Origin of the sequence: Xanthomonas arboricola (assembly GCF_003353015.1) — a bacterium.
GTDB lineage: Bacteria > Pseudomonadota > Gammaproteobacteria > Xanthomonadales > Xanthomonadaceae > Xanthomonas > Xanthomonas arboricola_E.
Window position 1 is genome coordinate 114,599 of record NZ_QREM01000001.1, and the last position, 57,671, is coordinate 172,269.

Here is a 57,671-nt window from a genome sequence, read left to right on the forward strand (position 1 = left end):
CAGCAACAACAGGCTGCCGATCGGACGATCGCCGCGGACCAGCTTCCAGTACTGCCCCAGTCGCTGCGGCCAGGTCAGCGCGGGCGCTGCCGGCAGCTGTTCAACACCATGCTTGCTCATGCTGCAAAGGGTAGCAGTGCGGCTCGCCCGCGGTCATGCGCTGCTCGGGGGATCGCGCGATGCAGCGTCCAGGCGTCCAGGCGGCTGCCCATGCGGCGTCAAGCCGGTGCGGGTGCTGGACCAGGTAAGCCCGGGCGGCACGCGGTGCCCGGGCCTTCGGCACGCAGGCGCTGCCGGTGTCACGCGCGCGGCGATGGTTCTGGCATAATGCCCGGCCAGGCGCTCGTAGCTCAGCCGGATAGAGTAGTGGCTTCCGAAGCCATTGGTCGGGGGTTCGAATCCCTCCGGGCGCACCAGATGAACCCTGCGGGGACATCCAAGAAGGTCCAAAACCCCTGAGAAATCAGGGGTTTTCTGTTGCCTGCAGGTGCTCCCGGACCCGCCCTGATTCCGGTGAACTCCAGGCGGACCGGTGGCATGGATGGGGGGCATCGGCCTCCAGCACGGATACCGACGCCCGATGCCCTAGGGCGACGCTGCAGTAGGTGGCGCAAAGCCGCCACCAAGCCCGCCTGGCAACCCGGCCGCTCAGGTCCCGGACATTCCTGGTCGACGGTCTGCGTCGCAGAACGCCAGGCACTGGCTCTCCAGATTGCGGAGCACGCGCACCGCGATCCGGCCTTCGGTGTCGTCCATGCCGGCAATCAATTCGTTGCGCAGGCCGTCCAGTGCCTCGCCCAGTTTGAGTGACAAGGCGCGGCCGCGTCTGGTCAGGTGCAGGGTCTTGGCGCGGCCATCGGACCGATCCCTGCGCCGCTTCAGCAAGCCTTCCTGCTCGAGTTGGGTGACCGATCGCGCAATGGCGGCCGGATCAAGCGCCGATTCCTCGGCCACGTCTTTCTGCCGGATGCCGTCGCCCAGCCGGGCGATCACCAGGACAACCGCCGCTATGGACAGCGAAACGCCCAACTGCGCCAGGGCGACTCCCGCCGCGCGTTGCCACGCGCGCCCGGCGGGCAGCACGGTCCAGGTCAGCGTCGTTCGCCACTCTTCGCCTTCGTGAAATGACATATACCGCCGGGTTCCATTGCTGATGCGTCCGGGACAAGGTGTCCGGATTTCGCCTGTTTTCCGCGACACCTTAACCCGATATGCGACCGGAAGCCGCAGCGTCGACCTACTGCGTCGCCGCTATTGTTGACGTGTCAATTAAATTCTATCCTCATCCTCCTGCCCTTCAACCCATTCGTCGCGCGTCCGTGGTGCGTCCGGCGGCGCTGCCATCGTCAACATGGCCTCTGCCCTGGGGCTGGTCGGCCAACGCAACAACGCGGCCTACATCGCTTGCAAGCGCGCCATCGTCGGCGCGACGCAATCGGCAGCGATGGATCATTCGGATCGCGGCGTCCGCGTGAATGCGACCGCGCCGGGCTACATCGACACGCCGCTGGTGCGCAGCGTCGTGAGCCAGGAGGATTTCGAGCGGATCGTCTCGCCCCATCCGATCGGTTGCCCGGGAACGCACGAAGAGATCGCCACTGCGGCGGCCTTCCGCTTGTCCGATCTCGCTTCGTCCATCACCGGCGCCGTGCTTGCGGCCGACGGCGGAGACACCGCGCAGTGACCCGGCCTCTGCAAGCGCAGACACGCCGGCGACTGGGATCTGGCCCTGCCTTGAAACGCAGGATTCAAGGGATTACTTGAAATCCTCCGGACGCAGCCAACCAGGACCCCCCTGCTCGCAGCAGTGGCATTGCTGCGGGCAGAGGGCGGCTCTGGATCGGGGGTTGGAGGCGGACTGGCGTATCCGCGCCTTGTTGACTGCGGCGCCAACCACGCATCGGCTGGCAGGGGGCGCCCGGCGCCGCCCTGCGCAGGCTCAGGATCAGAGCACTTCCGGCGGCGGTGCGGTGGCCTTGGCGTGCTGCTTGCCGCGTGCATGTTCGATGGCGGTGCGCAGCTTGCGCGCGGCGCCGGTCACGGCCGAGGCGGTGGTGTCGGCGCTATTGGTCGCGGCGATCGGCGGCAGGCCGGCCACATGCGCCTCGATGCTGCAGGTTCGATCCGCCGCCCCACCGCGTTGGCCGTTTTCATCGCGCAAATGCACCTCGACGCGGGTGATGTCGTTGGCGAAATGCGCCAGCTGGGCGGAGCAGGTCTTCTCGACATGCTGCACGACGGAGGGGTCATGCGGCACGTGCTTGTCGGTCTGGATCTGAATCTGCATAGAGTGTCTCCTTCGCGGTCATCCGCTGCGTCTGCCGTAGCGGTGACCCGATTCTGCGACAGCCCACCGTTGCCGCAAGGTGACAAGCTGCACCGCGTTCATGCGCAGGTCGGGATGGCCGGCCGGCGCGTCCGCTGCGGTGGCAGGCGCGGTCACGGCGATCGCCAAAAAACCTCCAATCGTGCAGCACCCAGCGCTCCTGGCGAGCTCTGCCAGGCTGAACCCGCACGGCAGCAGCGAACTGCCCGGCTGCGGGCAGTGGATTAAGATGCCGGCACCGCGCTGGTGTGCGCCTGTCCGATCTTTGCCTGTGTCCGAATTCCGAGTTGCCCTGGGTGTCCGTCGCGGCGTGTTGCAGCGCGTCCTGCTGCTGGTCGCGTTGTGGATGGTGTGCGTGGGTGCTGCCGTGGCGCAGGACGACGACACGTTGCTGGAGACCGCGCGGACGCAGCTCGACGGCATGCAGAAGGTGCTGACCCAGGCCGACGACGGCATGCAGAAGGCCGATACCGACCAACTGGGCAAGCTGACCGACAACGTCGCCGGCGCGCAGCGGCAGGCGCAGGATCTGGTACGCACGCTGGAGCAACCGCTCAAGGAGCTCAACGGGCGCTTGGAGGGGCTTGGTGTCGCGGCGCAAAACGAACCGACCGAGCTGGGCAACCAACGCAGGTTGCTGGCCAAGCAGCGCGATCAGCTCAACGCCGAGTTCATCCGGGCCACGCTGCTGGTCTCCAACGCCAAGGACCTGGCCGACCGGCTCGAACGCGAGCGCGTGCAACGCTTCAGCGTGAAGCTCTCCACACGGGTGGCCTCGCCGTTGTCGCCAACGTTGTGGCATCAGATCGGGCAGCAGTGGCCCGACGATCGTGCCCGCCTGCAGGCCTTGTCCGCCAAGACGCTGCAGCTGGTGCAGGCAGGCGTTGCCGCCAGCGGTGTGGGCGGGCTGATCACCGCTGCCGTGGTCGCGTTGCTGCTGGCACTGCCGCTGCGTCTCTTCCTGCGCCACCTGGGGCGTCGCTACGCGGCCTCGCGTGCGCCCGGCGGACGCCTGCGCCGCTCGGGGCTGGCCTTGTGGTTTCTGCTGGTCGGCACGCTGAGCCTGGGAATCGGGGCGTTCGTGCTGGTCGAAGGCATCCGCGCGCTCGGCGAGCCGCCCGACGACCTGGACCAGCTGCTGACCGGGTTTGTCGCCATCAGCCTGGTGGCTGCCTTCGTCGGTTCGCTCAGCGCCAGCCTGTTGATGAAACACCAGCCCAGCTGGCGCCTGTTCCCGCTGGACGATGCCACCGTCGACCGCCTGCGCGTGCACTGCCTGGCCACTGCGGCAGTGATCTGGTTCAGCGGCATGGCGACCAAGATCAACGAGGTGGCCGGCAGCAGCCCGGCGTTGACCACCGCCACCGATGCGGTGGCGGCATTGCTGTATGCGGGGTTGATCCTGTCGGCGCTGGCCGGGCTGAGCCTGTCCCTGCGCGCGCATGCGGCAAATGCCGGCGTGGCCGATCCGGACAGCGATGCGCCGCCGCCGGTGGTCTCGCGCGGTGGCGGCTTCATCGTGCTGATTCGCCTGCTGGGTCATCTGGCGGTGATCTTCGCGCTGGTCGCGGCCCTGTTCGGCTATCTCAATCTAGCCTTGTTCGTGGAGCGGCAGATCATCTGGATCACCCTGGTGTGCAGCCTGCTCGGCCTGCTGGTGGTGTTTACCGACGATCTGATGACCTGGCTGTTCAAGCCGGACGGCCGTTTCAGCCGGGCGTTGTCGCATGCGCTCAGCATCGGCAGCGGACGCCTGGTGCAGCTGGGGCTGCTGATCTCGGCCGCGACACGGGTGTTGCTGGTGCTGCTGGGTATCGCGGTGCTGCTGACGCCGTATGGCGCCAACATCAGCGTGATCACCGATTGGGCGGAGAACATCGCCCACGGCATCACCATCGGCAAGGAGCTGGTGATCACCCCTGGCGACGTGTTCAGGGCGCTGTGCGTGTTCCTGCTCGGCATGGGGCTGGTGCACCTGGTGCAGCAGTGGTTGCTCAATACCTATCTGCCCAAGACCGAGCTCGATGACGGTGCGCGCAACTCCATCAGCACGGTGGCGCGCTACCTGGGCTGGCTGATCGTGGTGGTGTGGGGCCTGACCGCACTGGGCCTGGATCTGAAGCGGCTTGCGCTGGTGCTGAGCGCATTGTCGGTGGGCATCGGTTTCGGCCTGCAGGCGATCACGCAGAACTTCGTGTCGGGGTTGATCCTGCTGGCCGAGCGGCCGGTGAAGATCGGCGATTGGGTGCGCATCGGCGACCAGGAGGGCGACGTGCGCAAGATCAGCGTGCGTGCGACCGAGATCCAGGTCGGCGACCGCTCCACCCTGATCGTGCCCAACTCGGAATTGATCACCAAGAGCGTGCGCAACATGACGCTGTCCAACCCGATGGGCCGGGTGCAGCTGCAATTCTCGGTGCCACTGGAAACCGACGTGGCAAAGGTGCGCAACATGCTGCTGGACCTGTTCGCCGAGCACACCAAGGTGCTGGCCGATCCGGCACCCTCGGTGTTCATCGATTCGCTGGCCGGCGGCCACGTCAACTTCAATTCGTTCGCCTATGTGCGCAGCCCGCGCGACTCGTACGGGGTGCGCAGCGAGCTGTTCTTCGCGCTGCTGCAGCGCATGGAGACGGCAGGGATTGCACTGCAGTCGCCGCAGGAAATCCGCTTCAGCCGTGCAGGTGCCGCGGTGGCGCGCGAGCCGGGCGACGGCACGCCGGCATCGGAAGACTGAGCCGGCGCGTGCACGATGCGCGGCGTGCCTTACGCCGGTGGTGCAGCTAAAACCCGCAGGGTCGAGGGCGCGGTACCCCCACCGCTTGCGGGACACGCCGGGAACCCGTCCCTGGGGATCCGGTGGCGGCATCCATGCCGCCGCACGGTCCCGCAACCGGCGAGGACACCGCACCAGACAGTTGGTCGGCCCTCATCTGAAAAGCTGTCTGCCGTGCGGTGTGCATCTGACCTGGAGCCGATGCTTCACGATCGAACAAGGTGCATCCGGATCCGGCACTGCTCTTCCATGCACACCGACCCTCTCGACGGGTCCTTGCCCGCCCACCGTCGCGGGACCCTGAGCGGCATGGAGGCCGCGCCGGAGCCTACAGGGACGTACTTGCGGCGCGTCCCGCGATGGTGGGCGGGCAAGGGCNCACCGTCGCGGGACCCTGAGCGGCATGGAGGCCGCGCCGGAGCCTACAGGGACGTACTTGCGGCGCGTCCCGCGATGGTGGGCGGGCAAGGGCCCTGCAGCCAGGCCGCACATCGCATGCTTCGGCTTCGGCCTTGGCTTTGCGTTGGCCTCATCCACATCGCCCAGTCCAGGACCAGGACGATGGCCAGGCTCAGGAGCGATCCGCGACCTGGGTCTGTTTCACCAGGGCCAGATCGTCCACGCTGACATCTTCGGTGTAGTCCAGCCAGGCACGGATCTCCAGATCGTCCACCGCATGTTCCAGGCCCACCGGCATGCGGATGCGACCGGCCGCATCGGGCACCACCCATTGCTGGGCAAGCACCACCTTGCGCTCCGACGAGACGGCTTCCACCCAGAACGCCCGCGTCGGCCGGCGCTTGGCGTACAGCTCCAGCATGTAACGACCGGCCTCGGTCTTGCGCGCAGTCTGGGTGAGCATGATCGGTTGGCGCACGCGAGGGCGCGGGCCTTGCTGGCTGGCTTCCAGCGGCGCGTCCACGGCGATGCCGCGGGTCAGGTCCGGATCGCGATACAGCTTCATGCTCTGGTGGCGGTCGACCACCAATGCGCACCAATCGCCATCGGCCGAGCCATCCTCGAACGCCGTGCAGCGATCCACATACGCCAGCGTGCCCTCGGTGTGGGTGCGATCGAACTGGCGCGAGGTGTTTTCCAGATAGACGGTTTTGAGATTGGTGTCGTCGTCGTATTCCAGCAGCACCGGCGGTCGCACCTGTTGCACGCCCACCACCACATCGCCATTGCCGTTGATACGCAGCATGCGGGTGCTGCGCCCGGTCCACAGCGTGCGCGCGTAGGCGAGATAGCGCGGGTAGTCCTTGCCGCTGTCACGGCTGGCCGCCACGCTGGCGCTGGGAGGCGCATCGCTGGCCAGCAGCGAGCGGCCGAAGCCCAGCGTGCGCATGCCCGGTTCCAGCAGCTGCAACAGCGTTGCACCCGAATCCAGCGTGCTGCCCGCGCGCGTGACCACTTGCTGCGGAGCGATGTCCTTGCCGAGGAACAGCAGCAGGTTTTCGCGCTTCTGCTTGGCCAGCACGTCGCTGAGATCGTTGGGCATCGCCAGGTGGTCGGAGGCGATCACGATGAGGGTGTTCCTGCCGTAGCGGCTGTTGCGAATGCGGGTGACCAGCTCGCCGATCAGCCGGTCGCTGCACTTGATCGCATGCAGCAGGCCGATGTCGCCCAGCGCGCTGTCGTAGTGCTGGCCCTTGCACGCCAGCGGCAGATGGCCGGCAGGGTGGTGGGTGTCCATGGTCAGCGTGGTGAGCATGAACGGCTGGCCGGCGCGCGACAGTGCCTGGAAGCTGTCCCAGGCATCGTCCAGCAGCACATCGTCGTGCACGCCCCAGGCGGAAAAGTGCTTGGGCGCCACGCCCTTGGCGCGGAAGTAGCTGACGTCGTGCACCACATCGAACCCATGGCTGGACAGAAAACTGCCCTTGCCGGCAAAGCTGGCATCGGCGCCACCGACATAGTGATTGCGGTAGCCCTGATCCTTGAGATAGTCGCCCAGGCAGCGTGCTTCGGGCAGGAACAGGCCCATGCGATCCATGCTGTTTTCATCGCCTGGCGCGGTGGTCAGCGGCACGCCGCACATCGAGGCGACCATGCCGGCGATGGTCCAGCCGCTGCCTTCGGTGGAGGTGAGGTTGCGCACGTCCACTGCTTCGCTGGCCAGCGCGCGCAGGTTCGGCATCAGGCCGGGAAACACCGCTTCATCGAAATAGGTGCGTTCCAGGCTCTCGCCGTAGATCCACACGATGTTCTTGCGCTTCTGCAAGGGCTGCTGCGGCACCAGGTATTCCGGTACCACGGTGGCGTAATCGACCGGGCGCAACTGGTAGTACAGGCGCTTGCCGTCGCGGTACAAGGGGCTGACCGCGATGCTGACCAGCAACATCATCACGAAGGCGCCGAACACCGCGTTGCCTCCGCGCGGGCGACGGAAACGCCGCACCTTCAGCAACACCAGCGGGCTGAGCGACAGCAACACCATGCCGATAAACACGGCGATATAGGCGGAAAAATCGCTGACGCCGGCACCGTCCATGTCCGCGCGCAGGTGATACAGCGTGGCGGCGTTGATGCCGTCGCCGCTGAGCCTGTCCACCAGGCCCCAGGCACTGAGCACCAGCAGCAGCAGCGACAACAGTGCGGCCTTCAGCCACGCCAGGCGCGGCGAGGCGACCAAGAGCCAAAGCAGGAGCAACAGCGAAAACAACAACATCCAATGCATGCGGCAGCGTCCGTGGGGGAATGGTGCGAGCGCGTACCGGACGCCTTGCTCGCCATGTCCTGTGCGCCACCTGCAATGTGACGCCCGGATGACGGACTATGCCGCGCCGAAGCTGACTGAAATGTTTGTTGGCGTTAAGCCATCGGCGCAGCGTGGCGGGTTGCGCGCGCTGCCGATTATCGAGGCGCGGTGGCGTTCGCCAGAGATCGGCGATAGCTGCATTGCGCGTTTGGCGCGCTTCTGGCATGTAGGCGAGGTCTCAACAACGCTGCACCGCCTGTTCCACGTTGACAGTTGGACGCGGTGATCTCGGCAAGCGGCGCGGCGTGAAGCCAGGTCGCGCCCGGGTGCGCTCCTACGTGGGGCGTGGCGCTATCGATGCCCGCGTTCTTCGCGCGCACGCACGCGACGGTCGAACAGCAGGGCGCTGAGTACGATGCCCAGGCCGAGCACCACGCCGAGCAGGAACAGCACCATCGCAATCGCCGGATAGCCCCACAGCTTCAAGCCGGTCTCGATGCGCATCATCTGCGCCGAGGCCATGATCAATGCCGCAGTCACGATGCCGGCCGCCACGCGGTTGGCGATCTTCTGCAGGCTTTCCATCAGATGCGATTCTTCCAGCCCGGTGACGCGCATCTGCAGGCGGTTTTCCGCCGCCAGCGACAGGATCTCGGACATGCGGCGCGGTCCTTCGCGCACCAGGTGCTGCAGTTCCATCGCCTCGCTGGCCAGGTTGGCGGCCGACAGCGACTTCTTCAGCCGCGCGCGCATCACATGCTGCAGATGGCGCTCGACGATGCGGCGCGTGTCCAGGTGCGGCGACAGCGCGCGGCACACGCCTTCCAGGTTCAACAAGGTCTTGCCGAGCAGGCTCAGCTCCGGCGGCGTGCGCAAGCCATTGGAGGTGGCGATGCGCACCAGATCCAGCACCACGCGGCCCTCGGAGGTGGTGTCGTGGGCGGCATACCGGGCGATCATCTGCCCGGTTTCGCGCTGGTAGCGGTCCTCGTCGTAATCCTCCAGGCGCGTGCTGAGCGCGATGGTCTCTTCGGCGACTTCCTCGCCACGCCCGTCGACGGCGGCGAACAGCAGCTTGAGCAAGCGCTCGCGCAGGCGCGGCGGCACGTGCGCGACCATGCCCAGGTCGAAGATCGCCAGGCGCCCGTCCTGCAGCACGCGCAGGTTGCCCGGATGCGGGTCGGCATGGATCTCGCCATGCACGAACATCTGGTCCAGGTAGCCCTTGACCAGCTCTGCGGCCAGCGTGTCCATCGGCTGCTCGGTGCGGCGCAGGCCGGAGATCTTGTCCACCCGCACGCCTTCGGCCAGCTGCATGGTCAGCACCTTGCGGCTGCTCAGGTCCCACACCGGTTGCGGAATCCACAACAGCGGAAAGGGCTTGAGATGCTTGCCGAAGCGCGCCAGCGTCTCGGCCTCGTCTTCGTAATTGAGCTCGGCGCGCAAGGTCTTGCCGAACTCGCCCAGCCAGTCGGCAAAGCGCACGCGCCGGCCGATGCCGGTCAGGCGGTCGGCGGCGGTGGCAAAGCTCTTGAGCACGTCCAGGTCCGAACGGACCTGGGCGGCGACTTCGGGTTTTTGCACCTTGATCGCCACCGGGGTGCCGTCGCGCAGGGCCGCGCGGTGCACCTGCGCCAGCGAGGCGCAGCCCAGCGGCACCGGGTCGAAGAACGAGAACGCCTTGTTGACCGACACGCCGAGTTCTTCCTCGATGATCTGGCGGATACGCTCCACCGGCACCGAGCTGGTGTTCTCCTGCATGCGCTCCAGCGCGGTGGCGAACTCCGGCGGCACGATGTCCGGGCGCGTGGACAGCATCTGGCCGAGCTTGACGAAGGTGGGGCCGAGCGCTTCCAGGTCGGAGACGAACTGGTCGGGCGTGCCTTCGGCAGGCACTTCGTATTCGTTGATCGCGGCCGGATCCAGGTTCATGCCGGCGAACACGCCCGACCCGCGATACCGCAGCAACAGGCGCAGGATCTGCGTGCGACGGCTCATGCCACCCACCACCGCGGTGTCGGCCGGGATCGCGGCCTGGGCCGGTGTGCGATACGGGTCGTTCGGACTCAAGGCCATCTCCGGCGGTCATGCAAGAGAACGAGTGTGGCCAGCGGTGGGTCGTCAGGTGGTGAATCCAGCCGCGCCGCCACCGCGCAGCGGTCCGGCGTCCCGGGGGCCGGCGGGCACGGCCGGGTTGCCTGGTCGGAGAGCGTCGGCATCGCGCGTCAACGGTCGCCAACAGCCTGCAACGCTCTGCCATCACCCCACACGGGCGCAGGATCGGCGAGAATCCACCGCCACCCACGAAGGACCCCCGCATGGCCGGTGCCAGCCTGTTCACCCTGCTCGACGACATCGCCACACTGCTGGACGACGTTTCCATCCTGACCAAGGTCGCGGCCAAGAAGACCGCCGGCGTGCTTGGCGACGATCTGGCGCTCAACGCGCAACAGGTCACCGGCGTCACCGCCGACCGCGAGCTGCCGGTGGTGTGGGCCGTGGCCAAGGGCTCGCTGGTCAACAAGGTGATCCTGGTGCCGGCGGCGCTGGCGATCAGCGCGCTGGAGGCCTGGCTGCGCGGGCGCGGCTACAACGTGCCGCTGGTGATGCCGCTGATGATGATCGGCGGTGCCTACCTGTGCTTCGAGGGCGTGGAGAAGCTGGCGCACAAGTTCCTGCACGACGAGGAAGACGAAGCGCAGCGGCATGCCGAACGCACCCGCGCGCTGGCCGACGAGAGCGTGGACGTGGTGGCGCTGGAAAAGGACAAGGTCAAGGGCGCGATCCGCACCGACTTCATCCTGTCGGCGGAGATCATCGTGCTGTCGCTGGGCGTGGTGGCCGGGGTCTCGTTCGGTCAGCAGGTGGCGGTGCTGGTGGCGATCGCGCTGGCGATGACCATCGGCGTGTATGGCCTGGTCGCAGCCATCGTCAAGCTGGACGACCTGGGCCTGTACCTGACCAACAAGGGCGCGGCGCTGGCGGCGTTCGGTCGCGGCATCCTGGTGGCCGCGCCGTGGCTGATGAAGTTCCTGTCGGTGGCGGGCACGCTGGCGATGTTCCTGGTCGGCGGCGGCATCCTGGTGCACAACATCCCGGCGCTGCACCACATCGTGCAGGACCTGGCCAAGTCGGCCGGTGGCCTGGGCTGGCTGGTCGATGCGCTGGGCAACATGCTGGTCGGCGTGCTGGCCGGTGCGATCGTGCTGGGCGCGGTGATGCTGTTCCAGAAGCTGCGCGGGAAGAAGCCGGCGCATTGATGCTGCGTCACGTCCGCCGGGCTGGGAGGGGCTCGGCACCGGTGGCATCGTCAGCTGGCGTCGGTCGAGCGCAATGGCGATGACGGTGGCTGCCAGCGATCCGCCACTGACTGTCGGGCGGTTGCGAGCGCCCATCTGCGCGATGGCGCCGCCGTTTCGGGCATTGCGTCACGGCGGCTGCATGCCTGACGAAGCGAGGTGTGCGATTCCGATGTTGCGCGCGCGTTCCGGCGGTCGCCATTGCTAGTGTGTGCCTCGTGGGGTGTGCCGGAATGTGCTGCATGAAGGCAGCCGGGCCTGGCGGAGAGACCGGGCCACGACTGCAGCGGCGCGATGCAGGAGGGATGCGTGAAGAAGACGGCTGAAGAACAAGACACCACGCGTGCGGCGCGGCCTGCCGTGCAGCAGACGGATCAAGTGCCCCAGGGAATGCCTGCAGAGGATCCGGATGCGGCCCCGGCCGTCGGCTCCCCGTGATCGGTCGGCGGCGCTTTCTCGGCTTGGGTTCGGCAGCAATGGCCGCGGCCATCGTGGGCGTTCCAGCCAGCGCAGCCACGCCCGCGAGCGTTCAGATGCGCGCGACCTGGATCACCAGCGTGTTCAATCTCGACTGGCCAAGCGCCGCGTCCGCACGAATCGTCGACCCTGCCGAACGCATCGAGGTACAGCAGCGGGAATTGCTGGCAATCGTCGATCAGGCCCAGGCGCTGCATCTCAATACCTTGGTCTTCCAGGTCAAGCCCTGTGCCGATGCGCTGTACCGCTCGCGCATCCTGCCATGGTCGCCGGTCATGACCGGCGTTCTAGGCAAGGACCCGGGTTTCGACCCGCTGGCATTCCTGCTGCGGCATGCACATGCGCGGGGCATCCAGGTGCATGCCTGGCTCAATCCCTATCGTGTTTCGACCGGCCTGGACCAGGCCACGCTCGATGCATTTGCCACTGCGTCTAGCGATTCGCCCCAGAGCGTGTATCTGCGCCACCCCGACTGGGTGGGCGTGGCGGCCAATCGGCTGGTGCTCGATCCCGGCATTCCGGCCGTGCGCCGCTGGATCTGTGGTGTGGTCGCGGAACTGGTGGCCTTCTACCACGTGGATGGGGTGCAATTCGATGACTACTTCTACACCGAATCGGCGCAGTCTCCCCTCGACGACGCACAGAGCTATGCCGACCACGGGGCCGGATTTGCCGACAAAGGGGACTGGCGCCGCGACAACACCTATCGATTGATGCGAGCGGTGGGCAGGACCATTCGGGCGATCAGGCCAGGGGTGGCATTCGGGGTCAGCCCGGCCGGGGTGTGGCGCAATCGTCAGGATGATCCCTTGGGTTCGGACACACAGGCCGGTGCGCCCGCATTCGATACCAGTTACGCCGACACCCGCCGGTGGGTTCGCGAAGAACTCGTGGACTACATCGTGCCGCAGATTTACTGGCCGCTGGCACGCCAGACAGTGCGCTACCACACCATCGCACGCTGGTGGGCGGACACCGTGCGCGGCCGGCGCGTGCAACTCTATATCGGCATGGCGTTGTACAAGGTCGGCACTGCCAACGCACTGGAGCCGGATTGGACAGTGGACGGCGGTGTGCCCGAGATCGCCCGCCAGCTGGACCTGAATGCATCGCTGCCCGAGGTTGGCGGCTGCATGTTGTTTCGCCACGGATTTCTCGCTGCGGCCCAGACGCAACAGGTGGTGGACTATCTCACGCTGCGTTGGCAGAGCCCTTGAAGCGATTGGCAAGAGGCCTGCCCGGCCAATGAGCCGAGGGGGGGCGCCGACGCTGCTTGTCCCACGTAGGCGTTGGATCCGGTGCGGGGACGCACCAGTCGGCACGTGCCGCTAATCGGCGCTGACCACGCGATTCTTGCCGGCCGACTTGGCCTCGTACATGGCGCGGTCGGCCCGGCGGATGACATCGTCCTGGGTTTCGTCGAGATGGCGCAGCGCCACGCCGCCGCTGAAGCTGACGAACAGGCGTACGTCGTCGTGCAGCAGCGAGCGTTGCGCCAGTGCGCGCTGCAGGCGGATCACCGCTGCGCTGGCTTCGAAGATGGTGGAGTCCGGCAACAGCAGCACGAACTCCTCGCCGCCGAAGCGGGCGATGGCATCGGTGGTGCGCAGCACCGACTTGGCCACGTCCACGGTATGGCGCAGCGCGGCGTCGCCGCCGGCATGGCCGTGGGTCTCGTTGAGGCGGCGGAAGTCGTCCAGATCCAGCATCGCCACGCACAAGGGTTGGCCGCCGCGCTGGGTACGGGCGGCCTCGCGCTGGAACAGCTCTTCGAAGCCGCGGCGGTTCAGTGCGCCGGTCAGCTGGTCTTCGCGCACCAGGCCGGCCACGTCCTTGAGTTCCTGCTCCAGCAGGGCGATGCGCTGCTCTGAGTCTTCGACCTGGCGACGTGCGGCCAGCAACTCGTCGCGCGCGGCCAGTGCCTGCGCCTGCACCCCGGCAGTGTCCTGCAGCACATCCTGCAGCAGGCGATTGAGGTCGGGAATGCTGCGAGCGTCGCCGATCGCCTGCGAATAGCCGGCAACGCGATCGTGGTACTCGCCGGTGCTGGTGGCCATGCCGTCGAGCCGGTCGACGAAGGACACCATCATCTCGCGCATCGCGGTCTTGGAGTCGGCAATGCCTTGCTTGAGCAGGCCCTGCTTGTAGATGACCTCGCGCAGGGTGCCGCGTGCCTGTTCGATCGAGCCGACATCCAGCGGCCCGGAGATCAGCTGCCGCACCACCGAGATCTGCCCCTGCAACCAGCTGCGATCGTCGAGCAGTTCGCCCACGTTCTCCAGCAACAGGTCGAACAGGCCGAGCAACAGGTTCTGCTGCTCGCTGGCATCTTCGGCGCGCAGGCCGATCTGATGACTCAGCTCGCGCAAGCGTTGTTCCAGGGTGATCAGTTCATGGCCGGGGCGCCAATGGCGCAGCGCCGATGCCAGGGTCTGTGCTTCCTCGGCCAGCTCCGGGCTGCGTTGCAACAGCGTGGCCAAGGCATTGCCCAGTGCGTGGCGCAGCAGGTCGCGCAGTTGCTCGGCTTCGGTGCGGCCTTCGGCCAGCGAGTCGCCGGTATCGATGGTGCGGATGTACTTGTCGATCAACTGCCGCAAGGCGCGGCCGTAGCCGGGCCAGTCGCCGGCCGCATACGCCGCGCTCAGGCGCACGCCCATGTCGCCGAGTTCGCCATGCAGGCTGCTGATGCCCTCGGCAAACGCCAGCAGCAGGGCCTCCGGATGCGCGGCATGCGAGAACAGGCGCATCAGCAGGGCGGTGGCGGCCGCCGGGTCGTGCGTGCCGGACTTGTTCTTGGCCGGCACCAGCTGGTGCGCGGCCAGGCCATGCCCGCCATGGCCGCCGCCGATCACGCTGGGCAGGGCGGCCGCCGGGCGTGCGCTGTCCGCGCCGCCCCAGGGCAACAGGCGGCGCAGCCCACCACGTGGGCGGCTTGGAAGTTCAGGCTGGTCTGCCATGCGCCGGGGTCTCGGAAAGTCTTGGTGCCATCGCTGGTTATCGGCGCGCAGGCGGCGCGCTTAAGTGGCCTGGACGGATCTGCGCAGTACCAGCACGCCTGCTCGCTCCCGGGCCGTGGGCAACCGGCAACCTGTGTGCGTGGCTGAACAAGTCAGCTGGGGCCATGGTGACTCCCCCGCGACCGCCCGCTTTGGGTGCGTTTCAACAACCGCGCACCACCGCAGGGATGTCATCGCACGGTCATGCGGCGCTTATGCCGGAACGCAGCCGCGACCATGCGCAAGGGAATGTCGATGTCGCAGAAAAGTCAGCACGTATTCACGCATATTTTATTTGCACGGGGTGTAGATTCGTCCCAAGGACAACGTGGAGTACGCGCGTTGCCCCGCTCCTCATTCGTAGCAGGTCGTCTGGCCGACTCGGCAGATGATGGTTGTCGCTTCGCCGTTTTCCGTCTCCACCCACTTTACGACGGACGTTTAGATGGTTGCCATGATGCCGCTTCCCGCTACTACTGCACGCTTCGAGCGCAGCACGATGCTCCCCACTCTTGGCAAGAGCGGGCGACCGCGTGATGCACGCGGGCGCTTCATTCGCCATCACGAACGTCTGCCGGTGTCGCCGACCGATACCCGCGGTGCCCTGTTCGTGGTGTCGGAGATGGCCGACTTCATCAAGGCGGGCGGTCTGGGCGATGTGGCGGCGGCGCTGCCACGCGCGCTGCGCCATCGCTACGACGTCCGCGTGCTGATCCCCGGCTACCGCGCCGTGCTGGCGCGTGCGGGCAAGGTGGAGATCGTCGGCCGGGTGCTGGCGCACGCGGCATTGCCGGCCTGCGACATCGGCCGCATCGTGCAGTCGGACGGCCTGCCGATCTACATCCTGCTGTCCAAGGAATTGTTCGAACGCGACGGCTCGCCCTACGTGAGCACCAGCGGGTCGGAGTTCGAAGACAATGCGATCCGCTTTGCCACCTTGTCGCATGCCGCCGCGCAGATCGCCGCCGGCCATGCCGGGCTGGGCTGGAAGCCGCGCCTGCTGCACCTCAACGACTGGCCGTGTGCGCTGGCGGCCGCCTATGTGCGCTGGTCCGGCGGCACCACGCCGTGCCTGCTGACCATCCATAACCTGGCCTACCAGGGCCTGGTGCCGTATTCGATGGCCGCCGCGCTGGGCATCCCCGCCGAGCGCGTGGCCGAGCTGGAGTTCTACGGGCAGATGTCGTTCCTGCGTGGCGGCATCGTGCATGCCGACCACGTCAACACGGTCAGCGTCAGCTATGCCCAGCAGATCACCGGCCCGGCGCAGGGCTGCGGCCTGGACCGCCTGCTGGCCGGTCGCGCCGCCAAGGGCGCGCTGACCGGCATCGTCAATGGCATCGACGCCAGCTGGGATCCGCGCACCGACGAATACCTGGATACGCATTTCAGCGTGAACCAGTGGCAGGGCCGTCAGGCCAACGCCGCGCAGGTGCGCAAGGCCTTCGGGCTGCGCGAGAGCAGCGGCCCGCTGTTTGCGGTGGTGTCGCGGCTGGTGCACCAGAAGGGCCTGGACCTGATCTGCGAGGTCGCCCCGCAGATCGTGGCCGCCGGTGGCCAAATCGCGGTGATCGGCGGCGGCGAGCCGGAGATCGAGCAGCAGGTCGCCGAGCTGACCCGGCGCTATCCCGGCCAGGTCGGTGCCTTCATCGGCTTCGAGGAAGGCCTGGCGCGGCGCATGTTTGCCGGCGCCGACTTCCTGCTGATGCCCTCGCGCTTCGAGCCGTGCGGCCTGAGCCAGATGTACGCTCAGCGCTTTGGCTGCCTGCCGATCGCGCACGCTACCGGCGGCCTGATCGACACGGTGGATGACGGTGTCACCGGCTTCCTGTTCCAGCACGCCAGCGTCGAGGCCCTGCGCCGTTGCCTGGAGCGCGCATTCCGCACCTTCCGCCTGCCCAGCCTGCTGTCGGCGATGCGCCGGGCGGCGATGCTGCGTCCCAGTGGCTGGGACGTGGCAGGCAAGAAGTACCTCTCGCTGTATGAGCACACCGCCGCAACCGCGCCTGCGCTTGCGACGGTGTCATGAGCGAACGGTTGGGCGTGCAGGGGCAGGAGACGGAAGCAACGGCGGTGACCATGGACGGGATGTCGGATCTGGAGCGGAGCGTACAGGCGCTGGCCGACGGCCTGCCTGCCGATGCATTCGCGGTGCTGGGCCCGCATGCCCAGCCAGACGGCCGCCGGCTGGTGCGCGTGCTCGCGCCCGGTGCCGAGGCCATGGGCCTGATCGATCCGCGCGGCAAGTTGCTGACGCGCATGCAGGCCGGCCCGGTCGATGGCGTGTTCGAGGGCATGCTGGCGATCGAAGGCCCGTATCGGCTGCGCATCGTGTGGCCCGAAGCGGTGCAGGAGATCGAAGACCCCTACGCCTTTGCCGCCACGCTGGACGAATCGACCCTGCTGCAGATCGCTGCCGGCGACGGCCAGGCACTGCGGCGCGCCCTGGGTGCCCGGCACCTGCACTGCAACGATGTGCCGGGGGTGCGCTTTGCGGTATGGGCACCGCATGCGCAGCGCGTGGCGGTGATCGGCGATTTCAACGGCTGGGACGCGCGCCGGCACCCGATGCGCCAGCGCATCGGCGGCTTCTGGGAGCTGTTCCTGCCGCGCGTGGAAGCCGGCACGCGCTACAAGTACGCCATTACCGCTGCCGATGGCCGCGTCTTGCTCAAGGCCGACCCGGTGGCGCGCCAGAGCGAATTGCCGCCGGCCACCGCCTCGGTGGTGCCGGGCGCGGCGCCATTCGACTGGACCGACGCCGCCTGGATGGCTGCGCGCGATGCCAGTGCCGCGCCGGCGCCGCTGTCGATCTATGAAGTGCACGCCGCGTCCTGGCGGCGCGACGGGCACGACCAGCCGCTGGACTGGCCGGGGCTGGCCGCACAACTGATTCCCTATGTGCAACATCTCGGCTTCACCCATATCGAGTTGCTGCCGATCACCGAACATCCGTTCGGCGGCTCCTGGGGCTACCAGCCACTGGGGCTGTATGCGCCGACGGCGCGCCACGGCAGCCCGGATGGCTTTGCCCAGTTCGTCGACGCCTGCCATCGCGCCGGCATCGGCGTGATCCTGGACTGGGTCAGCGCGCACTTTCCCGGGGATGCGCACGGCCTGGTGCAGTTCGACGGCGCGGCGGTGTACGAGCATGCCGACCCGCGCGAGGGCCTGCACCGCGACTGGAACACGCTGATCTACAACTACGGTCGGCCCGAAGTGACCGCCTACCTGCTGGGCAGCGCGCTGGAGTGGATCGACCACTACCACCTCGACGGCCTGCGCGTGGATGCGGTGGCCTCGATGCTGTATCGCGACTATGGCCGTGCCGAAGGCGAGTGGGTACCCAATGCGCATGGCGGCCGCGAGAATCTGGAAGCCGTCGCCTTCCTGCGCCAGCTCAACAGCGAGATCGCCACGCGGTTTCCCGGCGTGCTGAGCATTGCCGAAGAGTCCACCGCCTGGCCCGGCGTGACTGCGCCGATCGACGAGGGCGGCCTGGGCTTCAGCCATAAATGGAACATGGGCTGGATGCACGACACGCTGAGCTACATGCAGCGGGACCCGGCCGAGCGCGCGCAGCACCATAGCCAGCTCACCTTCGGCCTGGTGTACGCGTTCTCCGAGCGTTTCGTGCTGCCGATCTCGCACGACGAAGTGGTGCACGGCACCGGTGGCCTGCTCGGGCAGATGCCGGGCGATGACTGGCGGCGCTTTGCCAACCTGCGTGCCTATCTGGCGCTGATGTGGGCACATCCGGGCGACAAGCTGTTGTTCATGGGCGCCGAGTTCGGCCAATGGAACGACTGGAACCATGACCGCTCGCTGGACTGGCACCTGCTCGACAGCGCCCCGCATCGCGGCGTGCAGCGACTGGTCGGCGATCTCAACGCCGCGCTGCGACGAATGCCGGCGCTGTACCGCGGCACGCATCGTGCCGACGGGTTCGACTGGAGCGTGGCCGACGACGCGCGCAACAGCGTGCTGGCGTTCATCCGCCACGATCCCGAGGGCGGCGCCCCCTTGCTGGCGGTGAGCAACCTCACTCCGCAACCGCACCACGCGTATTGCGTCGGCGTGCCGCGTGCCGGCGGCTGGCGCGAAATCCTCAATACCGACAGCGCCCATTACGGCGGCAGCAACCTCGGCAACGGCGGTCGCCTTGCGACCGAGCCGATGGGCATGCACGGGCACGCACAACGCCTGCGCCTGACCCTGCCGCCGCTGGCCACGATCTATCTGCAAGCGGAGAAATAGCAATGAACCAGCGCAATGACACCACGCCGGCATGGGGCGCATGGCCAGCGGGTGAGGGACGGGTGCGCTTCGCGCTCTGGGCACCGGACGCCAGCAACGTGGAGGTGGTCTTCGACGACGGCGCGCGCGTCGCGTTGCAGGCCGCGCAGGATGGCTTCTTCAGCGCGGTGGTCGCCTGCGCGGCGGATGCGCGCTATCGCTACAGCGTCGACGGCGGCGAACCGGTACCGGATCCGGCCTCGCGCTGGCAGCCCGAGGGCGTGCATGGCCCCAGCGCCGTGCAGCCCGGCGACGGCTACGCCTGGCAGAACACCCAGTGGCAGGGACGGCCGTGGGACGAGGCGGTGATCTACGAACTGCATGTCGGCACCTGCGGCGGCTATGCCGGCGTGCAGGCGCAATTGCCGCAGCTGGCAGCAATGGGCATCACCGCGATCGAGCTGATGCCGCTGAGCGCATTCCCGGGTGCGCATAACTGGGGCTACGACGGCGTGCTGCCGTACGCGCCGGTGGAAGCCTATGGCACGCCGGACCAGTTGAAGGCGTTGATCGACGCCGCGCACGGACACGGCCTGATGGTGTTGCTGGATGTGGTCTACAACCACTTCGGCCCGGACGGCAATTACCTGCACAGCTATGCCGCCCCGTTCTTCAACGAGGACAAGCCCACGCCCTGGGGCGCGGCGATCGATTTCCGCAAGCCGCAGGTGCAGCGTTACTTTCTCGACAATGCGCTGATGTGGCTGCACGAATACGGCTTTGATGGCCTGCGCCTGGACGCGGTGCATGCGATCACGCCGAACGCCTTCCTGGATACCCTGCGCGAGACGGTGCAGGCCAGCCTGCCGGCCGGCCGCCATGTGCACCTGGTGCTGGAAAACGAGGCCAACCAGGCCTCGCAGCTGCAGCGCGGCTACACCGCGCAATGGGACGACGATTTCCACAACGCCCTGCATGTACTGCTGACCGGCGAAGCCGAAGGCTATTACGCCGCCTTCGCCGACAAGCCTACCGAGCACCTGGCGCGCGTGCTCGGCGAAGGCTTTGCCTACCAGGGCGAGCCCGATCCGCGCGGGCATGTGCGCGGCGAGCCGAGCGGGGCGCTGCCGCCGCACAAGTTCGTGGTCTTTGCGCAGAACCACGACCAGATCGGCAACCGGGCGCGCGGCGAGCGGCTGAGCGTGCTGGTCTCGCCGCAACGCCTGCGCGCTGCGCTGGCGCTGACGACGCTGACGCCGATGATTCCGCTGTTCTTCATGGGCGAGCCGTGGGGCGCCGAACAGCCGTTCCTGTTCTTCACCGACTTCGGCCCGCCGCTGGACGACGCGGTGCGCGAGGGGCGGCGCCGTGAGTTTGCGCACTTCGCCGCCTTTGCCGACGAAGCGCAGCGCGCCACCATTCCCGATCCGAACAGCCACGACACCTTTGCCGCCTCGCGCGCGCCGATCGAGGACGCCGCGCACGGCGAAGGCGCACAGTGGACAGCCTGGTTCACCGCGCTGCTGGGCGTGCGCCGCCAGTGGCTGGTGCCGGGGCTGGCACAGGCGCGCGCGGTGGGCGCCAAGGTGCTGGCCGACGGTGCAGTGACCGCCAGCTGGGAATTGCCCGACGGGCTGTGGCATGTCGCCTTCAACGTCGGCGCCGCAGCGGTGCCGATGCCGCCGCTGCGCGGACGCGTGGCGCATGCCGAAAACGTCGCTGCCGACGCGCAGCAGCTGCCGGTCGATGGCTTCATCGCCTGGCACGAGGCGCGCGCATGAGTACCCGCGACCTGAGCAGGAGCGACCTGCATGCGCTGGCCGGCGCGGCCGGGGTGATGGTGGACTGGGTGGATGCCAGCGACCAGCCGCGGCAGGTGTCCGAGCCATCGTTGCATGCGGTGCTCGCCGCGCTGGAACTGCCCGCCGCCACTGCTGCGCAACGCGAAGACAGCCTGCGCCGCTGCAAGGCGCAGGCCACCGAGCCGGCGCCGCTGCTGACCGTGCAGGTGGCCGAGCTGTTGCCGGTGTCGGTGGCCGCCAACTCCAGTGGCCGCTGGGTGGACGAGGACGGCGCCAGCGAGCCGGCCCAGGCGGACGCGCAGGGCCAGGTGCGTGCGCCGCAGCGTTTCGGTTACTGGACGCTGCAGATCGGCAACCTGGCCCAGCAGGTCGCGGTTGCCCCGCACCGCTGTTTCAGCGTGGCCGATGCCTGTGGCCTGCCGGCACCGCGTGCCTGGGGCATGGCGCTGCAGGTGTATTCGGCGCGCAGCATCGACGATGCCGGCATCGGCGATGCCTCGGGCACGGTGGACTGGGTGCGGCATGCCGCACTGGCCGGTGCCGATGCCCTGGCGCTGAGTCCGGTGCATGCCGCGCGCCCGGTCACCGGCGGCTACAGCCCGTATTCGCCCAGCGACCGGCGCTTCCTGGATCCCCTGCATGCCGCGCCGGTACGCGTGCTGGGCGAGCGCGCGCTGGAGGCCATCAACGCGGTGCCCGGCCTGCGCGAGCGCTTCGATACGCTGCACCACAGCGCCCTGATCGACTGGCCGGCCTCCGCGCAGGCCAAGTGGCAGCTGCTGCGTCATCTGTACACCCGCGTGCCCGCCGACCATCCCGATCTGGTGGCCTTCCGCAGCGCGGGCGGCGCGGCGCTGGAAGGCTTTGCGCGGTTTGCCGCGCAGGATTTCGGCGATGGTGACCCGCAGCTGCACGTGTTCACGCAATGGCTGGCGGCGCGCAGCTGGTCCGACGCGCAGCGCGAGGCGCACGAGCGCGGCATGAAGATCGGGCTGATCGCCGATCTGGCGGTCGGCTTCGATCCCAATGGCGCCGAAGCCGCAGCGGCTGCAGACACCGTGCTGCATGGCCTGGTGCTGGGTGCGCCGCCGGACGCCTTCAACGCCGACGGTCAGCATTGGGGCATCGGTGCGTACTCGCCCACCGCGTTGCGGCGTAGCGGCTATGCGCCGTATATCGCGCTGCTGCGCGCGGTGCTGCGCGACCGCGGCGGCATCCGCATCGACCATATCCTGGGCTTGTTGCGGCTGTGGGTGGTGCCGGAAGGGGCCAGCTCCAACGAGGGCGCGTATCTGGCCTATCCGCTGCACGACCTGCTCAATCTGCTCGCGCTGGAATCGTGGCGGCACCGGGCGATCGTGATCGGCGAAGACCTCGGCGTGGTGCCGCCGGGCATCCGCGAGGAACTGTCGCGGCGCGGGGTGATGGGCATCGATGTGTTGATGTTCACCCGCGACGACAACGGTGCGTTTGTCGCGCCGGCGTTGTGGCGGCCGGACGCATTGGCCACCACCACCACGCACGATCTGCCGACGCTGACCGGCTGGCGCGAAGGCCGTGATATCGACTGGCGGCGCAGGCTGGAACTGATCCAGCCCGCGCAGGCCAAGGACGATGCCGCGGCCCGCATCCAGGACGTGGCACGCCTGGACGCGGCGGTCGAACACAGCGGACTCAGCGCTGCGGACGACCCGCTGCTGGGCGCGCTTCGCTTCACCGCCACCAGCGTGTCGCCACTGGCCCTGCTGCCGGTGGAAGATGCGCTGGCGCTGCAAGAACAACCCAATCTGCCGGGTACCGTCGAGGTCCATCCCAACTGGCGTCGACGCCTGCCCGATCCCTTGCCGCATGCGCGCCTGAGTACGGCGCTGCAGGGCTTTGCCGAGGCGCGTCGCGTCGCGGCCGTTTCGGAACCGCATCCATGATCGAGCTTCGCGCCACCGCCCGCCTGCAGCTGCACGTCGGCTTTACCCTGCACGATGCGCTCGCGCAGGTGCCTTACTACGCCGGGCTGGGCATCAGCCATCTGTACCTGTCGCCGATCGGCACCGCGGTGCCCGGCTCCACGCACGGCTACGACAATATCGACCCGACCGTGGTCAATCCCGAGCTCGGCGGCGAAGACGCGCTCATCGCCCTGTCGCAGGCCGCGCGCGAACACGGCATGGGGCTGATCGCCGACATCGTGCCCAACCACATGGCCACGCATGCGGACAACGCGTGGTGGTGGGACGTGCTGCGCAACGGCCGCAGCGCCAAGCATGCCGACTGGTTCGACATCGACTGGCGCGCCCCGGGGCGCGACGGCAAGTTGTGGCTGGCGGTGCTGGACCGCCCGTATGCCACCGCACTGGCCGAAGGCCTGATCACCCTGGTGGTCGAGGACGACGGCAGCGCGGCGCTGGCGCATTACGACCAGCGCTACCCGATCCGTCCGCAGACGCTGGAGGTGCCGGAAAAGGCCGCGCGTGCGCAATGGCTGCGCGACTACAACGACGGCGCCAAGCGCGGCGATGGCCGCCTGCACAAGCTGATCGAGCGCCAGCCGTACCGCCTGAACTGGTGGCGCGTGGGCAACGACATGCTCAACTATCGTCGCTTCTTCGACATCACCTCGCTGGTGGCATTGCGGGTGGAGCTGCCGGCGGTGTTCGACGCGGTGCACGCGCTGCCGCTGCGGCTGGTGGCCGAGGGCCACCTGGATGGCTTGCGCATCGACCATGTGGACGGGCTGACCGATCCCACCGGCTACGTGCGCAAGCTGCGCAGCCGGCTGGATGCGGCCGGCCGCACCCGTGGCCTCAAGCCGGGCACCCTGGGCCTGTATCTGGAAAAGATCCTGGCGCCCGGCGAAGCCCTGCCGGCCGACTGGCCCTGCGATGGCACCACCGGCTACGACTTCATGGACCAGGTCGGCGGCGTGCTGCATGACGCGGCCGGCTTCAAGCCGCTGGCGCGTGCCTGGCAGAAGGTGAGCGGGCGCAGTGGCGACTTCGCACAGGAAGAACGTACCGCCCGCGACGAGATCCTGCGTGGCCCGCTGCAGACCGAATTCAATCGCGCCGTCGGTGCGTTGTCGGCATTGGCGCGACTGGACCCGCCCACGCGCGAGTTCAGCCCGCAGATGCTGGCGCGCGGCCTGTGCGTGTTGCTGCGCTGGTTCCCGGTATACCGCACCTACGCCGGTGCCAAGGGCGTGACCGGCAGCGAAGCCGAGCGCCTGCGCGCCACCGCCGCGCGTGCCCGCGAGGGCATGCCGGAGTCCATCGTTGCGGCCGTCGATGCGATCGAACGCTGGCTGCTCGACGACGCCGGCGCCGACCGCGCGCAGGTCGCCCTGCGGCGCATCCTGCGTCGTCGCGTGGAGCAGCTGTCCGCACCGCTCAATGCCAAGTCGGTGGAAGACACCGCGTTCTACCGGCACGGCGTGCTGCTGTCGCGCAACGAGGTCGGCAGCCATCCGACCCACTTCGCCAACGACCCCGCCGACTTCCACGCGCAGAATCTCGAGCGCGCCAAGCACTTCCCGCGTGCGTTGCTGGCCACCGCCACGCACGACCACAAGCGCGGCGAAGACCTGCGCATGCGGCTGGCGGTGCTGTCCGAGCAACCGCGCTGGTGGACCGAGCAGAGCAGCCGGTTCGATGCCTTGGCCGAGACGCTGGACGCACCGGCGCTGGCCGGCGGCGACCAGCAGATGCTCTGGCAGACCCTGGTGGCTGCCTGGCCGATCGGCCTGGGCGCCGACCAGGCCGAGCCGCTGGCCGAGTACGCCGAGCGCATTGCGCAGTGGCTGCTCAAGGCCGTGCGCGAGGCCAAGCTGCACACCAGCTGGACCGACGGCTCGCCGGACTACGAACAGGCCGTGCAGGCCACCGTGGAGCAGGTGCTGTGCAGCCGCGCCGGGCTGCCGCTGCGGCGGGCGCTGCTGCGCGCCAGCAACCACATTGCCGCGGCCGGTGCGCGCAACGCGCTGGTGCAGACCACCTTGCGCCTGACCGTGCCGGGCGTACCCGACCTGTACCAGGGCACCGAGGGCTGGGACCTGTCGCTGGTGGACCCGGACAACCGCCGCCCGGTCGACTACGCGCAGCGCCAGCAATGGCTGGCGCAGGCGCGCGACTGGAACACGCTGCTGCGCAGCTGGCGCGACGGTGCGGTCAAGGCACGTCTGACCGCACTGCTGCTGCAGTTGCGCGCCGAACACCCGGCGCTGTTTGCCAACGGCGACTATCAGCCGCTGACCGTGACCGGCGGCGGCGATGCGCAGGTGCTGGCGTTCCGCCGCCAGTACCGCGGCCAGTCGCTGGTGGTGGCAGTGACCCGGCTGGGTGCCGGCAACGCGGGCGATGGCGATCTGCCGCTGCTGGTGCCGCCGGCCAGCTGGGGTCAGGCCGCGTTGGCATTGCCGCAGGCCACGTACCGTAATGTGCTCGATGGCAGCACGCTGCAGCCGCAAGGCGGCCGCGTGGCGATATCCACGCTGTTTGCACGTGCGCCAGTGGCAGTGTTGCTGACCCCCTAAGAGAACGTACGCAATGAACGACACGGAACGGCAGACGCGGCTTCGCCAGTTGGCACAGGAGATCTGGGAGGCCGAAGGCCGCCCGGACGGCCACGCAGATCGGCACTGGGCCATGGCCGAGCGCCTGGTGGATGCCGAGGAACGCGCCGCCGAGCAGGCCGGTCCGCCGGCGAGTGCACGCCAGTAACGCATCCTCTGTCATCCTGCATGGTTCACTCTGCGGCCTGCGCCGTGTCAGGGTGACCGTGCCCAGGCACGCAGGCCCGCGCATCCGTTCAGCGTTTTGAGTTCACCGTTCCCAGGAGTTACCGATGGCCACCCGCAAGTTCACCCAGCGCTCGCGCATTCGCGAAGGCCGTCCCAACCCGCTCGGCGCCACCTGGGATGGCCTGGGGGTCAACTTCGCGCTGTACTCGCGCAATGCCACCCGGGTGGAACTGTGCCTGTTCGACGAGCGTGGCCGCGAGCAGGAGCGCCTGGCGCTGCCCGAGTACACCGACGAGGTCTGGCACGGCTATCTGCCCGACGCACGCCCCGGCCAGCTGTACGGCTACCGCGTGCATGGACCCTATGCACCCGATGCCGGGCATCGCTTCAACCACAACAAGCTGCTGCTGGACCCGTATGCCAAGCAGATCGTCGGCGAGCTCAAATGGGCGCCGCACCTGTTCGGCTACACCATCGGCCACCGCGACAAGGATCTGAGCTTCGATCGCCGCGACAGCGCCGCGTTCATGCCCAAGTCCGCGGTGATCGACCCGGCCTTCACCTGGGGCCAGGACCGCCCGCCGCAGACGCCGTGGAACCGCACGGTGATCTACGAGGCGCACGTGCGCGGGCTGAGCATGCTGCACCCGGCGGTGCCGCCGGAAAACCGCGGCACCTTCTCGGCCCTGAAGACCGACGAGCTGATCGACCACATCAGCTCACTCGGCGTCACCGCGGTGGAACTGCTCCCCGTCCACGCCTTCGTCGACGATCAATACCTGCTGGAAAAAGGCCTGCGCAATTACTGGGGCTACAACACCCTGGGCTTCTTTGCCCCGCAGGCGCGCTACATGTCCACGCGCACCGTGGCCGAGTTCAAGCAGATGGTGGCGCGGCTGCATCACGCCGGGCTGGAAGTGCTGTTGGACGTGGTCTACAACCACACCGCCGAAGGCAACGAACTGGGGCCGACGCTGTCGTTCAAGGGCATCGACAACGCCAGCTACTACCGCCTGGCCGACGACCGCCGCTTCTACATCAACGACACCGGCACCGGCAACACCTTCGACCTGACCAATGTCGGCGCGCTGCGCATGGTGATGGACTCGCTGCGGTACTGGGTGCAGGAAATGCATGTCGATGGGTTCCGTTTCGACCTGGCCACCATCCTCGGGCGCGAGCGTTACGGCTTCGATCCATCCGGCAGCTTTCTCGATGCGGTGCGCCAGGATCCGGTGCTGAGCCAGACCAAGCTGATCGCCGAGCCCTGGGATATCGGTCCGGGCGGTTACCAGGTGGGCAATTTCCCGCCGGGTTGGGTGGAGTGGAACGACAAGTTCCGCGACAACGTGCGCGCGTTCTGGCGTGGCGACGGCGGCCAGTTGGCCGAACTGGCCACGCGCCTGACCGGATCGGCGGACCTGTTCAACCACAGTGGCCGTCGCCCCACTGCATCGGTCAATTTCGTCACCGCGCACGATGGCTTCACCCTGCGCGATCTGGTCAGCTACGAAGGCAAGCACAACTTTGCCAACGGCGAAGAGGGCAGGGACGGCAGCGACCACAATATTTCGGCCAATTACGGTGTCGAGGGTGACACCAACGACCCGGCGATCAAGCAGCTGCGCCGCCAGCAGATGCGCAACCTGCTGGCCACGCTGCTGCTGTCGCAAGGCACCCCGATGCTGCTGGCCGGCGATGAGTTCGGCCATAGCCAGAACGGCAACAACAATGCGTATTGCCAGGACAACGAGCTGACCTGGATCGACTGGACCGCCGCCACCAAGGCCGCGGCCGCCGACCAGGCTGCGTTCGTGCGGCGGTTGATCCGCATCCGCCAGCGTTATCCGTTGCTGCATCGCGCCCGCTTCTTCGACGGCAAGTTCGATGAAGCGCTGGGTTTGAAGGATCTCACCTGGCTGGCGCCGGACGGCCACGAGATGGACGAAGCCGCCTGGCACGACCCGGAAGCGCGCGCGCTGATGCTGCGGCTGGATGGCCGCTCGCCGACCACCGGCCTGCGCGAGATCGCCGCCAACGTGACCTTGCTGATGCTGATCAACGCCGCCTCCACCAGCGTGTCGTTCACGCTGCCGGCGATGCACGACGAGCACTGGCGCGTGCTGGTCGACACCGCGCGCCATGGCGGCCGCGTGGTGGCCGGCGGCAGCGAATGGAAGGCCCCGGCGCATTCGCTGACCTTGCTCGCAGTGGAGCGCGATCGCATCGCCAGCAGCGCGCGCATCGTCTCCGAGGGCGCGCGCTGATGGCGGGGGGGATCTGATGGATGTGTTGCTGGCAGGGGCCACCGGGCTGGTCGGCAGGCATGTCCTGCACCAACTGCTGGCCGACGCGCGCTGCACCGGCGTAGTGGCGATCACGCGCCGGCCGTTGTCGCAGATCCACCCCAAGCTGCGCAACCAGGTGATCGATTTCGAACACCTGGACCACTGGACCGCACCGCGCATGGAAGCGGCCATCTGCGCCCTGGGCAGCACGATGAAGCAGGCCGGCTCGCGCGAGGCGTTCTATCGCATCGACCACGATTACCCGATGGCGCTGGCACGCGCCGCCTGCGCGCAGGGCACCTCGGTATTCGTGCTGAATTCGGCCGCCGGTGCCGATGCGCACTCGCGCATCTTCTACAACCGCGTCAAGGGCGAGCTGGAACGCGACCTGCGCGCCGTCGGCTTCCCCTCGCTCACCTTCGTGCGCCCGGGGCTGATCGGCGGGGAGCGCGAGCAGCGGCGTACCGGCGAGCACATCGGCAGCCTCGTGCTGGGCGCGCTCGGCCCGCTGTTGCCGCGCCGCTTCCGCATCAACCCGGCCGAGCGCATTGCCGCCGCATTGGTGCACGCCGCGCTGGCACCGACGCGTGGCGAGCACAGCGTCGAGGCCGCGGAGTTGGCTGACTAAGCCTGTTGCCGCGCGGCAGCTTGATAAAGACCCGCCCGTTCGCAGCATCGTAGGAGCGCGCTTGCGCGCGATGAGGCCTTACCGAGAAAGCCCCGTCGCGCGCAAGCGCGCTCCTACCGATGTACTGCAACGCAGAGGCATCCTCGCGAGCACAGGCACNATGAGGCCTTACCGAGAAAGCCCCGTCGCGCGCAAGCGCGCTCCTACCGATGTACTGCAACGCAGAGGCATCCTCGCGAGCACAGGCACCCGCTCACACCCCAGCGGCTGCCCGCCATCCACCCTCCAACAGCACCTTCGCCTAGCCGCAAGGGCATCGCATGGAAGACCGGGACTCTGTTTTCGTAGGAGCGCGCTTGCGCGCGATGAGGCCTTACCGAGAAAGCCCCGTCGCGCGCAAGCGCGCTCCTACCGATGTACTGCAACGCAGANATGAGGCCTTACCGAGAAAGCCCCGTCGCGCGCAAGCGCGCTCCTACCGATGTACTGCAACGCAGAGGCATCCTCGCGAGCACAGGCACCCGCTCACGCCCCAGCGGCTGCCCGCCATCCACCCTCCAACAGCACCTTCGCCTAGCCGCAAGGGCATCGCATGGAAGGCTGAGGATCTGTTTTTGTAGGAGCGCGCTTGCGCGCGAAGAGGCCTTGCCGAGAAAGCCCCGTCGCGCGCAAGCGCGCTCCTACCGATGCACTGCAACGCATGGGCATCCTCGCGAGCACAGACCCCCGCTCATACCCCCAACGACTGCCCGCCATCCACCGCCAGCACCTGCCCGGTGATCCAGCGCGCTTGCGGCGAGGCGAGAAACAATGCCGCGTCGGCGATGTGCTGGACCTGCCCGAATCCGCCGAACGGAATGCTGTCGCGGATGCGTGCATACAGGTCCGGCTCTGCGTCGCGACGCCGCGCCCATAGCCCGTCGGGAAACTCGATCGAGCCCGGTGCAATCGCGTTGACACGGATGCGCTCACGCGCCAGTTCGGCGGCCAGCGTGGTGGTGTAGTAATTCAGCGCTGCCTTGGCGGTGGAATAGGCGATCGCGCGCGGCGTGGGGCGTTGCGCATTGATCGAGCTGATATTGAGGATCACCGCCGCGTTGCTGTCGCGCAGGTACGGCAGCGCGGCGCGATTGCAGCGCACTGCCGCCATCAGGTCCACATCCAGGCCGGCCTGCCAGCTGGCATCGTCGTTGCCGTGTCCATAGCCGGAGGCGTTGTTGATCACCACATCCAGGCCATCCAGCGCCTGCGCTGCGGCCTGCACATAGGCCGCGATCTGCGCCGCATCCGACAGGTCGCAGGCGAAGGTATGGACCGGCCTGCCATGTGGTGCCAATGCCTGGGCCGCCTGTGCCAGGCCGTCGGCATTGCGTGCGCACAGCGAGACCTGCGCGCCGTTGCGCACGAACGCGTCGGCAATGGCCAATCCAATGCCACGGCTGCCGCCTGCGATCAGCACGCGTTGCGTGCGCGGCGAGATTTGCGTGGGTGCTGCGGAAATGGACATGGCGGACACTCGATCGGAAACCGGCATTATCGAGCAGCCCGGTCATGACGCGCTGCTCGGTGCCGTTGCAGTGTTGAACGCATCATCGCAATGTCTGCGGTCCGTTCCACGACGTCCACCGTTTCTGCCAACGACGCGCCGGCCACGACGCGTCGCGGGCTGGCGATCGTCCGCGCTCATCCCCAGGCGCGCGCGGCCGGTGCTCGGATTGCCATGTGCCACTCGTCCACTCAGGTTTTGAGCGCGCCGTCCATACGCCCCGCGCGATTGCTCGCTACATGTTGTCAGGTACCCCAAGTCGCGATGCGCAGCGCAGCGCTGCGCGCCAGGTTGGGAGGCATGCAGCGGCACCTGCCTGCAGTCGCGTGCGCTGTCATCTGCGTGCAATACGGCATGCGTGTGGCTTGCCACGCAAGCCTCATCACCAAGCATGATCAGCTCATGCGGTTTCGGTTGCTCGCCGCTAACCATTTGTTTACACGCTTGCGCCGCGCTGCGGGCACAACGTGCGGGTCATTCAGTGGGAGTTGCACATGGAAACCCATATCACCGTCATCGGTGCCGGCTTCTGCGGTACCGCGCTGGTCCGTGCGCTGGCGCAGACGGCCGATGCGCAGGTGCGCATCACCCTGGTCGGCGTGGCCGACACCTTCGGCAGCGGCATCGCCTATGGCGCCGCCCGGCCGGAGCACCTGCTCAACGTGCGCGCCAAGGACCTGGGGATCGATGCGCAGGCGCCGGGCGCCTTCGCCGACACCTTGCACCTGGGCGACAGCGGGCGGCTGGAATTCCTGCCGCGGCTTGCCTATGGCGATTATCTGCGCAGCGAGCTGGATACTGCCGTCAGCGGTGCGCAGGCCTCGATCGTGCGGCTGTCGCAGGAGGCGGTGGCAGTGGAGCGCGTGCGCCAGGGCTTTCGGGTGTTTCTGGCCAATGGCGATGCCTTCCATAGCGACCGGGTGGTGTTGGCAGTGGGTGCACTGCAACCGCAGGCGCTGGCCGGCATCGGCCCGCGTTTGAGCGTGCATCCGCGCTACATCGGGTGGCCGTGGCAGGGCGAGGCCCTGGCGCGGTTGTCGCCGGATGACGATGTGCTGATCGTCGGCACCGGGCTGACCATGGTGGACGTGGCATTGACGCTGCATGCGCGTGGTCATCGTGGCCGGATGGTGGCGATCTCGCGGCGCGGGCTGGCGCCGCAGGCGCATCTGCGCCAGCCGGGCGCAGTGCTGGAATTGCCGCCGCATCTGCAGCGCGCGCTCAAGGACGCCGACCTGCGTGGCCTGCTGCGCGGCGTGCGGCAGCTGAGCGCGGTGGTCGACGACTGGCGTCGCGTGGTGGATGCCTTGCGCCCGCATCTGCAACCGCTGTGGCAGCGGCTGGACCTGATCCAACGCGCGCGTTTTTTGCGTCACTTGCGGCCGTATTGGGAAGTGGCGCGGCATCGCGTTGCGCCGGGTGCGGCGGAGCAACTGGCGCAGCTGCAGGCCTCGGGCCAATTGCAGGTGACCGCAGCGCGCCTGCTGCGTGCGCGTTGGGTGCCGGATGGCGTGGAGGCGGTGATCCGCCCGCGCGGTGCTGCCGATGCGCAGACCGGTCATTACGATGCGGTGATCCGTGCGACCGGCTTGGATACGGACATCGACCGCACCAGCGACCCGCTGATCGCCGGCATGCGCGAAGCTGGCCTGCTGCGTGCCGATCCGCTGGGCCTGGGTGTGGATACCGATGCGCAGCTGCGCGTGCGCGATGGCACCGGGCAGATCGTGCCGGGCTTGTACTGCGTTGGCCCGCTGCTGCGCGGGCGCTACTGGGAAATCACCGCCGTGCCGGAGTTGCGCGTGGCCACGCGAGCCCTGGCAGAGCGCCTGTTGCTAGGGGCGATGCCGGCGTTACAGCCGGCGCCGGAACAGGTGCCGCGCGAGGCCAATGCGCGCCTGTAGCGAAGTGGACCCTCATTGCAGCTCTTGATGGCCATATGGAGTTGAGGCCTCACTTGGCTCGGCCCCGAGCCCTTCGTCCATCGGGAGGAGGGGGCGCGCCGGCGCCGGATGAGGCTGCGCGCGCAGCCTCGTGGGGTTACACGAGTCCTTGAAACCCTTGGTCCCGGTCGACCCACCAGTCGTAGCAGCAGACCTGGCCGCGACCGGGGCATTACCGGCACCCTCGCAGCACTCCACGCGTGCAGCGGACACTTGCGTGGTGCCCGTAGCGTCTTGCCGTCTACCGACGTTGCATTGGTTTTTTCTTCTGCAGAGAGAGACGTCCGGTCATCCCACACCGCCTCTGCGCGCGCGGGCATAGCCCGCATTTCGGGATCGCGCGCGGACTTCGCCAAACAGCGCAATCATGCCGCGTGATGCGTAGCGCACTGCGCCGGTGCAGACAGGATTGGGTCATGTTGATCGCCCTGGGCTGAGTACAGTCCAGTTCGCTTGATTCCCTCGTCCGCCTGGAGTCCGCCATGCCCCGTCTTGCCCACGCCACCTTGCTCGCCACGTTGTGCGCCTGTGCGCTGCCCGCCTGGGCCAGCGAATCGCTCAATACCCGTGCTGAAGTGCTCGCAGCGCTTGAATCCGGCTACGACGTCAGCCTGACCACCGATCTCGGTCGCTGCACGCCCGAAGAAGGCACGCCGGTCTCGCAGACCCGCGGCGGCCGCCATATCGACGCGTACCGCATCACCGAGGACGGCACCGCCGCATTCTCCGGTTCGCATTTCACCGTGGCCAACGACGGCAAGCCGATCCAGCAGTTCATGCGCTACCAGCTGCGCCCGGATGGCAGCGTGCGTTTCACCACCTACATGTACGACCTGCCGGGGTTGCAGCAACGTGGCCCGGTGCTGGCGTATCAATGCACGATCAACCAGGGCATCCGTTTCCACGCCGATTGAGTTGCAGCAACGGCGGGCGTGTGGCCGCGCAACGCGCAAAACGCTGCGGCACAGCGGTATCGAATCCGTGCGGCCGCCTTGCCTCGGTGTCGCGTGGGTATGCAGTCGTGCGCGACGCCCTGGGTGCATACGTGGCCGTTGCCAACCATTACCCGGACGGACGCCGCCGATCTGCGGCGTGGTGTGTCGCAGGGAGCGTCGTTGCACCAGCGCAATGACATCGACTGTGGCGATGGCTGTGTGGCATGCCAACTGCCCGGTACTGGGCGCTGTGCCGATGCTCGCAGCACGCCAGCATCAACCCGCAACGCCGCCAGTGTCGGCGTTGCGGGTCATCACGCGGCGCATCGCCGCGCCACTGCGATGACTACCGCTGCTGGACTGCCACCGCGTCGCCACCGCCGCGCTGCCAGCCGCCGCCCAGCGCCTTGAAGGTCGCCACCGCGCTGCGTGCCGCTTCCGTGCGTGCCTGGACCTGTGCATCGGAGGCGCGCAGCAGGCTGTCGTCGGCGTTGAGCACTTCGATCAGGCTCACCGTGCCCTTTTCATAGGCCAGCGCCGAGGCGCCGCGCGCCTTGCCCAATGCGTCCACGCCTTGCGAGAGCACGCTTGCCTGCTGCTCGCGTTTGACCAGCGCGGTGAACGCATTTTCGACATCCTCGGTGGCGCGCAACACGGCCAGGCGATACGCCGCCAATTGTTCGGCCTCCTGACCCTTGGCCTGGGCGATCTGCGCATTGATGCGGCCGAAGTCGAACAGCCGCCAGCGCAGCCCCAGCACACCGGACGACTGCGCGGCATTGCCGGTGAACAGGTTGCCGCCGGAGATGGCCGTGGCGCTGCCGAGCAGGCCGCTGAGTGAGAACTTGGGGTAGTACTCGGACATCGCCACGCCGATGCGCGCATTGGACGCGGCCAGGCGGCGCTCGGCCACGATCAGGTCGGGACGGCGGCGCAGCAGGTCGGCCGGCGAGCCGCTGTCGGCGATCTGCGGTGCAAGCGGGATGGGTTTGCTCGCCGCCAGCTCCGCGCGGTGGGTGCCGGGCGCCACGCCCAGCATCACATCCAGCGCGTTCATGGCTGCGACCAGCCCGGCTTCCAGCCCGGGCACGGTTGCCTGCACCTGCGCCAGCGCGCCCTGGGCCTGCTGCAACTGCAGTTCGGCCGCCAGGCCCTTGCCGTGCAGCAGGGTCACCATCGACACCAGCCCCTGCTGGGTGGCGACCTGGCGCTGGGCCACCTCCAGCCGCCCCTGCAGGCCGCGGATGCTGATGTAGATGTCGGCGGTCTGCGCCGCCACCGCCAGCCGGGTGGCGGCGGCACCGGCTTCGCTGGCCTGGTAGTCGGCCAGCGCGGCCTGGCGGCCGCGACGCAGGCCGCCGAACAGGTCCAGTTCCCAGCTGGCGCCCAGGTTGGCCTCGTAGAGCGTCGCGTAGCGGTCGAAGTTGGGCGTGCTGCTGATCACCTGCCCGAGCGGCGTTTCCAGCGACTGGTAGGCGCGGGTGGCGTTGCCGCTGATAGTGCCTGAGGGCAGCAGCGCGGCAGTGGCGGCGGTCAGCCCGGCACGGGCCTGGGTGACGCGTGCGGTGGCCTGGGCCAGGTCGAGATTCTGCGCCAGTGCGGCGGTGACATAGCGGCTCAGGTCCGGGTCGTTGAATCCGTTCCACCAGGTGGCCAGGTCCGCCTGCGCAGTTGCCTGCCGTTCAGCGACTTCCGCCTGGCCCATGTAGTGGTCCGGCAACGGCGCGTCCGGTCGGGCGTAGTTGGGGCCGACCGCGCAGCCTGCGGCCAGGCTGGAGGCAATGAGCGCTGCAAGGGTGCGGAGTGACGGCATGACGAGACCAGAGTGGCGGAGATGTTGAGTGACTTTAATACGAAATGGTCACTTTTGTAAGTCGGGGGCGACGGCGCTAAGCTGTCGAAATGAATAACGCATCCAGCTACCCCGTCTCGGGCCGAGGCCCGGTCGATCATGACGTGCGCGACCAGATCGTCGTTGCCGCCACCGACCACTTCAGCCGCTATGGCTATGAGAAGACGTCCGTTTCGGACCTGGCCAAGGCGATCGGGTTCTCCAAGGCCTACATCTACAAGTTCTTCGAGTCCAAGCAGGCCATCGGCGAGTCGATCTGTACCAACTGCATGCGCCAGATCGAGACCGAGGTCTGCGCCGCGATGGACGAAACCGACCAGGCGCCGGAGAAAATCCGTAGACTTTTCAAGGTGATGACCGAAGCCAGCCTGCGCTTGTGCTTCCAGGATCGCAAGCTCTACGAAATTGCCGCTTCGGCAGCAAGCGAGCGCTGGCAATCGGTCCTCGCCTACGAGGTCCGCATGCAGAAACTGGTGCACGATGTGCTGCAGCAGGGCCGTCTCAATGGCGATTTCGAGCGCAAGACGCCGCTGGACGAGGCCGCCCAGGCCGTCTACGCGGTCCTGCGCCCGTACATGAATCCGGCGATGCTGCAATACAGCCTGGAGCACACCGAAGAGATGCCTGCGCTGTTGTCGGGCCTGGTCCTGCGCAGCCTGTCGCCTTAAAAGTTGTTTGTGACTATTGACTGATTTGGTCACAAGTCCCAGGATGCGAGCCTTCATCAGATCGCTTCGGGATTCCCATGCTTCGGCGCCGCGTCGTTACCTCTCTCGTCCTGTCTGTCCTGCCGCTGGCACTGGTTGCCTGCGGCGGAAAGGCGCAGCCTGATCCACGCACCGCCACCCCGCTGGTCCGGGTGGCCACGGTGGGCGATGCCAGCTCGGCGGCGCGGAGTTTTTCCGGCACCGTCGCGGCGCGCGTGCAGAGCGACCTGGGCTTCCGGGTTGCAGGCAAGGTGTCCGAGCGGCTGGTCGATGCCGGCCAGAGCGTCAAGCGCGGCCAGCCACTGATGCGCATCGATCCGGTGGATCTGCAACTGGCCGCGCGTGCGCAGCAGGACGCGGTGGCCGCTGCCCGCGCCCGTGCCCTGCAGACCGCCGAGGATGAAGCCCGTTATCGCGACCTGCGCGGCACCGGCGCCATCTCCGCCTCGGCCTACGACCAGATCAAGGCGGCCGCCGATGCGGCCAAGGCGCAGCTGAGCGCCGCCCAGGCCCAGGCCGATGTCGCGCGCAATGCCAACCGCTATACCGACCTGCTGGCCGATGCCGACGGCGTGGTGATGGAGACGCTGGTCGAACCGGGCCAGGTGGTCGCGGCCGGCCAGCCGGTGGTGCGGCTGGCGCATGCCGGCCGCCGCGAGGCGGTGATCCAGTTGCCGGAAACCCTGCGCCCGCAGGTCGGCTCGGTGGCGCAGGCCACCTTGTTCGGCAACGCCGCGGTCAGCGTGCCGGCCACCTTGCGCCAGCTGTCCGAAAGCGCCGACCGGCTGACCCGCACCTTCGAGGCGCGCTACGTGCTCGACGGTGCGCTCGCGCAGGCGCCGCTGGGAACGACGGTGAGCATCCGCATTCCCGATGGCACCGCTGCCGCCACGCAGGCCGGGCTGCAGGTGCCGCTGGCCGCGCTGTTCGACGCCGGCAAGGGGCCGGGCGTGTGGGTGGTTGCCGGCAATCCGGCCAAGGTGAGCTGGCGGCCGGTGACGGTGCTGGGCCTGGACGACGACCACGCCAATGTCGCCGGCAAGCTGGCGCGCGGCGAGCGCATCGTGGCGCTGGGGGCGCACCTGTTGCGCGACGGCGAGCAGGTGCGCGTCGCCACCACGATCGCGCCCGCCAATGGCAGCGCGACCGGCGCCAGGACCGCGACCGCGGCAGGAGCGCAGCCGTGAGCGAGGGCCGGTTCAATCTCTCCGCGCTGGCGGTGCGCGAGCGCTCGATCACGTTGTTCCTGATCTTCCTGATTTCGCTGGCCGGCCTGGTCGCATTCCTCAAGCTCGGTCGCGCCGAAGACCCGGCCTTCACCGTCAAGGTAATGACCATCGTGACCGCCTGGCCGGGCGCAACACCGCAGGAAATGCAGGACCAGGTCGCCGAGAAGCTCGAAAAGCGCCTGCAGGAACTGCGCTGGTACGACCGTAGCGAAACCTATACGCGCCCCGGGCTGGCGTTCACCACCTTGACCTTGCTGGACAGCACGCCGCCCAGCCAGGTGCAGGAGCAGTTCTACCAGGCACGCAAGAAAGTGGGCGACGAAGTCGGCAACCTGCCGGCCGGCGTGATCGGGCCGATGGTCAACGACGAATATGCCGACGTCACCTTCGCGCTGTTCGCACTCAAGGCCAAGGGCGAGCCGCAACGCTTGCTCGCGCGCGATGCCGAGACCCTGCGCCAGCGCATGTTGCACGTGCCGGGCGTCAAGAAGGTCAACATCATCGGCGAGCAGCCCGAGCGCATCTTCGTGGAGTTCTCGCACGAGCGCCTGGCCACGCTGGGCATCAGTCCGCAGGACGTGTTCGCCGCGCTCAATGCGCAGAACGCCTTGAATGCGGCGGGTTCGGTGGAGACGCGCGGGCCGCAGGTGTTCATCCGCCTGGACGGTGCGCTCGACAGCCTGCAGAAGATTCGCGACACCCCGCTGGTGGTGCAGGGCCGCACCTTGAAGCTGTCGGATATCGCCACGGTCAAGCGCGGCTATGAAGATCCGTCCACCTTCATGATCCGCAGTGGCGGCGAGCCGGCGTTGTTGCTGGGCATCATCATGCGCGATGGCTGGAACGGGCTGGATCTGGGCAAGTCGCTGGACAGCGAGGTCAGCGCGATCAATGCCGAACTGCCGCTGGGCATGACCCTGAGCAAGGTCACCGACCAGGCGGTCAACATCGACGCATCGGTCGGCGAGTTCATGACCAAGTTCTTCGTCGCCTTGCTGGTGGTGATGCTGGTGTGCTTCGTCAGCATGGGCTGGCGCGTGGGCATCGTGGTGGCGGCGGCGGTGCCGCTGACGCTGGCGGCGGTGTTCGTGGTGATGCTGGCCACCGGCAAGAACTTCGACCGCATCACGCTGGGGTCGTTGATCCTGGCGCTGGGCCTGTTGGTGGACGACGCCATCATCGCCATCGAGATGATGGTGGTGAAGATGGAGGAAGGCTACAGCCGCGTCGCCGCATCGGCCTATGCATGGAGCCATACCGCCGCGCCGATGCTGTCCGGCACGCTGGTGACCGCGGTCGGCTTCATGCCGAACGGCTTTGCCGCCTCCACCGCCGGCGAATACACCAGCAACATGTTCTGGATCGTGGGCATTGCGTTGATCGTGTCGTGGGTGGTGGCAGTGGTGTTCACGCCCTACCTGGGGGTCAAGCTGCTGCCGGACCTGAAGAAGGTCGAAGGCGGCCACGCCGCGATGTACGACACGCCGCGCTACAACCGCTTCCGCACCGCGCTGGCACGCGTGATTGCGCGCAAGTGGCTGGTGGCCGGATCGGTGGTGGGCCTGTTCGTGCTCGCGATCGTTGGCATGGGCATCGTCAAGAAGCAGTTCTTCCCGATCTCCGATCGCCCCGAAGTCCTGGTCGAAGTGCAACTGCCGTACGGGACCTCGATCAACCAGACCAGCGCGGCCACCGCCAAGGTCGAAGCCTGGCTCGCCCGGCAGGACGAGGCCAAGATCGTCACCGCCTACATCGGGCAGGGTGCGCCGCGCTTCTTCCTGGCCATGGGCCCGGAGTTGCCGGACCCGTCGTTTGCCAAGATCGTGATCCGCACCGACGACCAGCGCCAGCGCGATGCCTTGAAGCTGCGTTTGCGCAAGGCCATCTCCGAAGGTCTCGCCTCCGAAGCCCGCGTGCGCGTCACCCAGCTCACCTTCGGCCCGTACTCGCAGTTCCCGGTGGCCTACCGGATCAGCGGTGCCGATCCGCAGGTGTTGCGGGGCATCGCCGCGCAGGTCAGGCAGGTGATGCAGGACAGCCCGATGCTGCGTACCGTCAACACTGATTGGGGCACGCGCACCCCCACGCTGCATTTCACCCTGGACCAGGACCGCCTGCAGGCAGTGGGGCTGACCTCGACCGCCGTGGCCCAGCAACTGCAGTTCCTGCTCACCGGCGTGCCGGTCACGCTGGTGCGCGAAGATATCCGCAGCGTGCAGGTAATGGCGCGTTCGGCCGGCGACACCCGCTTCGATCCGGCACGCATCGCCGACTTCACCCTGGCCGGTGCCAATGGCCAGCGCGTGCCGTTGTCGCAGGTCGGCAAGGTGGATGTGCGGATGGAAGAGCCGATCATGCGGCGTCGCGATCGCGTGCCGACCATCACCGTCGGTGGCGATGTCGGCGAGGAGTTGCAGCCGCCGGATGTCTCGGCGGTGATCACCAAGCAATTGCAGCCCATCATCGAAAAACTGCCCAGCGGTTATCAGATCAAGGAAGCTGGTTCCATTGAGGAATCCGGCAAGGCAACCACGGCGATGCTGCCGCTGTTCCCGATCATGCTGGCGGCCACCTTGCTGATCATCATCCTGCAGGTGCGTTCGATCTCGGCGATGGTGATGGTGTTCCTGACCAGCCCGCTGGGCCTGATCGGCGTGGTGCCGACCTTGATCCTGTTCCAGCAACCCTTCGGCATCAACGCACTGGTGGGCCTGATCGCATTGTCGGGCATCCTGATGCGCAACACGCTGATCCTGATCGGGCAGATCCACCACAACGAGGCCGAAGGTCTGGACCCGTTCCATGCCCTGGTGGAAGCCACCGTGCAGCGTGCAAGGCCGGTGATCCTGACCGCGCTGGCGGCGATCCTGGCATTCATCCCGCTCACGCACTCGGTGTTCTGGGGCACGCTGGCCTATACGCTGATCGGCGGCACCCTGGCCGGCACGATCCTGACGCTGGTGTTCCTGCCGGCGATGTATTCGATCTGGTTCAAGATTCGTCCCGATACCGGCAACGGCAACGGCAGCAGCACCCCGGCGGTTGCGCAGCACGCCTGAGTGCCAACGGCGACGGCGGCCATGCTGCCGTCGCCGGGCGGTGTCGCGCACCCGGCGTCTTCGCGTTCGATCCACGCGCAGCCACATCGGCTGCGGCCGCTCTCCTCTCACAGATAAGGGAACCACCATGCAACAGCAACCTGTCGTGCTGATCACCGGCGTGTCCTCCGGCATCGGCCGCGTTGCCGCAGAGCGCTTCGCCCAACGCGGCTGCACCGTCTACGGCAGCGTACGTGCGCTTTCCACTGCCGCGCCGCTGGCCAATGTGGAATTGGTCGAAATGGACATCCGCGACGCTGCCTCGGTGCGGCAGGCCGTCGACGGCATCGTCGGCCGCAGCGGCCGCATCGATGTGCTGGTCAACAACGCAGGCCGCAATCTTGTCGGCGCAGTGGAGGAAACCAGCCCCGACGAAGCTGCCGTGCTATTCGATACCAACGTGCTGGGCATCCTGCGTACGGTCCGGGCGGTGGCGCCGTACATGCGGGAAAAACGCCAGGGACGCATCGTCAATGTCAGCTCGGTGCTGGGCTTCCTGCCGGCGCCGTACATGGGCGTGTACACCGCCTCCAAGCATGCGGTGGAAGGGCTGTCGGAAACGCTGGACCACGAGCTGCGCCAGTTCGGCATCCGGGTGACGCTGGTGGAACCGGCGTACACCAAGACCAGCCTGGGCAGCAATTCGCCAGTGGTGCAGACCACCATCGCCGAGTACGACCGCGAACGTGACATGGTCGGCCGTGCGTTCACCGGCTACATCGACAATGCGCCGGGACCGCAGGACGTGGCCACCACCGTGGTGGAGGCCGCACTGGGCAAGTGGCGCATGCGTCGCACGCCGCCCGGCCAGGCATCGCTGCTGAGTAAACTGCGCCGGTTCATGCCGGCAGGCGCGGTGGATGGCAGTTTGCGCAAGCGGCTTGGATTGACCTGACACAGGCAGCGCGCCTGTGGGTGGATGCGTGACACCTTGCGCATCGATAACCACTGCGCGCCTTCAGTCAGATGCGGGTGGTGTCTGCAATCGCCATGCACCGCCTGTCCATGGCCAGCCTTGCGTGTGTCGCCCCATCCATGTGCGGCGACCCATCAACGCTCGGCAGCAGCGCCAGGTCAGTCGCGTGCCGAGCGATGACCAACGCCCCGATTTCGAGCACCGACCACAGCCGGGTGGCGGTGCGCACCCTGGTTTTGCTCGCTGTTCCAAAGCATCGCGTGCCCCACGCCGCCGGACGCCGCCGGGGGGCAGGCGGCATGGAGTGGTCGGGTACCGGTTACACCTGGTCGGTGGGCACCACATACACTTCGGCAATGTTGACGTTCGCCGGTGCCTGCGCTGCGAACAGGATGGTGTCGGCAATATCCATCGGATCCAGCATCCGCACCGTGCCGGCATAACCGGCCATCATTGCCTGATATTCCGCGCTGGTGGTCTGCGCCGGAAGCTCGGTTGCAACGATGCCTGGCTGAATGCTGGTGACGCGGATGTTGTGCTTCTTGCCGACTTCCATCCGCAGGCCTTCGGTGAACGCGGTCACCGCAAACTTGCTTGCCGAGTACACCGCAAATCCCTGGCCAAAGACCTTGCGCCCGGCAATCGAGGACGTATTGAAGACGTGGCCGGAATGCTGCTTGATCATCTGCGGCAGCACCGCTGCGGCCACGTTGAGCACGCCTTTCACGTTGACATCGATCATCTGTTCCCATTCGTCGGTATGGAAGTCATCGATGCTGGACAGCGGCATGATGCCGGCATTGTTGACCAGCACGTCGATGGCGCCATAAGCGCCGATCAGGGCTGCGACGCCAGCAGTGACCGAGTCCTTGCTGGCGACATCCATTTCCAGCACGACGGCCTGGCCGCCCGCCTGCTCGATGCCTGACTTCAATGCCTGCAGCCGGTCGATGCGGCGTGCGGCAAGGCCCACCTTCATTCCTGCCGCTGCGAGTTTCTTGGCCGTTGCGCTACCGATGCCGCTGGAGGCGCCGGTAATCAGGGCCACTTTGCCGTGGAGCTCATTCGTTGACATGGACAGTCTCTTCGCTGGTTGTCGATGCGGGACCGGACGCGGCGCCGCTGCGTCCTGTCGGCTTTCAGTATCGGCGAGATGATATCCATCCTATACTTAGTTTCAATTACGCACCTTGAGGTAACTAGATATGGCCGAGGAAACCACTGCGCCCTGCGACCTCGATCGCATCTCGGATATCCGCACCGTGCTGGAGCCGATCGCCAACAAGTGGTCGATCATGATCATGACGGTGCTGTGCAACGGGCCGACGCGTTTCAACCAGATCAAGCGGCAACTGGACGGTGTGACGCACAAGTCGCTGACCGAAGCGTTGCGGCGGCTGGAGCGGATCGGCTTGATCAGCAGGGAAGTGATTTCCTCGTCCCCGGTGGCCGTGCAATACCGGCGCACGCCCTTGGGCGACACCCTGGAAGCGCCGATGATGGCGCTGCTGCACTGGTGCCAGGATCACGCCGATGAAGTGATTGCCGCCGAGCAGGCGTTCGTGGCGGACATGCAAGCGCTGGCGCCAGCAACGGCAAGCGTGGGCTGAGGGACTGCGGCTGATGCACGCGTGCACCATGCCGAGTTGAGATGTGAGGCTTGCGCGTGGCGCTGCCTGGCATCGGCCGGGAGCGGATCGGGATGGCGCATCGAGGGAGGCGGCCGAGTGCTCATGGGCAGGCGCCTCGGCGGCCGAGGCGGCGGCAGTGGCACGCCTTGGCCGCCGAGGCGCCGGAGCTGCGTCGTGGCTGATCGCAGCGGGGTCGAAGCGATGCGCGATCGGCGTGCCGGCACCGGTGTGCTCCCCGGCACGAGGGCGACCACGCCATCGAGCGCATGCACATGCAGGTGCCCGCTCGGTCCATGGCCAACGGCCGATGATTCACCCAGATGGGCCGTGTGGCCCCACAATAGGCGGCCAGTTCCCCAACCGATGTCCCCATGCGCAAGACCTACCAGCTCAACCTCGAAGGCAAGAACCGCGACCGTCTGCTGGAAGCCAGCAAGAACGATATCCGCAAGTACATCCGTCGCGAGCGCCGCAAGGACCTGCCCGAGGGCGCGGACTACTGGGACTTCGACATGCGCTTCGGGGTGGACGAGGCCAGTGCCGCGCCGCTGCCGCCGGCCGAGCTGATCCGGGCGATCAATGCGCTCACCAGCGAAGGTGGCGAGCAGTTCTTCGTGGAAATCCTGCGCAAGCCCGGCAAGCGTACCCCGCGTGCCGATGGCGACAGCGCCCCGGGCGGCGAGCTGGATTTCGAGCAGGACTGAGGCGCTGCACCGGCGTGGCAGTGGATTGCCGCTGCGTTGGCATGCCGTGCGCGGCCGTCTTCGGCAATGCGCCTTGCCGTCACCGCGGGTGGCCTGAGCGGATCTAAGGTCAGATCGCATGCCGTGCACGCGGCAGGCATCGGCAGCCGATGTCCGCCATCTGCGAAGCCGCAACGTGCCAAGAGTGCGCAAGACCGGCATCGACGCATGCTGACGCTGTCCGGCCTGCGCATGTGCCGCATGTTCAGGCGCGGCGCCTGCTCCTTCCAGATCCGCGCGACGACAACACGTTGCGCGTGATCGACCACGCTCAGTCCGGCTCGCCCGCCTGTGACGCTGCCGCACGCAATTTGTCCTTCTTGCTCGGCCGCCTGCCCTTGATGCCGCCGTTGTCGTCCGCAGTGCGCGTGCCGGGGTGTGGCGTCTGCGGCGCAGGCGTCGCTGCCGCCGGGGTCGGCTCGAAACCGGCGACCACGCTGGTCGGCATGCGCAGGCCCTGGCGTTTTTCGATCAAACGCCATTGCGGCTGGCTCTCTGCGGTGATGAAGCTGATCGCAAGGCCGCTGGCACCTGCGCGTGCGGTGCGGCCGATGCGGTGGGTGTAGTCCACCGTCGAGCGCGGCAGGTCGTAATTGACCACCGCCGGCAGCGCGTCGATGTCGATGCCGCGCCCGGCCAGATCGGTGGCCACCAGCACCTGCAGCTCGCGCTGCTTGAACGCATGCAACGTACGCTCGCGGCGGCCCTGGCTCAGCTCGCCATGCAGCGGTTGCGCGTTGATGCCGGTCTTGGTGAGTTTTTCGGCGACTTTCTCGGCGGTGTGGCGGCTGGCGACGAACACCAGCACATGCGACCAGCCGTGTTCCTGCAGCAGGTGGCGCAGCAGCTGCGTACGCTGGCCGGCGTCGACGGCGATCGCGCGTTGTTCGATCGCAGGCGCAGCCTGCGGCGTGGCGGCAATGGTGATGCGCAGCGGGTCGCGCAGGCGACGCTTGGCCAGCGAGGCGATGGCGGGCGGAAACGTGGCCGAAAACAGCACGGTCTGGCGCTGTGCCGGCAACAACGCCAGGATGCGATCGAGCTCGGCGCCGAAGCCCAGTTCGAGCAGGCGGTCGGCTTCGTCCAGCACCAGCGTGGCGACCTCGCCCAGGCGCAGCGCGTTGTGATCGACCAGGTCCAGCAGCCGGCCGGGTGTGGCGACCACGATATCGGCACCACCGCGCAGGGCAAGCAGCTGCGGATTGATCGAACTGCCGCCGGTAGCCGCAACGATCCTGAGCCGCCGCGGCAGGTGCGCCGCCAGCTGACGCAGCGTGTCTTCGACCTGCGCAGCGAGTTCGCGCGTGGGCACCAGCACCAGCGCGCCGAGCACGCGCGGGGCAACATCCGGCGCCAGGCAGCGTTGCTGCAGCAATGGCAGCGCATAGGCCAGCGTCTTGCCCGAACCGGTCTGCGCCATCGCGATCAGATCGCGTCCCTGCAGCATCGGCGGAATTGCCTGCTGCTGGATCGGCGTGGGTAAGTGGTGACCGGCCTTGGCGAGCGCGGTATCGAAGAACGGCTGCAGCTGCGGCGACAGCGAGAGGTGAGTGAATGACATGCGGACATTATCTAGGATTGGCGGCGCCAATTGCATTCAGGAGCTTGGCAATCGCTGTAGATGGCAGGCTCTGCTGCTCCTTCAGTGTCGAGGCCCCGTTCGTATTCTTGTGAGCCAATTCGTATTGGCGCAGAAAGTGAAGGGTCATGGTGATTAGATTGTTCGCCACTACGAGGAGCAACGCCGCGCCAGACTAAAATTCAATGCGAGGTAGCCAAGATGGGTTCGTGTATCTCCAAGTGCAGTAGCTTGCCGGACTCTCCGGCAACAAACACTGTGAGTTCGTTACACGACCAAGAAGAATGCCCTAGTCCCGATTCCATCAGTTCTAGTACATCTTCATCCGGAAGATTCGAGGAGCTGAGACCCGCGCCAAAGCAATCGCAAGCGCCAGAAAGTTCCAAGCGCCGCCTTGTTGGAGAGGCTGAAAATACGCTTTTCTTTGGCCGCCAGGAGACACAAGATAAATTGTTGCTGTGGACACATGACGGCGATGAAGCCGCCATGATGCATAGCTTGCAAAATATCCCGATTACTGTGCGTCAGTTCCTGGGTGGTCATCCATCATTCGACCCGGAGGAGCGTTGTCCGGACTTGAATCAGCATTTTGCTGACCATTTGCGATCAAATCCGAAATGGGCGTCCGCCGTGAATGATCACAACAGAGAGAATTTCAGCAGCGAAATGCCTGACATGAGCAGGGCGGCGTCGATGTTTGGTGATCCAGTGGCCTTGGCAGGTAGAACGTACAAAGAGGTAGAGAAGCAGGCAGCCCTTAATGAAACCAACGTTTTCAAGAAAAAATCCAAAGGTGCCCTCTCCTTCGCTGTTGAGACAGGTCGCGATGTCGCCTTTGGCTTAGGCGGTCATGACGAGATGACTTCGGCGCCAGCCAAGAGCCGATTCTATAAAAAGGGATACTACGCTGGGACAAGCGTCACCGACTCGGAGCTAAGGCACCTTTATCGCAATCGCGACGATTCCGGCTACCAGCAGCGTGTTCAGTTCTATAGCGAAGTACACCATGCGCTGGATTCGCCCATGAGGCAGCATACTGAATTTGAACAGTGCGCGCCGCCTTGGGAGCAAGAACCGCATATCTGGCAGACCTACAAGCCAAAGTCCGAAGGCTAGCTAGCAATAGCGTCAGAAACGGGGCGATCCTGTTCCATCAGCATCAGGAGCCCAATCGGACAGCCGGTAAACTGCGAGTCCCAACGATCATGCTCGCGTCTGCATCGTCTCCACGCTACTGAACTACGCAAAGCGGAGTAGCCTGCTTTGCGCTTGCTGCTGCTTTTCCGCGCCGCGCGGTGGCATCTTGGGTGCCACCGCGGAAGGCGTCTAGTTTGGGGCTGCCAAGTCGTCCAGCAGCGCACGCAGGAAACGCGCGGCTTCGCCGCCGGTGGCGGCACGGTGGTCGAAGGTCAGCGATAGTGGCATGACCTTGTGGGTTTCCACCCCGCCCATGACCGGGGTGAGCTGGTAGCGCGCACGGCCGGCAGCCACGATCGCCACGCATGGCGGCACCACCACCGGAGTGGCGTAGCGGCCGGCGAACATGCCGAAGTTGGACAGCGAGATGGTGTAGCCGCTGAGTTCCGACGCGGCGATGCTGCGGCTTTCCACCTGCTGGCGCAGCCGGTTGACGCTCTCGCGGATGCCGTGCGCGTCGAGCATGTCGGCATTGCGCAACGCGGGCACGAACAGGCCTTCTTCGGTATCCACCGCGATGCCGACATCGACCTGGGGGTGCAGGGTGCGGCTGAGTGCATCGCCGTCGAACCAGGCGTTGAGCGCAGGCACTGCCTGGCACGCACGCACGATGCCGCGCACCAGGCGCACGGTGACGTCGTTGCCGGGCTGCCAGGCGTGGATGTCGGCATCGTCGTTGAGCGTGGTCGGCACCACCTTGCTGTGCGCATCGGCCATCACGCGGGCCATGTTGCGGCGCACGCCCTTGAGCTGTTCGGGCTGGCCCTTGGCGCTGATGCCGGGCGATTGGGTGCGCATCGGCTTGCCGCTGGCCGACAGCGGCGAGCGGGCAGTGGTGCCCTCATCCGCCCTGCGGGCACCTTCTCCCGCAGGCGGGAGAAGGGTCGCCGTTTCTGCGCGATTCCTGCCGTGGCCAGCGGTTCCGTTGGCTCTGTCACCTTCAGCAAACGAACCAGCTCTCCCGCTTGCGGGATCAGCGAACGAACCAGCTCCCCCGCTTGCCGGATCATTGAACATGCCACCTCTCCCGCTTGCGGGAGAGGTCGGCGCGCCACGCGCGCCGGGTGAGGGCTGCGCGGTGCCCGCGGCTGCGGCCTGCTTTACGTCCGCCAGCGTCACCGTGCCGTCCGCGCCGGTGGCGCGGACCTGGGCCAGGTCCACCCGCAGCTTGCGGGCGAGCGCGCGGACGACCGGCATGGCGCGGACACCGCCGACCGCAATGGCGTGTTCGCTCTGCACGGTGTTGGAGCTCTGCATCGCACCCACCACGGTGCCGGCGTCATCGCGCTCGCCTGCGGCATCGGACGCTGCAGTTGCGTCTGCGTCCGCATCGGCGATTTCGCCACCGTTGTCGGAGGCAACCACGCGTTCGGTGGGGCCAGCCGCGCTCTGCCCGGTGCTAGGCGTCGGGGCCTGCGCGCTGCCGTGCCCATGCCCGGTGTCCTGGCCGTCGGCGCGTTGCGGCTGCGAGGCGTCCAGCGCGAACTGCGCCAGCATCGCACCGGTGACGATGATGTCGCCGGCGGCACCGGCGAGCTTGGTCACGGTGCCGGAGAACGGCGAGGGCACCTCGACCACCGCCTTGGCGGTCTCCATCGAGACCAGCGGATCGTCCAGGCGCACGCTGTCGCCTTCCTTGACGAACCATTCGACGATGGTGGCATCGGGCAGGCCTTCGCCCAGGTCGGGCAGGTGGAAATTCTTGGCTTCGCTCATGGCAGGTTCTCTTGCGCCGCAGGCAGTGGCGGCGTGGTGTCGTCGAGGAGTTCGAGGTCGACGGCCGGCAGCCAGCCCTGCATGCCGTCGGCACGCTCGGACCACCACCAACCGCCATGTTCGTAATGCAGCAACACGTCCTGGCCCTGGTGGGCATCGAGTTCGCGTGCGTCGTAGTCGCGCAGGGCTTCGGCCTGGCCGTCGCCCAGGGGGCGCAGCCAGGCCACCGGGGCCCAGCCGGCATGGCCATCGCCGGTGTTGACCCAGGCGAAGGCCGGCCATTCCTCGTCGCGCACGCCGATGGTCACGTGCTGGCCGGCGTGGAAGCGGATCGGGTTGGCGTACGCGGCGCGGTAATCGCAGAGCAGACGGGCGCGCATGTCAGCCGGCAGCCACCGCGCGACGGGCGGCGCTGACGATGCGCTCCACGCTCGGCAGGTACTTCATCTCCAGCCGGAACAGCGGGATATGCGTGTCGTAGCCGGTGACGCGTTCGACCGGTGCGAGCAGGTCGTACATCGATTTTTCCGCCAGCTGCGCGGCGATCTCCGCACCAAAGCCGGCGCTGCGCGGGGCTTCCTGCACGATCACGCAGCGGCCGGTCTTGGCCACCGATTCGGCGATGGTGTCGAAGTCCAGCGGGCGCAGCGTGGCCACGTCGATGACTTCGGCGCTGATGCCTTCGCCAGCGAGCTTGTCGGCTGCTTCCAGCGCTTCCTTGACCTGCGCACCCCAGGTGACCAGGGTGACGTCGGTACCGTCGCGCAGCACGAAGCACACATCCAGCGGCAGCGCCTCGCCATCGTTGGCGACCACTTCCTTGTACTGGCGGTAGATGCGCTTGGGCTCCATGTAGATCACCGGGTCCGGGTCGCGGATCGCGGCCAGCAACAGGCCGTAGGCGCGCTGCGGCGAGGACGGCAACACCACGCGCAGGCCGGGCACGTTGGTGAAGATGGCTTCGTTGGCCTCGCTGTGATGTTCCGGCGCGCGGATGCCGCCGCCCCACGGCACCCGCAGCACCATCGGGCAATGCAGGCGCCCGCGGGTGCGGTTGCGCAGGCGTGCGGCATGGCAGATCAGGTGATCGACCATGGGATAGACGAAGCCGTCGAACTGCGCTTCGGCCACCGGCTTCATGCCCTGCGCGGCCAGGCCGACGCTCAGGCCGGCGATGGTGGTTTCGTCCAGCGGCGTGTCCAGCACCCGCTCGCTGCCGAAGCGCTGCTGCAGGCCGGCAGTGGCGCGGAACACGCCGCCGTTGACGCCGACATCCTCGCCCAGCACCAGTACCGCAGGGTCGTGTTCCAGCTCCCAGGCCAGCGCCTGGGTGATGGCTTCGATCAGGGTGATGGGCGAACTCATGGCACTGTCTCCGCGCGTGGCTGCGGCGTTGTAGGGGGCACTGGCCTGCTGTGTTGCAGCCAGGTGTGACTGGTTGAGCTCATCCATGGCGGGCCTCCTGCGCCATCACCTCGGCGCGCTGGGCCAGCAACTCGGCCGGCGGGTCGCCGTAGAGGTAATCGAACATCGCTTCGACCGGCTGCACCGGGGTGTTGAGATAGGCGTTGACCTCCTCGTCCACGCGCGCACCGCAGTCGGCCTTCCATGCGGTTTCCTGCGCCTCGTCCCACAGGCCTTGCGCGGTGAGATAGCGGCGCAGGCGCAGCAGCGGCTCGCGCGCCCAGCCTTGCTTGACCTCTTCTTCGCCGCGATAACGCCGCGCATCGTCGGCGGTGGTGTGATCGGACAGGCGATAGGTCAGGAACTCGATCACCGTGCCGCCGTCGCCGGCCAATGCGCGCGCGCGCGCCTGGCGCATCGCTTCGAGCACCGCGATCAGGTCGTTGCCATCCACCTGCAGGCAATGCAGGCCGCCGGCCAGGCCCTTCTGCGCCAGCGTCTGCGCACCGGTCTGCGCCGAGCGCGGCACCGAGATCGCCCAGCCGTTGTTGATCACGCACAGGATCAGCGGCAGCTTGTAGGCGCCGGCCGAATTGAGCGCGGCATAGAAGTCGGTCTTGGAACTGCCGCCATCGCCGCAGCAGGCCACCGCGACCTGCGGCTTGCCCCGCAGCTTGAACGACAGCGCCGAACCGGCCGCGTGCAGGCACTGGGTGGAGATCGGCACGCAGATCGGGAAGTCGATCGCCGCATCGGCATCGCGCGGATAGTCGCTGCCGCGTTCGTCGCCGCCCCAGTACAGCAGCACATCGCGCGGACGCACGCCGCGTTCGAACATGGTGCCGTACTCGCGATAGCTGGGCGCGAACACATCGCCGCTGCGCATCGCAGCGCCGATGCCCACATGGGTGGCTTCATGACCGAGGCAGGCCGCATAGGTGCCCAACTTGCCGGTGCGCTGCAGCGCGACCGATTTGCTGTCGAAGGTGCGCACGAACAGCATGCGCTTGAACAGCGCGAGCAGCTGTTGCGGGTTGGCGGCGTCGGCCGGCAGGTCGTCGCGGACGATCTGGCCGTCCGCGTCCATGTATTGCAGATATTCGATCTCGAACTGCGCGGCTACGCTCATTGCGGCGACACCTTCACCAAGAAGTTTCAAATGATATGAGTTGCGATGTTAAGGACCACACAGCAAAAAGCTGTCCTGCACCGCAGCACACAATGATGCTGGCTTGCACAAAAAAAGGGCGCGGACCAGGCCGCGCCCTTTGTCGCAGTACGGAACTGCGACGTGTTGCACTGCGGTCAGCGACGGCCGGCGCCTCCACCGATCGGGGTGACGATCAGCGCCGAATCGTTGGCCGGGTTGGCATCGGGCGATGCCGATGTGGCCCTGGCCTGCACGCGGATGGCACCGTCGGCCGGGATCGGCCTGGCTGCCACGGTCAACTGGAAGGCCAGCTGCGCGCCCGGCAGCACGACCGCCGCACTGCTGCACACGAAGCGGGCATTGCGCAGCGATTGCACCTGTTTGTCGCAGCGCCAGCCCTGCGGCGGCACCAGCTGCGACAGCGCAGACACCGTATTGCCTTCAATCACCAAGCCGGGGCGCTGCGCCGGCGCGGCACCGAGGTTGTCCAGCAGCACGCGGTAGCTGGCGCTGAACGCCGTTGTCGGCAGGCTGGCCGGGCCGTCGAACCGCACCGCCAGGTCGCTGCGCGGCTGCGGCCGTGCCTGCACCACAACGGCAGCGGTGTCGGTGTTGTTGTCCGGCTGCGGGTCGGGCGACTGCGAGGCGACCGAGGCGGCCAGGGTCAGGGTGCGTCCGGCCAGGTCCGGGCCGGCATCCAGTTGCACTGCAAAACGCTGCGCAGATCCCGCCGCAAGCACCGGGATAGTGCAGGTAAATGTGGTCTGCGTGGCATTGGTCTGGTTCTGGCAGATCCAGCCCGGCGGGGCCGTGAGGCGTGCCCGTGCCGGCAGGTCGAACACCAACGCCAGCGCAGTGAACGGCGCGCGATCCGGCCCTCGGTTCTCTACATCCACGGTGTAGTCGATGCGCTCGCCTTCGACCACCTGGTCGCGCGCGGCGGTGACAGCCACCTGCACGTCCGCGCTCACCTGCTTGGTCATGCGCAACAGCACCACGGTGGGGTCGTGATCGGACAGGCGCGTGGGCGTATTGGCATCGTTGCGCGCGGTGCCGGGGAAGTCGGCATTGATGCGCGCATGGCCCACCAACAGCGAAGCAATGTTGGGTGCGCGCATGAGCGCTTCGTTGGCCAGGATGTGGTCCAGCGACTGCACATTGCCGTCGAAGGCGTATGAGTAGCTCTGGTCGGGCGTGTTGAACCAGGTCAGGTCGGTGTAGTCCGGGTTGACCAGGTCCGCGCCATCGCCGCTCACCACGGTCTGCGCATCCGGTGCCGGCCTGCCGGTGACGGTGCCCATCGCATCCACATAGCCGTCGTTGAACTCGAAGGCGTTGAAGTCGCCCATCACCAGCACCTGCTCGGCCGGGTCGAGCTGCTGGCGCGTCTGCAGCAGGCGCGCCAGGTACTCGGCCTGGGCCTGGCGCTTGGCGCGGATGCGGGTGCCGGCCGCATCGTCGGTCTCGGCACCGTTGAGCGAGCGCTGATGCACCACGATGGCGGTCAGCGGCAGCACGCGGCCATCGGCCTGGTGCACCCTGGCGCTGAGCACCAGCGGCGGGCGATCGTTGAGCAGGCTGACCGCGCCGCCCGGCTCGGTCCAGGTGGTGGCCTTGCCTTCCTGGGCGATGGCAAGCACTTCCACCCGCGGCACGCCAGCGCTGACAGCGGCGGTCTTGACCAGGAAGCCGACATCGATGCCGCCGACGTCGTTGCCTTCCTGCAGATACGCCACATAGCGGGGATCGGGCTGCCCGCCGGCCACCGCATCGGCGTTGATGCGCGCAGCCAACGTCTGCAGTACGCCGAGGCTTTCCACTTCCACCGTGCCCAGGATGTCGGGCGTGTGCAGGTCGTTGCGGATCGCCAGCGAGGCCTTGTTGAGGCGGGCCTGGAATGCGGCCGGGGTGAGCACCGGCTCGCCGGTCGCCGGGTCGTTCTGGTCGTCGAAGAAGCGCTCCATGTTGTAGGTGGCCACGGCCACGTCGTCGGCCTGCGGCAGCGGTGCCGGGCGCGGCTGGTCGGCACCGTTGCAGTTCACCTGCGGGGTGCGTTCCGGGTACAGCGTGTAGCGGCGGAAGCTGTAGTCCAGCGGACCGGTGGCGCCAATCACCACACAGCCCGATGCCAGATCCAGACGCTCGGCGCCGACGCCGGCACTGCCGACCGCGATCACTTCCGGGTTGGTGTTCCAGCGCGGCACCCCGGCTGGCGAGCCGGCCGGCAATGGGTCGGGCAACTGCACGCCAGGCTCGCGAAAGGCACGCGGCAGGCCGGTGACCACCGCATGGAACACGCCATTGCTGGTGGCGGTGGCGTTGGTCTCGTTGACGCTGCCGCCGGTGGGGGCATTGACGGTGAGGCTGGCGGCGGTGACACGCATGCCTTCCAGCGCTTCGAGCTGATCAAAGGCGCCGTTCGGGTCGGGGAAGTTCGCGCTCAACGCCACCGGCATCGGCAACGGGTTGCCGGTGGAGTCCAGCAGCACGGTCAGGCTGCCGCCGATCTCGGTCAGTGGCGGCTGGGTCGGGTCGGCAGTGGGCACGTATTCGATCACCGTGCCTTGCACGCGCACCCGGTTGCCGATGGCAGCGGCATCCGGCGGGGCGCTGCCGGTGTAGACGTAGACGCCTTCGGAGGTGGCCGCATCGCCATCGGTTTCGGCATCTGGTGCCTGCAGGAAGAAGCCGGCGCTGCGACGGGCGGTGACGATGCCCGAGGTGGCGACCACCTGGCCGTCCAGCGGCGAGCGTGCGCCCTTGCCCTGGATGGCGTGGATCGGCAGCAGGCTGAAGTCGTCGTTGAGGAGGGTGCCGGTGGCGCTCAGCGTGGCCGGCAGCGCGCCGGTGAGGCCGCTGATCTGCAGCGCGAAGGTCTCGTCGGGCTCGGGCGTGGTGTCGCCCAGCACCTGCACGGCAATGCTGGCGCTGCGCTCGCCGGCGGCGATGCGGACGCTGGCCGCGGGCAGGGCGACATAGTCGCTGCCAGCGACGGCAGTGCCATCGGCGGTGGCCGCGGTGAAGCTCACGCCGCCTGCGCCGGCCGGCTGGCTCAGGCTCAGCGTGAACACAACGCTGCGGCTGCCGCTATTGCCCTCGGCCTGGCTGACATCGGCCAGCGTGGCGATCGGCTGGCCGCCGCCGCTGCACAGGCGTGCGGGGCTGGCGGCATTGCGCGGGGCCGGCGCGCCGGTGGCGAAGTCGGCCGCGTTGTTGTCGGTGTCGGTGCAGCCATCGCCGCCGCGCAGCACTGCCAGCGTATTGCTGGGCGCCGGGGTGGGCGCATTGCCTTCGGCGCAGCTGGCGTTGCTGCCGTAGCCGACCAGGTCGGCATTGCCGGTGGGGCAGGCGCCGCTCAACGCCGAGGCGCTGTTGCTCAGCGCCACCTTGCCGGCGCCGCCGGCCATGGCGATGGTGCCGGTGGCGTCGGGCGCAGGCAGTGCAACGCTGCCGCCGCTGCCGTCGGCCTGCTTGACCAGGTAGTAGCCGCCGGCCGGCACGCTGCCTGCCAACGGGGTGACCTGCCAGCTGCTGCCGGCGGCAGAGGCGTACTGCACCGACCAGCCATCCAGGCTGACCGTGGTACTGCCGATGTTGTGCAGCTCGATGAAATCGCTGCGGAAGGTGGCACCGCTGTTGCCGCCACCGCCGTAGACCTGGCTGATGACGACCTGGGCGTTGGCGTGGCCGGCAACCGCCAGCGCACAGAAAAGTAAGGCTGCACGACGCTGCAACACAGGCATGAGATGAGAGTCCCCTGATCCATGAGACGTGAAGCGCTCCCCTGGTCCGGCCACGTCCCTGGCCGGCAGCGCCGTTCGATTCTGCATGAATTTGCAGACCTAGGTTGACGATACGGTGACACCGGCGCAGCGGCTGCGACCGCGCAGCCGACAGCGACCGGATTTTTCAGCTGTGAAGCACCAGTCGCGTACGCCACCGCGTCGCCAGGCTGCCCAAGTGAGCAGGCCACCCAGGCCAACCGGACGTTGCTGCGGCAGTGCGACGCAGCTCAACGCAGCGACATGCATCAAGGCCGCGCGCTGCAACGACTGGGCATTCCGAACTGCGTCGGTCCAGCCAGAAGGTCTGCACGGCAGAACGATGCGGCACCCATCGGAGACAGCGTGTCGAAGACCCAGCCCCCAGCGTCGCTCCCAGCCGCAAGGCCATCGATATCCAATCCCGCCTCCCGCCTCCCGCCTCCCGATTCCCGATTCCCGATTCCCGATTCCCGATTCCCCATTCCCCATTCCCCATTCCCCATTCCCCATTCCCCATTCCCCATTCCCGAATCCCGAATCCCGAATCCCGAATCCCCGCCACTGAGCTACCCTGACCGGCCCGATCTATCCGCACTGCCATGCCCGTCGACAAGAACCTGNTCCCGAATCCCGAATCCCGAATCCCGAATCCCCGCCACTGAGCTACCCTGACCGGCCCGATCTATCCGCACTGCCATGCCCGTCGACAAGAACCTGCGTGACCTGGAACCCGGCATCCATACCGATCTGCAGGGGCGGCTGACCTACGGCGGCTATCTGCGGCTGGACCAGCTGCTGTCGGCGCAGCAGCCCCTGTCCGAGCCGGCGCACCACGACGAGATGCTGTTCATCATCCAGCACCAGACTTCCGAGCTGTGGCTGAAGCTGCTGGCGCACGAGCTGCGCGCGGCGATGGTGCACCTGCAGAACGACCAGGTCTGGCAGTGCCGCAAGGTGCTGGCGCGCAGCAAGCAGGTGCTGCGCCAGCTCACCGAGCAGTGGTCGGTGCTGGAAACGCTCACCCCCAGCGAGTACATGGGCTTCCGCGACGTGCTGGGCCCTTCCTCGGGCTTCCAGTCGCTGCAGTACCGCTATATCGAGTTCCTGCTGGGCAACAAGAACCCGCAGATGCTGCAGGTGTTCGCGTACGACCCGCAGGGGCAGGCGCGGCTGCGCCAGGTGCTGGAAGCGCCCAGCCTGTACGAGGAATTCCTGCGCTACCTGGCGCGCTTCGGGCATGCGATTCCGCAGCAGTACCAGGGGCGCGACTGGACCTGCGCGCACGTGGCCGACGACAGCCTGCGCCCGGTGTTCGAACGCATCTACGAAAACACCGACCGCTACTGGCGCGAATATTCGCTGTGCGAGGACCTGGTGGATGTGGAAACCCAGTTCCAGCTATGGCGTTTCCGTCATATGCGCACGGTGATGCGGGTGATCGGCTTCAAGCGCGGCACCGGTGGCTCCAGCGGCGTGGGATTCCTGCAGCAGGCACTGGCGCTGACCTTCTTCCCGGAGCTGTTCGACGTGCGCACCTCGGTGGGCGTGGAAGACCGTGAGCCGCTGGATGGTGGCCGCAGTGAGCCGGAAAAGGGCCGGGAAGGCTAGCTGGAGCGCGCGGGGTGGTAGTGGCTCGCTGGAGCAGGGCGGTGGCGCTGCAGTGGCCGCCATCAGGTCGAGCAGTGCCGCGAATTTGACGCGTACATGACGTCTAAGTGATCCTCGCGCGTCTCCCGGGGTACGCTCCGGGCACCCAGCCATCACTGAATACGCAAGGGACACCTATGAGCGTTGACGCTGCCGCGCCGACATCCGCCTCCACTCCGCCGCCCGAGTTCCCGACCCTGCTCGGTCATCCGCGGCCGCTGTGGCTGCTGTTCATGACCGAATTCTGGGAGCGCTTTGCGTTCTACGGCATTCGCTGGGCGCTGGTGCTGTACATCGTGGCGCAGTTCTTCGGCGGCGACGCCACCGGCCAGGCGCCGGCGGGACGGACCTACGGCGCCTACCTGGCGCTGGTCTACGCGGCGGCGATCTTCGGCGGCTACGTGGCCGACCGCGTGCTGGGCTACCAGCGCTCGATCCTGGTCGGCGCGGCCGTGATGGCCACCGGCCTGTTCCTGATCGCCATTCCCGACCACACCATGTTCGAGATCGGCCTGGCCACCGTGGTGGTGGGCAACGGGCTGTTCAAGCCCAACATCTCCACCATGGTCGGCAAGCTGTACTCGGTAGCCGATCCGCGCCGCGACAGCGGCTTCACCATCTTCTACATGGGCATCAACCTGGGCGCGATGATCTCGCCGGTGCTGACCCAGCTGCTGGCCGAAAAGGTGTTCGGCACCCAGGCCATGCCGTCCTACAAGATGGTGTTCATGGCCTCCGGCGTGGGCATGCTGATCAGCCTGGTGTGGTTCTGGTTCGGCCGCGTGCAGCTCAAGGGCATCGGCGCGCCGGCTCCGCATGCGCAGGGCATCGGCCGCGTGCTGATGGTGCTGGTGGGCTGCCTGCTGGCGGTTCCGGGCGTGTACTTCCTGCTGGCCGTCGGTGCGGACGTGTTGCAGGTCGTGCTGACGGTGCTGTTCATCGGCCTGTCGGTGATGCTGCTGGTCGAAGGCATCCGCGAAGGCAAGGTGCAGCGCGACAAGGTGATCGCGATGCTGATCATCTTCGCCTTCAACGTGCTGTTCTGGATGTTCTTCGAACAGGCCGGCAGCTCGTTCACCTTCCTGGCCGACAACATCGTCAACCGCGGGTTCGGCGACTGGACCTTCCCGACCGCCTGGTTCCAGTCGGTGAACTCGATTGCCATCATCGCGCTGGCGCCGGTCATCGCCTGGATCTGGGTCAAGTCCGGCCGCTTCAATCCCTCGATTCCGCGCAAGTTCGGCCTTGGCCTGCTGTTCAATGGCCTGGCCTTCCTGCTGCTGATGTTTGCGCTGTCCAGCCTGGTCGACGATGCCGGCAAGATCCCGTTCTGGACCTTGTTCATGGTCTACGTGATCCAGTCGGTGGGCGAGCTGTGCCTGTCGCCGATCGGTCTGTCGATGGTGACCAAGCTGGCCCCGGTGCGGCTGGTCGGTTTCGGCATGGGCGGCTGGTTCCTGTCCACCGGCATCGGCAACAACCTGTCGGGTATCTTTGCCGGCCATGTCAGCGGCAACGAGGGCATGAGCGTGTCCTCGGCCCTGGGCGGGTATACCTTCGGGTTTTGGGCGCTGATGGGCGCTGGCGCGTTGCTGTTCCTGATCGCGCCGTTGATCAATAAACTCATGCACGGTGTGAAGTGAGGAGAACCGCAATGCCGATCAAACCCACTGTCTGTGGCCTGCTGCTGGCAGGCCTGTTGAGCGCCTGCGGGCAGCCCACCGAGCAACAGGAGGCGCCACGGCCGCTGGACACCTCGATGCAGAAACCGCCCAGCGCCGATCCCAGCCAGCCGGTGTCCTCGGGCAATACGCCCACCGCCGCCGACATCGCCGCGGCGGCCGCGCTCAATGCGCAGTACGATCCCTCGCGCGATCCGGCGGCGGATCTGGAGACCGCCAAGGTCGAGGCCAAGCGTGGCGGCAAGCGCATCGTGCTCAACGTCGGCAATGCCGCCTGCGAGCCCTGCAAGGCGCTGGACGAGGTGATGGGCGGCGATGCGGAGCTGCGCAGCTTCCGCGATGCGCACTTCGTGGTGGTCAAGGTCAACCGCGATGCGGCCAACGACAACGCCGCCTTCCTGTCGCAGTTTGCCCAACTCAATGATTTTCCGGCGCTGCTGGTGCTGGACAACGACGGCAAGCTGCTGACCACCCAGGCCGGCCCGGAACTGCGCAAGGGCGAGGGTTTCGACCGCCGGAAACTGTTCGATTTCCTCAAGCAGTGGGCGCCGCCGCAGGCCTGAGAAGGGAGACAAATGAAAGCATGAACATATTCTGAACGAGAGGAAATATTGTCTTTGCGCGCTATTTCATTTCAACTTCATTCAGTCTAGCGTCGATTATGGGCATTT

General features: G+C 67.3%; 40 protein-coding genes and 1 tRNA gene (1 of these 41 cut by a window edge). 26 read left to right on the top strand and 15 right to left on the bottom strand.

The genetic code is table 11. The annotated features are described in order from the left end of the window. Window positions 1-120, bottom strand: partial view of a 4-hydroxybenzoate octaprenyltransferase gene (ubiA, locus tag C0541_RS00555; RefSeq protein ID WP_115045243.1) — the start only. The gene continues 786 nt to the left of window position 1, outside the view; the window shows 120 of its 906 coding nt (coding positions 1-120); the start codon lies at window positions 118-120; its stop codon lies beyond the left edge, outside the window. Window positions 121-339: 219 nt separating this feature from the next. Between ubiA and C0541_RS00560 the strand changes: the two genes are divergently transcribed. Continuing rightward, window positions 340-416 (top strand) — tRNA-Arg (locus tag C0541_RS00560). 232 nt (window positions 417-648) lie between these two features. Here C0541_RS00560 and C0541_RS00565 read toward each other — a convergent pair. After that, on the bottom strand, window positions 649-1,131 hold the full coding sequence (locus tag C0541_RS00565) for a MarR family winged helix-turn-helix transcriptional regulator (RefSeq protein ID WP_115045244.1): 483 nt from the start codon (window positions 1,129-1,131) through the stop codon (window positions 649-651). A gap of 211 nt (window positions 1,132-1,342) precedes the next feature. On the opposite strand from C0541_RS00565, the gene C0541_RS00570 reads away from it, so the two are divergent. After that, entirely contained in the window at window positions 1,343-1,684 is a 342-nt protein-coding gene (locus C0541_RS00570) for an SDR family NAD(P)-dependent oxidoreductase (protein WP_274519084.1), read from the top strand. A 261-nt stretch (window positions 1,685-1,945) separates the two neighbouring features. Here C0541_RS00570 and C0541_RS00575 read toward each other — a convergent pair whose 3' ends face one another. Continuing rightward, window positions 1,946-2,287 carry an HPF/RaiA family ribosome-associated protein gene (locus C0541_RS00575; protein WP_115045246.1) on the bottom strand — a complete coding sequence of 114 codons (342 nt, stop codon included), beginning with the start codon at window positions 2,285-2,287 and terminating at the stop codon, window positions 1,946-1,948. 352 nt (window positions 2,288-2,639) lie between these two features. Here C0541_RS00575 and C0541_RS00580 point away from each other — a divergent pair, with 352 nt between their 5' ends. Next, a complete protein-coding gene (locus C0541_RS00580; RefSeq protein WP_161959853.1) occupies window positions 2,640-5,063 on the top strand; it encodes a DUF3772 domain-containing protein in 2,424 nt (807 codons plus the stop codon). Between the two features lie 610 nt (window positions 5,064-5,673). Here the strand turns inward: C0541_RS00580 and C0541_RS00590 are convergent. After that, window positions 5,674-7,782: a phosphoglycerol transferase I gene (locus C0541_RS00590; protein ID WP_115045248.1), complete on the bottom strand. Its 2,109-nt coding sequence runs from the start codon at window positions 7,780-7,782 to the stop codon at window positions 5,674-5,676. A gap of 88 nt (window positions 7,783-7,870) precedes the next feature. On the opposite strand from C0541_RS00590, the gene C0541_RS20970 reads away from it, so the two are divergent. After that, the gene (locus C0541_RS20970; RefSeq protein ID WP_193725853.1) at window positions 7,871-8,089 is read left to right on the top strand and encodes a hypothetical protein; all 219 of its coding nucleotides are present in this window, start codon (window positions 7,871-7,873) and stop codon (window positions 8,087-8,089) included. 65 nt (window positions 8,090-8,154) lie between these two features. Here the strand turns inward: C0541_RS20970 and C0541_RS00600 are convergent, their stop codons facing one another. After that, complete coding sequence (locus C0541_RS00600) at window positions 8,155-9,879, bottom strand: ABC1 kinase family protein (protein WP_115045250.1); 1,725 nt, start codon at window positions 9,877-9,879, stop codon at window positions 8,155-8,157. Window positions 9,880-10,121: 242 nt separating this feature from the next. On the opposite strand from C0541_RS00600, the gene C0541_RS00605 reads away from it, so the two are divergent. Together C0541_RS00605 and C0541_RS00610 are read left to right on the top strand one after the other, a co-directional pair. Next, on the top strand, window positions 10,122-11,063 hold the full coding sequence (locus C0541_RS00605) for a DUF808 domain-containing protein (protein WP_115045251.1): 942 nt from the start codon (window positions 10,122-10,124) through the stop codon (window positions 11,061-11,063). A gap of 473 nt (window positions 11,064-11,536) precedes the next feature. Continuing rightward, on the top strand, window positions 11,537-12,796 hold the full coding sequence (locus C0541_RS00610; RefSeq protein WP_115045252.1) for a glycoside hydrolase family 10 protein: 1,260 nt from the start codon (window positions 11,537-11,539) through the stop codon (window positions 12,794-12,796). A 111-nt stretch (window positions 12,797-12,907) separates the two neighbouring features. Here the strand turns inward: C0541_RS00610 and C0541_RS00615 are convergent, their stop codons facing one another. Then, window positions 12,908-14,536 (bottom strand): GGDEF domain-containing protein, encoded by a 1,629-nt coding sequence (locus C0541_RS00615; RefSeq protein ID WP_115045253.1) that lies wholly within the window; start codon window positions 14,534-14,536, stop codon window positions 12,908-12,910. 484 nt (window positions 14,537-15,020) lie between these two features. On the opposite strand from C0541_RS00615, the gene glgA reads away from it, so the two are divergent. From glgA to C0541_RS00655, 8 genes are all read left to right on the top strand, one after another. Continuing rightward, window positions 15,021-16,604 carry a glycogen synthase GlgA gene (gene glgA / locus C0541_RS00620; protein WP_161959810.1) on the top strand — a complete coding sequence of 528 codons (1,584 nt, stop codon included), beginning with the start codon at window positions 15,021-15,023 and terminating at the stop codon, window positions 16,602-16,604. After that, the gene (locus tag C0541_RS00625) at window positions 16,601-18,832 is read left to right on the top strand and encodes a 1,4-alpha-glucan branching enzyme (protein ID WP_115045254.1); all 2,232 of its coding nucleotides are present in this window, start codon (window positions 16,601-16,603) and stop codon (window positions 18,830-18,832) included. Before glgA ends, C0541_RS00625 begins: the two co-directional genes overlap by 4 nt. A 2-nt stretch (window positions 18,833-18,834) precedes the next feature. After that, complete coding sequence (gene treZ, locus C0541_RS00630; protein ID WP_115045255.1) at window positions 18,835-20,592, top strand: malto-oligosyltrehalose trehalohydrolase; 1,758 nt, start codon at window positions 18,835-18,837, stop codon at window positions 20,590-20,592. Continuing rightward, window positions 20,589-22,538 carry a 4-alpha-glucanotransferase gene (malQ, locus tag C0541_RS00635; RefSeq protein WP_161959811.1) on the top strand — a complete coding sequence of 650 codons (1,950 nt, stop codon included), beginning with the start codon at window positions 20,589-20,591 and terminating at the stop codon, window positions 22,536-22,538. Before treZ ends, malQ begins: the two co-directional genes overlap by 4 nt. Next, the gene (treY, locus tag C0541_RS00640; RefSeq protein ID WP_115045256.1) at window positions 22,535-25,138 is read left to right on the top strand and encodes a malto-oligosyltrehalose synthase; all 2,604 of its coding nucleotides are present in this window, start codon (window positions 22,535-22,537) and stop codon (window positions 25,136-25,138) included. The genes malQ and treY overlap by 4 nt, the downstream gene beginning before the upstream one ends. A gap of 13 nt (window positions 25,139-25,151) precedes the next feature. Continuing rightward, on the top strand, window positions 25,152-25,325 hold the full coding sequence (locus tag C0541_RS00645; RefSeq protein WP_115045257.1) for a DUF2934 domain-containing protein: 174 nt from the start codon (window positions 25,152-25,154) through the stop codon (window positions 25,323-25,325). A gap of 124 nt (window positions 25,326-25,449) precedes the next feature. Next, a complete protein-coding gene (glgX, locus tag C0541_RS00650; RefSeq protein WP_115045258.1) occupies window positions 25,450-27,612 on the top strand; it encodes a glycogen debranching protein GlgX in 2,163 nt (720 codons plus the stop codon). Window positions 27,613-27,628: 16 nt separating this feature from the next. Beyond that, a complete protein-coding gene (locus C0541_RS00655; protein WP_115045259.1) occupies window positions 27,629-28,261 on the top strand; it encodes an NAD(P)H-binding protein in 633 nt (210 codons plus the stop codon). Window positions 28,262-28,991: 730 nt separating this feature from the next. Here the strand turns inward: C0541_RS00655 and C0541_RS00660 are convergent. Continuing rightward, window positions 28,992-29,768, bottom strand: coding sequence for an SDR family NAD(P)-dependent oxidoreductase (locus tag C0541_RS00660; RefSeq protein WP_115045260.1), 777 nt, complete (start codon window positions 29,766-29,768; stop codon window positions 28,992-28,994). A gap of 533 nt (window positions 29,769-30,301) precedes the next feature. On the opposite strand from C0541_RS00660, the gene C0541_RS00670 reads away from it, so the two are divergent. Both C0541_RS00670 and C0541_RS00675 read left to right on the top strand, forming a co-directional pair. Continuing rightward, window positions 30,302-31,711 carry an FAD/NAD(P)-binding protein gene (locus C0541_RS00670; protein ID WP_161959812.1) on the top strand — a complete coding sequence of 470 codons (1,410 nt, stop codon included), beginning with the start codon at window positions 30,302-30,304 and terminating at the stop codon, window positions 31,709-31,711. A 521-nt stretch (window positions 31,712-32,232) separates the two neighbouring features. Further along, on the top strand, window positions 32,233-32,664 hold the full coding sequence (locus C0541_RS00675) for a VirK family protein (RefSeq protein WP_115045263.1): 432 nt from the start codon (window positions 32,233-32,235) through the stop codon (window positions 32,662-32,664). Between the two features lie 367 nt (window positions 32,665-33,031). On the opposite strand, the gene C0541_RS00680 is transcribed toward C0541_RS00675, so the two are convergent. Further along, window positions 33,032-34,498, bottom strand: a complete 1,467-nt coding sequence (locus C0541_RS00680) for an efflux transporter outer membrane subunit (RefSeq protein ID WP_115045264.1) — start codon at window positions 34,496-34,498, stop codon at window positions 33,032-33,034. Window positions 34,499-34,587: 89 nt separating this feature from the next. Here C0541_RS00680 and C0541_RS00685 point away from each other — a divergent pair, with 89 nt between their 5' ends. The 4 genes from C0541_RS00685 to C0541_RS00700 all read left to right on the top strand — a co-directional run bounded on the left by C0541_RS00685 (window position 34,588) and on the right by C0541_RS00700 (window position 40,466). Continuing rightward, entirely contained in the window at window positions 34,588-35,205 is a 618-nt protein-coding gene (locus C0541_RS00685; protein ID WP_115045265.1) for a TetR/AcrR family transcriptional regulator, read from the top strand. A 77-nt stretch (window positions 35,206-35,282) separates the two neighbouring features. Further along, complete coding sequence (locus tag C0541_RS00690) at window positions 35,283-36,431, top strand: efflux RND transporter periplasmic adaptor subunit (RefSeq protein ID WP_115045266.1); 1,149 nt, start codon at window positions 35,283-35,285, stop codon at window positions 36,429-36,431. Beyond that, window positions 36,428-39,532 carry an efflux RND transporter permease subunit gene (locus tag C0541_RS00695; RefSeq protein ID WP_115045267.1) on the top strand — a complete coding sequence of 1,035 codons (3,105 nt, stop codon included), beginning with the start codon at window positions 36,428-36,430 and terminating at the stop codon, window positions 39,530-39,532. The genes C0541_RS00690 and C0541_RS00695 overlap by 4 nt, the downstream gene beginning before the upstream one ends. Window positions 39,533-39,659: 127 nt before the next feature. Continuing rightward, window positions 39,660-40,466 carry an oxidoreductase gene (locus C0541_RS00700; RefSeq protein ID WP_115045268.1) on the top strand — a complete coding sequence of 269 codons (807 nt, stop codon included), beginning with the start codon at window positions 39,660-39,662 and terminating at the stop codon, window positions 40,464-40,466. Between the two features lie 340 nt (window positions 40,467-40,806). On the opposite strand, the gene C0541_RS00710 is transcribed toward C0541_RS00700, so the two are convergent. Next, window positions 40,807-41,562 carry an SDR family oxidoreductase gene (locus C0541_RS00710; RefSeq protein WP_161959813.1) on the bottom strand — a complete coding sequence of 252 codons (756 nt, stop codon included), beginning with the start codon at window positions 41,560-41,562 and terminating at the stop codon, window positions 40,807-40,809. A gap of 130 nt (window positions 41,563-41,692) precedes the next feature. Here C0541_RS00710 and C0541_RS00715 point away from each other — a divergent pair, with 130 nt between their 5' ends. Continuing rightward, a complete protein-coding gene (locus C0541_RS00715; protein WP_115045271.1) occupies window positions 41,693-42,097 on the top strand; it encodes a winged helix-turn-helix transcriptional regulator in 405 nt (134 codons plus the stop codon). Between the two features lie 392 nt (window positions 42,098-42,489). Continuing rightward, window positions 42,490-42,822, top strand: a complete 333-nt coding sequence (locus C0541_RS00720) for a DUF6172 family protein (protein ID WP_115045272.1) — start codon at window positions 42,490-42,492, stop codon at window positions 42,820-42,822. 310 nt (window positions 42,823-43,132) lie between these two features. On the opposite strand, the gene C0541_RS00725 is transcribed toward C0541_RS00720, so the two are convergent. Then, complete coding sequence (locus tag C0541_RS00725) at window positions 43,133-44,422, bottom strand: DEAD/DEAH box helicase (protein ID WP_115045273.1); 1,290 nt, start codon at window positions 44,420-44,422, stop codon at window positions 43,133-43,135. Between the two features lie 276 nt (window positions 44,423-44,698). Here C0541_RS00725 and C0541_RS20565 point away from each other — a divergent pair, with 276 nt between their 5' ends. Further along, window positions 44,699-45,556, top strand: a complete 858-nt coding sequence (locus tag C0541_RS20565) for a hypothetical protein (RefSeq protein ID WP_153064930.1) — start codon at window positions 44,699-44,701, stop codon at window positions 45,554-45,556. 210 nt (window positions 45,557-45,766) lie between these two features. Here C0541_RS20565 and C0541_RS00740 read toward each other — a convergent pair whose 3' ends face one another. The 5 genes from C0541_RS00740 to C0541_RS00760 form a co-directional block, all read right to left on the bottom strand. Then, entirely contained in the window at window positions 45,767-47,353 is a 1,587-nt protein-coding gene (locus C0541_RS00740; RefSeq protein WP_115045276.1) for a dihydrolipoamide acetyltransferase family protein, read from the bottom strand. Beyond that, window positions 47,350-47,733, bottom strand: coding sequence for an SH3 domain-containing protein (locus C0541_RS00745; RefSeq protein WP_115045277.1), 384 nt, complete (start codon window positions 47,731-47,733; stop codon window positions 47,350-47,352). The genes C0541_RS00740 and C0541_RS00745 overlap by 4 nt, the downstream gene beginning before the upstream one ends. A gap of 1 nt (window position 47,734) precedes the next feature. Continuing rightward, window positions 47,735-48,805 (bottom strand): alpha-ketoacid dehydrogenase subunit beta, encoded by a 1,071-nt coding sequence (locus tag C0541_RS00750; protein WP_161959814.1) that lies wholly within the window; start codon window positions 48,803-48,805, stop codon window positions 47,735-47,737. Further along, the gene (gene pdhA, locus C0541_RS00755; RefSeq protein WP_115045279.1) at window positions 48,798-49,886 is read right to left on the bottom strand and encodes a pyruvate dehydrogenase (acetyl-transferring) E1 component subunit alpha; all 1,089 of its coding nucleotides are present in this window, start codon (window positions 49,884-49,886) and stop codon (window positions 48,798-48,800) included. The genes C0541_RS00750 and pdhA overlap by 8 nt, the downstream gene beginning before the upstream one ends. Before the next feature lie 176 nt (window positions 49,887-50,062). After that, window positions 50,063-53,650, bottom strand: a complete 3,588-nt coding sequence (locus C0541_RS00760; RefSeq protein ID WP_115045280.1) for a lamin tail domain-containing protein — start codon at window positions 53,648-53,650, stop codon at window positions 50,063-50,065. A gap of 717 nt (window positions 53,651-54,367) precedes the next feature. Between C0541_RS00760 and C0541_RS00770 the strand changes: the two genes are divergently transcribed. The 3 genes from C0541_RS00770 to C0541_RS00780 all read left to right on the top strand — a co-directional run bounded on the left by C0541_RS00770 (window position 54,368) and on the right by C0541_RS00780 (window position 57,563). Next, complete coding sequence (locus tag C0541_RS00770; RefSeq protein WP_115045282.1) at window positions 54,368-55,279, top strand: tryptophan 2,3-dioxygenase; 912 nt, start codon at window positions 54,368-54,370, stop codon at window positions 55,277-55,279. A 176-nt stretch (window positions 55,280-55,455) separates the two neighbouring features. Beyond that, window positions 55,456-56,961 carry a peptide MFS transporter gene (locus tag C0541_RS00775; RefSeq protein WP_115045283.1) on the top strand — a complete coding sequence of 502 codons (1,506 nt, stop codon included), beginning with the start codon at window positions 55,456-55,458 and terminating at the stop codon, window positions 56,959-56,961. An 11-nt stretch (window positions 56,962-56,972) separates the two neighbouring features. Then, on the top strand, window positions 56,973-57,563 hold the full coding sequence (locus C0541_RS00780) for a thioredoxin family protein (RefSeq protein WP_115045284.1): 591 nt from the start codon (window positions 56,973-56,975) through the stop codon (window positions 57,561-57,563). Window positions 57,564-57,671: the final 108 nt, after the last annotated feature.

Coding starts and splice junctions, on each gene's coding strand:
- C0541_RS00625 (WP_115045254.1), top strand. CDS start 16,601: ATGAGCGAACGGTTGGGCGTGCAGGGGCAGGAGACGGAAGCAACGGCG.
- C0541_RS00715 (WP_115045271.1), top strand. CDS start 41,693: ATGGCCGAGGAAACCACTGCGCCCTGCGACCTCGATCGCATCTCGGAT.
- C0541_RS00590 (WP_115045248.1), bottom strand. CDS start 7,782: ATGCATTGGATGTTGTTGTTTTCGCTGTTGCTCCTGCTTTGGCTCTTG.
- C0541_RS00660 (WP_115045260.1), bottom strand. CDS start 29,768: ATGTCCATTTCCGCAGCACCCACGCAAATCTCGCCGCGCACGCAACGC.
- malQ (WP_161959811.1), top strand. CDS start 20,589: ATGAGTACCCGCGACCTGAGCAGGAGCGACCTGCATGCGCTGGCCGGC.
- treZ (WP_115045255.1), top strand. CDS start 18,835: ATGAACCAGCGCAATGACACCACGCCGGCATGGGGCGCATGGCCAGCG.
- C0541_RS00670 (WP_161959812.1), top strand. CDS start 30,302: ATGGAAACCCATATCACCGTCATCGGTGCCGGCTTCTGCGGTACCGCG.
- C0541_RS00760 (WP_115045280.1), bottom strand. CDS start 53,650: ATGCCTGTGTTGCAGCGTCGTGCAGCCTTACTTTTCTGTGCGCTGGCG.
- C0541_RS00690 (WP_115045266.1), top strand. CDS start 35,283: ATGCTTCGGCGCCGCGTCGTTACCTCTCTCGTCCTGTCTGTCCTGCCG.
- C0541_RS00615 (WP_115045253.1), bottom strand. CDS start 14,536: ATGGCAGACCAGCCTGAACTTCCAAGCCGCCCACGTGGTGGGCTGCGC.
- C0541_RS00720 (WP_115045272.1), top strand. CDS start 42,490: ATGCGCAAGACCTACCAGCTCAACCTCGAAGGCAAGAACCGCGACCGT.
- C0541_RS00740 (WP_115045276.1), bottom strand. CDS start 47,353: ATGAGCGAAGCCAAGAATTTCCACCTGCCCGACCTGGGCGAAGGCCTG.
- glgX (WP_115045258.1), top strand. CDS start 25,450: ATGGCCACCCGCAAGTTCACCCAGCGCTCGCGCATTCGCGAAGGCCGT.
- C0541_RS00605 (WP_115045251.1), top strand. CDS start 10,122: ATGGCCGGTGCCAGCCTGTTCACCCTGCTCGACGACATCGCCACACTG.
- C0541_RS00645 (WP_115045257.1), top strand. CDS start 25,152: ATGAACGACACGGAACGGCAGACGCGGCTTCGCCAGTTGGCACAGGAG.
- C0541_RS00775 (WP_115045283.1), top strand. CDS start 55,456: ATGAGCGTTGACGCTGCCGCGCCGACATCCGCCTCCACTCCGCCGCCC.
- pdhA (WP_115045279.1), bottom strand. CDS start 49,886: ATGAGCGTAGCCGCGCAGTTCGAGATCGAATATCTGCAATACATGGAC.
- C0541_RS00780 (WP_115045284.1), top strand. CDS start 56,973: ATGCCGATCAAACCCACTGTCTGTGGCCTGCTGCTGGCAGGCCTGTTG.
- C0541_RS00600 (WP_115045250.1), bottom strand. CDS start 9,879: ATGGCCTTGAGTCCGAACGACCCGTATCGCACACCGGCCCAGGCCGCG.
- C0541_RS00680 (WP_115045264.1), bottom strand. CDS start 34,498: ATGCCGTCACTCCGCACCCTTGCAGCGCTCATTGCCTCCAGCCTGGCC.
- C0541_RS00685 (WP_115045265.1), top strand. CDS start 34,588: ATGAATAACGCATCCAGCTACCCCGTCTCGGGCCGAGGCCCGGTCGAT.
- C0541_RS00575 (WP_115045246.1), bottom strand. CDS start 2,287: ATGCAGATTCAGATCCAGACCGACAAGCACGTGCCGCATGACCCCTCC.
- C0541_RS00745 (WP_115045277.1), bottom strand. CDS start 47,733: ATGCGCGCCCGTCTGCTCTGCGATTACCGCGCCGCGTACGCCAACCCG.
- C0541_RS00700 (WP_115045268.1), top strand. CDS start 39,660: ATGCAACAGCAACCTGTCGTGCTGATCACCGGCGTGTCCTCCGGCATC.
- C0541_RS00770 (WP_115045282.1), top strand. CDS start 54,368: ATGCCCGTCGACAAGAACCTGCGTGACCTGGAACCCGGCATCCATACC.
- C0541_RS00750 (WP_161959814.1), bottom strand. CDS start 48,805: ATGGATGAGCTCAACCAGTCACACCTGGCTGCAACACAGCAGGCCAGT.
- C0541_RS20970 (WP_193725853.1), top strand. CDS start 7,871: ATGACGGACTATGCCGCGCCGAAGCTGACTGAAATGTTTGTTGGCGTT.
- C0541_RS00655 (WP_115045259.1), top strand. CDS start 27,629: ATGGATGTGTTGCTGGCAGGGGCCACCGGGCTGGTCGGCAGGCATGTC.
- glgA (WP_161959810.1), top strand. CDS start 15,021: ATGGTTGCCATGATGCCGCTTCCCGCTACTACTGCACGCTTCGAGCGC.
- C0541_RS00675 (WP_115045263.1), top strand. CDS start 32,233: ATGCCCCGTCTTGCCCACGCCACCTTGCTCGCCACGTTGTGCGCCTGT.
- C0541_RS00725 (WP_115045273.1), bottom strand. CDS start 44,422: ATGTCATTCACTCACCTCTCGCTGTCGCCGCAGCTGCAGCCGTTCTTC.
- C0541_RS00565 (WP_115045244.1), bottom strand. CDS start 1,131: ATGTCATTTCACGAAGGCGAAGAGTGGCGAACGACGCTGACCTGGACC.
- treY (WP_115045256.1), top strand. CDS start 22,535: ATGATCGAGCTTCGCGCCACCGCCCGCCTGCAGCTGCACGTCGGCTTT.
- C0541_RS00710 (WP_161959813.1), bottom strand. CDS start 41,562: ATGTCAACGAATGAGCTCCACGGCAAAGTGGCCCTGATTACCGGCGCC.